Source organism: Streptomyces sp. NPDC049837 (assembly GCF_040674455.1).
In the GTDB taxonomy this organism is placed as follows: Bacteria; Actinomycetota; Actinomycetes; order Streptomycetales; family Streptomycetaceae; genus Streptomyces.
The window spans coordinates 1-57,369 of the sequence record NZ_JBFAMP010000005.1 but is presented as its reverse complement, the minus strand read 5'-3'; the positions used below and the strand labels follow the sequence as shown (position 1 = coordinate 57,369).

General features: G+C 71.7%; 50 protein-coding genes (1 of these 50 only partly in view). 31 read left to right on the top strand and 19 right to left on the bottom strand.

The window, feature by feature from the left end:
- A protein-coding gene (locus tag AB0J57_RS15150; protein WP_366129082.1) for a DegT/DnrJ/EryC1/StrS family aminotransferase crosses the window boundary here: on the bottom strand, positions 1–668 show its 5' portion. Its footprint begins 469 nt before the window's first position; only the first 668 of its 1,137 coding nucleotides appear in the window; the start codon lies at positions 666–668; the stop codon falls past the left edge of the window.
- A 190-nt stretch (positions 669–858) separates the two neighbouring features.
- A complete protein-coding gene (locus tag AB0J57_RS15145) occupies positions 859–1,767 on the bottom strand; it encodes an RNA polymerase sigma factor SigF (RefSeq protein WP_366128584.1) in 909 nt (302 codons plus the stop codon).
- A 240-nt stretch (positions 1,768–2,007) separates the two neighbouring features.
- Between AB0J57_RS15145 and AB0J57_RS15140 the strand changes: the two genes are divergently transcribed.
- From AB0J57_RS15140 to AB0J57_RS15115, 6 genes are all read left to right on the top strand, one after another.
- Entirely contained in the window at positions 2,008–2,376 is a 369-nt protein-coding gene (locus AB0J57_RS15140) for an STAS domain-containing protein (protein WP_366128583.1), read from the top strand.
- 152 nt (positions 2,377–2,528) lie between these two features.
- Positions 2,529–3,098, top strand: coding sequence for an ATP-binding protein (locus AB0J57_RS15135; protein ID WP_366128581.1), 570 nt, complete (start codon positions 2,529–2,531; stop codon positions 3,096–3,098).
- 141 nt (positions 3,099–3,239) lie between these two features.
- Positions 3,240–3,902, top strand: coding sequence for a peptidase (locus tag AB0J57_RS15130; protein ID WP_366128580.1), 663 nt, complete (start codon positions 3,240–3,242; stop codon positions 3,900–3,902).
- Positions 3,903–3,906: 4 nt separating this feature from the next.
- Positions 3,907–4,674: a hypothetical protein gene (locus tag AB0J57_RS15125; protein WP_366128579.1), complete on the top strand. Its 768-nt coding sequence runs from the start codon at positions 3,907–3,909 to the stop codon at positions 4,672–4,674.
- Between the two features lie 41 nt (positions 4,675–4,715).
- Positions 4,716–5,684 carry a neocarzinostatin apoprotein domain-containing protein gene (locus tag AB0J57_RS15120; RefSeq protein WP_366129081.1) on the top strand — a complete coding sequence of 323 codons (969 nt, stop codon included), beginning with the start codon at positions 4,716–4,718 and terminating at the stop codon, positions 5,682–5,684.
- A gap of 14 nt (positions 5,685–5,698) precedes the next feature.
- Positions 5,699–7,015, top strand: coding sequence for a hypothetical protein (locus AB0J57_RS15115; protein ID WP_366128577.1), 1,317 nt, complete (start codon positions 5,699–5,701; stop codon positions 7,013–7,015).
- 75 nt (positions 7,016–7,090) lie between these two features.
- Here AB0J57_RS15115 and AB0J57_RS15110 read toward each other — a convergent pair whose 3' ends face one another.
- Entirely contained in the window at positions 7,091–8,611 is a 1,521-nt protein-coding gene (locus AB0J57_RS15110; RefSeq protein ID WP_366128576.1) for an oligopeptide:H+ symporter, read from the bottom strand.
- Positions 8,612–9,099: 488 nt separating this feature from the next.
- Here AB0J57_RS15110 and AB0J57_RS15105 point away from each other — a divergent pair, with 488 nt between their 5' ends.
- Entirely contained in the window at positions 9,100–9,777 is a 678-nt protein-coding gene (locus tag AB0J57_RS15105) for a response regulator transcription factor (RefSeq protein WP_366128574.1), read from the top strand.
- A 38-nt stretch (positions 9,778–9,815) separates the two neighbouring features.
- Positions 9,816–11,087, top strand: coding sequence for an ATP-binding protein (locus AB0J57_RS15100; RefSeq protein WP_366128573.1), 1,272 nt, complete (start codon positions 9,816–9,818; stop codon positions 11,085–11,087).
- 18 nt (positions 11,088–11,105) lie between these two features.
- Here the strand turns inward: AB0J57_RS15100 and AB0J57_RS15095 are convergent, their stop codons facing one another.
- On the bottom strand, positions 11,106–11,630 hold the full coding sequence (locus tag AB0J57_RS15095) for a GtrA family protein (RefSeq protein WP_366128572.1): 525 nt from the start codon (positions 11,628–11,630) through the stop codon (positions 11,106–11,108).
- Positions 11,631–11,690: 60 nt separating this feature from the next.
- On the opposite strand from AB0J57_RS15095, the gene AB0J57_RS15090 reads away from it, so the two are divergent.
- The 4 genes from AB0J57_RS15090 to AB0J57_RS15075 all read left to right on the top strand — a co-directional run bounded on the left by AB0J57_RS15090 (position 11,691) and on the right by AB0J57_RS15075 (position 16,179).
- Positions 11,691–12,887, top strand: a complete 1,197-nt coding sequence (locus AB0J57_RS15090) for a 5-(carboxyamino)imidazole ribonucleotide synthase (protein WP_366129080.1) — start codon at positions 11,691–11,693, stop codon at positions 12,885–12,887.
- Positions 12,884–13,408 (top strand): 5-(carboxyamino)imidazole ribonucleotide mutase, encoded by a 525-nt coding sequence (purE, locus tag AB0J57_RS15085; RefSeq protein WP_366128571.1) that lies wholly within the window; start codon positions 12,884–12,886, stop codon positions 13,406–13,408. Before AB0J57_RS15090 ends, purE begins: the two co-directional genes overlap by 4 nt.
- The gene (locus AB0J57_RS15080) at positions 13,405–14,595 is read left to right on the top strand and encodes a dipeptidase (protein ID WP_366128569.1); all 1,191 of its coding nucleotides are present in this window, start codon (positions 13,405–13,407) and stop codon (positions 14,593–14,595) included. Before purE ends, AB0J57_RS15080 begins: the two co-directional genes overlap by 4 nt.
- Positions 14,596–15,117: 522 nt before the next feature.
- Positions 15,118–16,179, top strand: coding sequence for a dipeptidase (locus tag AB0J57_RS15075; RefSeq protein WP_366128568.1), 1,062 nt, complete (start codon positions 15,118–15,120; stop codon positions 16,177–16,179).
- A gap of 3 nt (positions 16,180–16,182) precedes the next feature.
- On the opposite strand, the gene AB0J57_RS15070 is transcribed toward AB0J57_RS15075, so the two are convergent.
- Positions 16,183–16,560 (bottom strand): VOC family protein, encoded by a 378-nt coding sequence (locus AB0J57_RS15070; RefSeq protein ID WP_366128567.1) that lies wholly within the window; start codon positions 16,558–16,560, stop codon positions 16,183–16,185.
- 37 nt (positions 16,561–16,597) lie between these two features.
- On the bottom strand, positions 16,598–17,941 hold the full coding sequence (locus AB0J57_RS15065) for a UDP-glucose/GDP-mannose dehydrogenase family protein (protein WP_366128566.1): 1,344 nt from the start codon (positions 17,939–17,941) through the stop codon (positions 16,598–16,600).
- A 180-nt stretch (positions 17,942–18,121) separates the two neighbouring features.
- On the opposite strand from AB0J57_RS15065, the gene AB0J57_RS15060 reads away from it, so the two are divergent.
- On the top strand, positions 18,122–19,279 hold the full coding sequence (locus tag AB0J57_RS15060; RefSeq protein WP_366128565.1) for an acyl-CoA dehydrogenase: 1,158 nt from the start codon (positions 18,122–18,124) through the stop codon (positions 19,277–19,279).
- A gap of 50 nt (positions 19,280–19,329) precedes the next feature.
- On the opposite strand, the gene AB0J57_RS15055 is transcribed toward AB0J57_RS15060, so the two are convergent.
- Positions 19,330–20,589: an LCP family protein gene (locus AB0J57_RS15055; RefSeq protein WP_366128564.1), complete on the bottom strand. Its 1,260-nt coding sequence runs from the start codon at positions 20,587–20,589 to the stop codon at positions 19,330–19,332.
- 119 nt (positions 20,590–20,708) lie between these two features.
- Between AB0J57_RS15055 and AB0J57_RS15050 the strand changes: the two genes are divergently transcribed.
- Positions 20,709–21,248, top strand: a complete 540-nt coding sequence (locus tag AB0J57_RS15050; RefSeq protein ID WP_366128563.1) for an acyl-CoA thioesterase — start codon at positions 20,709–20,711, stop codon at positions 21,246–21,248.
- A gap of 51 nt (positions 21,249–21,299) precedes the next feature.
- Here AB0J57_RS15050 and AB0J57_RS15045 read toward each other — a convergent pair whose 3' ends face one another.
- Positions 21,300–22,667, bottom strand: coding sequence for an LCP family protein (locus AB0J57_RS15045; protein WP_366128562.1), 1,368 nt, complete (start codon positions 22,665–22,667; stop codon positions 21,300–21,302).
- Between the two features lie 245 nt (positions 22,668–22,912).
- Between AB0J57_RS15045 and AB0J57_RS15040 the strand changes: the two genes are divergently transcribed.
- Positions 22,913–23,938, top strand: coding sequence for a glycosyltransferase family 2 protein (locus AB0J57_RS15040; protein ID WP_366128561.1), 1,026 nt, complete (start codon positions 22,913–22,915; stop codon positions 23,936–23,938).
- A 119-nt stretch (positions 23,939–24,057) separates the two neighbouring features.
- On the opposite strand, the gene AB0J57_RS15035 is transcribed toward AB0J57_RS15040, so the two are convergent.
- Together AB0J57_RS15035 and AB0J57_RS15030 are read right to left on the bottom strand one after the other, a co-directional pair.
- Positions 24,058–25,014 carry a hypothetical protein gene (locus AB0J57_RS15035; protein ID WP_366128560.1) on the bottom strand — a complete coding sequence of 319 codons (957 nt, stop codon included), beginning with the start codon at positions 25,012–25,014 and terminating at the stop codon, positions 24,058–24,060.
- A 15-nt stretch (positions 25,015–25,029) separates the two neighbouring features.
- Positions 25,030–25,431, bottom strand: a complete 402-nt coding sequence (locus AB0J57_RS15030; protein ID WP_366128559.1) for a hypothetical protein — start codon at positions 25,429–25,431, stop codon at positions 25,030–25,032.
- Positions 25,432–25,673: 242 nt separating this feature from the next.
- Between AB0J57_RS15030 and AB0J57_RS15025 the strand changes: the two genes are divergently transcribed.
- The 3 genes from AB0J57_RS15025 to AB0J57_RS15015 are packed head-to-tail and all read left to right on the top strand — an operon-like array spanning position 25,674 to position 28,986.
- Positions 25,674–27,038, top strand: coding sequence for a peptidoglycan-binding protein (locus tag AB0J57_RS15025; RefSeq protein WP_366128558.1), 1,365 nt, complete (start codon positions 25,674–25,676; stop codon positions 27,036–27,038).
- Positions 27,035–27,742: an ABC transporter ATP-binding protein gene (locus AB0J57_RS15020; protein WP_366128557.1), complete on the top strand. Its 708-nt coding sequence runs from the start codon at positions 27,035–27,037 to the stop codon at positions 27,740–27,742. Before AB0J57_RS15025 ends, AB0J57_RS15020 begins: the two co-directional genes overlap by 4 nt.
- On the top strand, positions 27,739–28,986 hold the full coding sequence (locus AB0J57_RS15015; RefSeq protein WP_366128556.1) for an ABC transporter permease: 1,248 nt from the start codon (positions 27,739–27,741) through the stop codon (positions 28,984–28,986). The genes AB0J57_RS15020 and AB0J57_RS15015 overlap by 4 nt, the downstream gene beginning before the upstream one ends.
- A gap of 84 nt (positions 28,987–29,070) precedes the next feature.
- On the opposite strand, the gene AB0J57_RS15010 is transcribed toward AB0J57_RS15015, so the two are convergent.
- From AB0J57_RS15010 to AB0J57_RS14995, 4 genes are all read right to left on the bottom strand, one after another.
- Positions 29,071–30,783 carry an LCP family protein gene (locus AB0J57_RS15010; RefSeq protein ID WP_366128555.1) on the bottom strand — a complete coding sequence of 571 codons (1,713 nt, stop codon included), beginning with the start codon at positions 30,781–30,783 and terminating at the stop codon, positions 29,071–29,073.
- A 50-nt stretch (positions 30,784–30,833) separates the two neighbouring features.
- Positions 30,834–32,528, bottom strand: coding sequence for an LCP family protein (locus tag AB0J57_RS15005; protein WP_366128554.1), 1,695 nt, complete (start codon positions 32,526–32,528; stop codon positions 30,834–30,836).
- Between the two features lie 239 nt (positions 32,529–32,767).
- Positions 32,768–34,216 carry an LCP family protein gene (locus tag AB0J57_RS15000; RefSeq protein WP_366128553.1) on the bottom strand — a complete coding sequence of 483 codons (1,449 nt, stop codon included), beginning with the start codon at positions 34,214–34,216 and terminating at the stop codon, positions 32,768–32,770.
- Between the two features lie 72 nt (positions 34,217–34,288).
- Complete coding sequence (locus AB0J57_RS14995; protein WP_366128552.1) at positions 34,289–35,041, bottom strand: TIGR03089 family protein; 753 nt, start codon at positions 35,039–35,041, stop codon at positions 34,289–34,291.
- A gap of 126 nt (positions 35,042–35,167) precedes the next feature.
- Between AB0J57_RS14995 and AB0J57_RS14990 the strand changes: the two genes are divergently transcribed.
- The 3 genes from AB0J57_RS14990 to AB0J57_RS14980 all read left to right on the top strand — a co-directional run bounded on the left by AB0J57_RS14990 (position 35,168) and on the right by AB0J57_RS14980 (position 38,848).
- Complete coding sequence (locus AB0J57_RS14990) at positions 35,168–36,586, top strand: N-acetylmuramoyl-L-alanine amidase (RefSeq protein WP_366128551.1); 1,419 nt, start codon at positions 35,168–35,170, stop codon at positions 36,584–36,586.
- Between the two features lie 109 nt (positions 36,587–36,695).
- Positions 36,696–37,778, top strand: coding sequence for an NDP-sugar synthase (locus AB0J57_RS14985; RefSeq protein WP_366128550.1), 1,083 nt, complete (start codon positions 36,696–36,698; stop codon positions 37,776–37,778).
- A gap of 71 nt (positions 37,779–37,849) precedes the next feature.
- Positions 37,850–38,848, top strand: coding sequence for a DNA-3-methyladenine glycosylase 2 family protein (locus AB0J57_RS14980; RefSeq protein ID WP_366128549.1), 999 nt, complete (start codon positions 37,850–37,852; stop codon positions 38,846–38,848).
- 16 nt (positions 38,849–38,864) lie between these two features.
- Here the strand turns inward: AB0J57_RS14980 and AB0J57_RS14975 are convergent, their stop codons facing one another.
- The 3 genes from AB0J57_RS14975 to AB0J57_RS14965 form a co-directional block, all read right to left on the bottom strand.
- Positions 38,865–40,163, bottom strand: coding sequence for a coenzyme F420-0:L-glutamate ligase (locus tag AB0J57_RS14975; RefSeq protein ID WP_366128548.1), 1,299 nt, complete (start codon positions 40,161–40,163; stop codon positions 38,865–38,867).
- Complete coding sequence (gene cofD, locus AB0J57_RS14970) at positions 40,160–41,116, bottom strand: 2-phospho-L-lactate transferase (protein ID WP_366128546.1); 957 nt, start codon at positions 41,114–41,116, stop codon at positions 40,160–40,162. Before cofD ends, AB0J57_RS14975 begins: the two co-directional genes overlap by 4 nt.
- A gap of 67 nt (positions 41,117–41,183) precedes the next feature.
- On the bottom strand, positions 41,184–41,687 hold the full coding sequence (locus AB0J57_RS14965) for a cupin domain-containing protein (protein WP_366128545.1): 504 nt from the start codon (positions 41,685–41,687) through the stop codon (positions 41,184–41,186).
- 661 nt (positions 41,688–42,348) lie between these two features.
- Here AB0J57_RS14965 and AB0J57_RS14960 point away from each other — a divergent pair.
- The 3 genes from AB0J57_RS14960 to AB0J57_RS14950 all read left to right on the top strand — a co-directional run bounded on the left by AB0J57_RS14960 (position 42,349) and on the right by AB0J57_RS14950 (position 48,432).
- The gene (locus AB0J57_RS14960) at positions 42,349–42,612 is read left to right on the top strand and encodes a WhiB family transcriptional regulator (protein WP_023588371.1); all 264 of its coding nucleotides are present in this window, start codon (positions 42,349–42,351) and stop codon (positions 42,610–42,612) included.
- Between the two features lie 586 nt (positions 42,613–43,198).
- Positions 43,199–46,909, top strand: coding sequence for a glycosyltransferase family 2 protein (locus AB0J57_RS14955; protein ID WP_366128544.1), 3,711 nt, complete (start codon positions 43,199–43,201; stop codon positions 46,907–46,909).
- Positions 46,906–48,432, top strand: coding sequence for a DUF5719 family protein (locus tag AB0J57_RS14950; RefSeq protein WP_366128543.1), 1,527 nt, complete (start codon positions 46,906–46,908; stop codon positions 48,430–48,432). Before AB0J57_RS14955 ends, AB0J57_RS14950 begins: the two co-directional genes overlap by 4 nt.
- A 151-nt stretch (positions 48,433–48,583) precedes the next feature.
- On the opposite strand, the gene AB0J57_RS14945 is transcribed toward AB0J57_RS14950, so the two are convergent.
- Positions 48,584–49,012 carry a metallopeptidase family protein gene (locus AB0J57_RS14945; protein ID WP_366128542.1) on the bottom strand — a complete coding sequence of 143 codons (429 nt, stop codon included), beginning with the start codon at positions 49,010–49,012 and terminating at the stop codon, positions 48,584–48,586.
- Between the two features lie 273 nt (positions 49,013–49,285).
- Here AB0J57_RS14945 and AB0J57_RS14940 point away from each other — a divergent pair, with 273 nt between their 5' ends.
- The 6 genes from AB0J57_RS14940 (at position 49,286) to AB0J57_RS14915 (ending at position 55,212) form a co-directional block, all read left to right on the top strand.
- Positions 49,286–49,714: a DUF3499 domain-containing protein gene (locus AB0J57_RS14940; protein WP_073757778.1), complete on the top strand. Its 429-nt coding sequence runs from the start codon at positions 49,286–49,288 to the stop codon at positions 49,712–49,714.
- Between the two features lie 99 nt (positions 49,715–49,813).
- Positions 49,814–51,196 (top strand): phosphomannomutase/phosphoglucomutase, encoded by a 1,383-nt coding sequence (locus tag AB0J57_RS14935; protein WP_366129079.1) that lies wholly within the window; start codon positions 49,814–49,816, stop codon positions 51,194–51,196.
- Between the two features lie 341 nt (positions 51,197–51,537).
- A complete protein-coding gene (locus AB0J57_RS14930) occupies positions 51,538–51,720 on the top strand; it encodes a Trm112 family protein (protein ID WP_366128541.1) in 183 nt (60 codons plus the stop codon).
- A gap of 83 nt (positions 51,721–51,803) precedes the next feature.
- On the top strand, positions 51,804–52,961 hold the full coding sequence (locus tag AB0J57_RS14925) for an SIS domain-containing protein (protein ID WP_366128540.1): 1,158 nt from the start codon (positions 51,804–51,806) through the stop codon (positions 52,959–52,961).
- A 52-nt stretch (positions 52,962–53,013) separates the two neighbouring features.
- Positions 53,014–54,180: a mannose-6-phosphate isomerase, class I gene (gene manA / locus AB0J57_RS14920; RefSeq protein ID WP_366128539.1), complete on the top strand. Its 1,167-nt coding sequence runs from the start codon at positions 53,014–53,016 to the stop codon at positions 54,178–54,180.
- 96 nt (positions 54,181–54,276) lie between these two features.
- On the top strand, positions 54,277–55,212 hold the full coding sequence (locus AB0J57_RS14915; RefSeq protein WP_366128538.1) for a cation transporter: 936 nt from the start codon (positions 54,277–54,279) through the stop codon (positions 55,210–55,212).
- 76 nt (positions 55,213–55,288) lie between these two features.
- Here AB0J57_RS14915 and lepB read toward each other — a convergent pair whose 3' ends face one another.
- Positions 55,289–55,879, bottom strand: coding sequence for a signal peptidase I (lepB, locus tag AB0J57_RS14910; RefSeq protein ID WP_366128537.1), 591 nt, complete (start codon positions 55,877–55,879; stop codon positions 55,289–55,291).
- 384 nt (positions 55,880–56,263) lie between these two features.
- Here lepB and AB0J57_RS14905 point away from each other — a divergent pair.
- Positions 56,264–57,369 (top strand): adenosylhomocysteinase (locus AB0J57_RS14905; protein WP_366128536.1); only part of this gene is annotated, 1,106 nt, incomplete at its 3' end.

Genomic DNA, 57,369 nt, shown 5'->3' with positions numbered 1-57,369 from the left:
GCCTTCAGCTCGCCGGGGCGCAGCGGCATCCGGATCTCCTCGCGCTCCGCCATGCCCAGCAGCCGCATCCCGGCACGCGCGGCCCGCACCAGGCGCAGCGCCCGCACGGCGGCCTCGGCGTACGGCCGTAGGGCGTAGGCGAGTTCGGCGCCCGCGCGGGGCGGGTGCAGCAACTCGTCGCGGGCCCGGACCAGTTCGGCACGGAGGGCCGGGTCCCGTAACGCGAGGAAGCCTCCGGTCTTGGCACCGGTGTGCTTGGAGAGGCTGAAGACGGACGCGTCGCCGTACGTGCCGACGGGCCGGCCGCCGATCTCGCCGCCGATCGCGTGGGCCGCGTCCTCCAGCAGCGGTATGCCGAACTCGGCGCACCTGGCGGCCAGTTGCGGAGCCGGGTCGGGGTTGCCGTACAGGTTGGTGGTCAGGACGGCCGACAGGCCGCGCCACACGTCCTCGGGGACACCGGCGGGGTCGAGGGTGGCGTCGCGCGGATTGAGCGGTGCCTGTACGGGGCGGAGCCCGGCGGCGAGGACGACGAAGAAGATGACGTCGTCGTTGACCGGCGACATGAGCACCCGGCCGCCGGGCGGGCACCAGTGGCGCAGCGCCAGGTACATGCCGAGCCGGCAGGACGGCACGTACAGGCACTCCCTGCCGAGGCGGGCGCGCATCGACTCCTCAAGAGCGGACTCTTCGGGAGCCTTGTCAAGACCGGCGTACACCATGTGATTCCCCCCTGAACCCCCCTGAACCCCGGGCCAATGTCGCCCAATCGGGACGACCCCGTCAAGAAGGCGGCAGGGCAGGCGGAAGGGCCCGTCCCTTGACGGAACGGGCCCTTCCTGCACGCGGTCCGCGGCGTCATTCGTCCAGGGTGAGACCCTTGCGAAGTTTGCCCAGCGTGCGGGAGAGCAGACGGGAGACATGCATCTGCGAGATGTTGAGCTCCTCGCCGATCTCCGACTGCGTGAGTCCGGCGACGAAGCGGAGGGACAGGATCTTCCGGTCGCGCGCCGGGAGGGAGGCGATCAGCGGCTTGAGGGACTCGATGTACTCGATGCCTTCGAGGCCGTGGTCCTCGTAGCCGATGCGGTCCGCCAGCGCGCCCTCGGTGTCGTCCTCCTCGGGCTGGGCGTCGAGCGAGCTGGCGGTGTAGGCGTTGCTCGCCGCCATGCCCTCGACGACTTCTTCCTTGGTGATCCCGAGCTTCTCGGCGAGCTCGCCCACGGTGGGCGAGCGGTCGAGCTGCTGGGCCAGTTCGTCCCCGGCCTTGGCCAGGTCGAGGCGGAGTTCCTGGAGCCGGCGCGGGACGCGCACGGACCAGGAGGTGTCGCGGAAGAACCGCTTGATCTCTCCCACGATGGTTGGCATCGCGAAAGTGGGGAACTCGACCCCGCGGCTGAGTTCGAAGCGGTCGATGGCCTTGATGAGACCGATGGTGCCGACCTGGATGATGTCCTCCATCGGCTCGCTGCGGGAGCGGAACCGGGAGGCGGCGAACTTGACGAGGGCGAGGTTCAGTTCGACCAGCGTGTTGCGGACGTACGCGTACTCGTGCGTCCCTTCCTCAAGAGTGTCGAGGCGCGCGAAGAGCGTCTTGGAGAGGGCCCTCGCGTCGAGTGGTTCGACCTCGTCGTACGGAGGGATGTCGGGCAGGCCGAGCTCTTCTGTCCCGAGCTGCTCGTAGGTGTCGATCTGGGGGTCGATCTGGTGGGGCGGAGTTGCCGACGGCGCGTGGGGGGTACGCGTTTCGTCGAGCCGGGGTGACATGGTCTCCTCCATCGTTCTCGGCATATGGCCGCCGATGCCCAAAGAATGTGGCTGCGGTGTGCGGCGCCTCCAAAGCCGGCCGTGTTGGTTGTGTCCCTACTAGCCCTACCCGCTTCCTACGGATCGTTGCAAGTGTCAATTGTCCCATATGTCTGGCTTGTGGTTAAGTCTCGACTACCGGCCGCCGGGCAGAAGGCGTAGGGTTCTACCGACTCAACGGCATCGGCGAAGAGGGACGGCATGGACCGCGGGACGGTCGGCAGCGCGAATCAGGGCCGACTCAAGGTCGGGGTCCGGACGGAAGGCCGCAGCGAGGTTCTCACGCCGGCGGGTGAGCTTGATCACCACACCGCCGAGCTGCTGCGCGAGCCGCTGGACGCCGCGCTGGATCAGGGCCGCACACGCCTGGTGATCGACTGCTCGCAGTTGGCATTCTGCGACTCCACCGGGCTGAATGTGCTGCTCGGGGCCCGCCTGAAGGCGGAGGCCGCGGGCGGCGGGGTGCATCTCGTCGGGATGCAGCCCGTGGTGGCCAGGGTGTTCGAGATCACTGGTGCCGAGGCGGTTTTCACCGTCCACGACTCGCTGGAAGCGGCGCTCGCCGACTGACGCGACAAAGCGGGGGGTGTCGTCCTGGGCGGGACGGGCAGAAGAACCCCGCGGCAACTGTACGGAGGGGCTCCACACTCTCTGTGACGGCCCCGTGGCTGCTCTGTGACGACGTAATGGCGACTTGGTGAATTCGGTGAGGTGAAGCGCTGATGGGTACCACCCAGCAGCAGCCGCCGAGCGATCTCGGCCCCCAGCCGGACGGCTCCGGCATCGGCGCCGGTGCCGCGCTCCCGGCTGCCTCCGCCGCGTCCGCCACGCCGGAGGTGAGGTCCGACATGTCAGGTGCGGCGTCCGGGGCCACTCCCGCGGGGCGCCGGACGCGGCGGCTCTCGCTGGGCAGCGCCAGCGGGATCGTTCCGCTCGCCCGGGACTTCACGAGGCAGGCTCTCTACGACTGGGGCTGGCTCCCGGCCGCCACCGCCGACCGGCGGGCCGCCGCCGAGGACGTCCTGCTCGTCGTCTCCGAACTCGTCACCAACGCGTGCCTGCACGCCGAGGGCCCCGAGGAGCTGCGCGTCTCGCTCGACGCGAAGGTGCTCCGGCTGGAGGTCGAGGACCGGGGCGCCGGCCAGCCCGCGCCGCGCCAGCCGCACCGGGCCGGACGGCCGGGCGGGCACGGCATGTTCATCGTCCAGCGCCTCTGCCTGGACTGGGGCGTCGTCCGGTCCACCGGCATGCCCGGCAAGACGGTCTGGGCGGAGCTGGCGGCCCCCGCTTAACCTCGCGGGCACCTTTCGGCGTACTTGTGGAGCGCGGCGATACGCCGTGCTCTTTGTCTTCCCTCCCCAACGTCACGGGCGTACCTTGAGCGCCGATCTGATGAGCCGTCAGACACCGTCAGACATTGGGGTGATCTTGAGGTGTCGTACCAGAAGCGGACAACTCCGGCGCTGGCGGCGGCGGTCACGGGTGCGATGGTGCTGCTGGCCACCCCCGCGGCCCACGCCACCGTCGTGGACGTCGACTACGCGTGCCGGACGCCGATCGGGCCCAAGGGTGCCGTATCGCCGATCGACATCACGAGCGTGAAGAGCGGCAGCGGCTACAAGCTCACCATGACGTTCCGGAAGGGTGTGTCCTCAAGCCCGGTGGAGCTCGGCAAGGGCGCCATGAACCCGAGCGCGGTCATCGAGGTCGGCGGCGCGGACAGCGGCACGCTCACCGTCTCCGGACCGCCCAACGACCGGGCCATCCCCGCCAACACCCCCATCAAGATAAGCGACTTGACGGGTACGTACACCCCGAGGAAGAGCGGCAAGGTCACCTTCACCGCCGGCGTGCTGACCATCAAGGCACTCGGTACGACCACGACGTGCACGCCCAAGAACAACCCGAAGCCGTCACTGGAACTGGACGTCACGGCGTCGGCGTCCGGGTCGGCGTCCGGGCCTTCCGGGGCCGGGGAACTGCCCAGGACCGGGCCGCTGGACTCGGCGGTCGCCCTGGGCACGCTCGGCGGCACGGTACTGCTCACGGGCGCGGCCGGGGTGCTGTGGCTGACCCGCCGGACCCGCCGGGCGTGATCCCGTGCGCGCCCTCGTCGTGGCCGCCGCCCTCGCCGCCGTACTGGTCCCCGCCACGCCCGCGACGGGTTACGCGGCCGAGGGCCGGCCGTACATCTACCTGGAGGGGCCGCCGGGCACCGTGCTCCAGGACACCCTGTCGTTGACCAACCCGGGCCGGCGGCCGCTCACGCTGCGGCTGCGCGCCACCGCCCCATGGGTCGCCTTCGCCGCGAACCCGGTGACCGTTCCGCCCCGCACCCGTGCCGAGGTGCCCTTCTCCGTCACCGTCCCGCCGGACGCCCCACCCGGCGACCACACGGGCGCGCTGCTCGCCGGGGACGACGTGACCGTGCCGGTAAGGCTGCGGGTCGGCGGGCCGCGCCTCGCCGCCCTCACGGTCGAGGATGTCCGGATCACGGGCGGGGCCATCCACTACACGCTGGTCAACCGCGGCAACACCGTCCTCGTACCCCGCCTCGCGGTACGCGCGGACGGCCTGTTCGGCGAGGTGCTGCGCCGCGCGGAGCGCCCGCTGCGGCTGGAGCTGCGGCCGGGCCGCCGGGTGGAGCTGACCGAACCGTGGGCGGACCGGGACCGCCCGGCCCTGGACCGGGTCACCGTCCGGCTGGACGCCACGGCCGCGGGCGGCGCGCGGGCGGCGGCGGAGGCGGCCAGGACCTTCGGCACGTGGTGGGCGGGCGGGGCGTCGGCGGCGGCGATGGCGGTGGCGGGTGCGGTGACGTGGCGGATACGGCGCCGGGGGCGCGGGGCGAGGGGAGCGGAAACGTGAGGGCGAGCCGGTGGGCGGCGGTGGCGGTGCTGGTGGCGTGCGTGCTCGTAGGGCTGCCCGGACTGCCCGCGCCGGGCGGCGCCGCCGCGGCGGACCGTGACCCCGCCGTCACGCTCTCCCGTCCCGAGGCGGCCAGGGGCACCGAGATCACGGTCAGCGGCACCGGCTGGCGGCCCGAGGCGCTGCTGATGCTGCTGGTCTGCGGCCAGAACATGCGCGGCGGCACCAACTCCTGCGCCAACGCCCACGGGCGCGCCGTCACCACCGACGTGAGCGGCGCGTTCACCAGGAAGGTCCCGGTCGCCGCACCCCCCAAGCCCTGCCCGTGCGTGGTCCACGTGGCGACCGTGACGGGCGACCCCGCCACCGTGGACGCCCCGCTGACGATCACCGGCCACCCGGTCGCCCCGCTGCCGGAACCGTCCGGTGACGGCCGGCTCGCCGTGCTGGCGGCGCCCCGGCTCGAGGGGTCCAGCGGCGTCCTCGTCCTCTTCGGCGCCCCGGCCCGGCGCCGGATCGTGCTCACCGTCGGCAACCTCGGCACCGCACCGGTCAAGGACCCCGTCTTCCAGGTCGGCACCGCGCACGGCGTGTACGCCCCGCAGTGGGAGGAGCGGCAGTGGCGCGGCACCGTCCAGCCGGGCCGTAAGGCACTGGTGGAGCTGCCGGTCCAGCTCGCGGCGGGCGCGCACGGCGACTACCAGGTGTCGGTGAAGTACGGCGGCAAGGTCCTGGCCGAGCAGCCGTGGCGGGTGGGGCGGCCCTGGGGCGTGACGTTCTTCTGGGTGCTGCTCGCCGTGGTCGTACCGGCGGGGCTGTACCGGGCGGGAATGGCGGTCGTCGACCGCGTACGCCCGCATGGCCTCACGGCCCCCGGGAGCCGTAGGAGCCCCAGGCGCCACCGCGCCGCCGTACCCGTGACAGAACCCACCCGCACGGCGGGCCTGCCCTGGTTCGCCCCGGACTCCGCACCGTCAGAGAACCGACCCACGACGAAGGGACATTCGTGAGCACGCAACGGAGGATGAGCGCGGCCGGAGTCGCGCTGATGCTCGGCGGCGCGGGGATCCTGCTGGCCGCGGGACCCGCGCAGGCGGCCGAGGTGTCGTACAGCACGGAGTGCGTTCCGCCGCCCATCTCCGGTCTGCCACCGGTGCAGGGCACGACCAAGGTGCAGATCACCGCGCCGGCGGAGGCGAAGGTCGGCGACGAGGTGGAGGTGGTGTGGAAGACGGTCGAGGCCGCGTCCAAGAATCCGGACATCCTGGACCTGGAGAAGGACACGGTCAAGCCGACCGGCGTGGTCAAGGTCGCGGGTGCGCAGACCGCCGACCTGGCGATGGAGGGCCCGCGGCAGAACCCGCCGATACCCAAGAACAGCCCGATGGTGCTGCCGGACATGAAGGGCAAGCTCAAGCTGACCGCGCCGGGTGAGATCACGCTGGCCCCGGGCGCCTACACGATCAACGTTTCCAAGCCGCTGTCCACGGACACCAAGTGCGCGCCGAAGGAGACGGTGCGGCCCGCCGCGACGATCAAGGTGACCGAGGCGGGCGGCGGCACGACGGGCGGTACGACGACGTCCGGCGGCAGCTCCGGCTCCGGCGGCACGGACTCGGGCGGCTCCACAGCCGGCGGCTCGACCTCCGGCGGTACGAGCAGCTCCGGTGGCGGCACCGGCGGTGGCGGCGGGCAGACCGACTTCGAGGGCAAGGAGGTCTCCGTCGCGTACGCCTGCAAGACGCCCATCGGCGACAAGAACGCCACCTCCCCGGTGAAGATCAACGCCAAGCGGAACGGCGGGAACTTCGACCTCACCGTGAAGTTCTCCAAGTCCGTGATGGACAGCCCCGCCGACATCCCCAAGGACTCGGTCAAGCCGTCCATGGAGGTCAAGCTCGGCGGCGCGGACAAGGGCTTCGTCCATGTCGAGGGCCCCACCAACAAGGAGCCGATCAAGGCGGGCGACCCGATCGAGATCCCCGACCTCACCGGCACCTACAAGCCCGGCGCCACCGGCAAGGCGACGCTCAGCCCGGGCGTCCTGACCGTCAAGGCGCTCGGTACGACGACGACGTGCACCCCGCCCGCGAACGTGCCGGTCTCCCTGGAGCTCGACACCTCCGCCCAGCCGGGCGGCGCCTCCGGCGGCACGTCCACGTCCGGCGGCACGGGCGCCGGTGGCTCGACCGGCGGCACGTCCACCTCCGGCGGCGGCCTCGCCGACACGGGCGCCGAGGACGCGGGTGCCCTGCGCGCCCTCGCGCTGGTCGCCGGCACGGTGATCCTGCTGGGCGGCGCGGTGTTCACGTTCACCCCGTGGCGGCTGCTCCGGCGGTGACACGGCGAAGGGCCGCCGCACCGGACGGATCCGGTGCGGCGGCCCTTGGCGGGGACGTCCTCGGGGACGAACGCGTCAGTGCACGTTGCCCATGAGCGTCTGGACCTTCTTGCGGTACATGTAGACCGCCAGACCGGCCGCGGCCGCCAGTGACGCCTCCATGGCGATGATCCCGGTGCCGTTGAGGTCGACACCCGCCAGGGACAGCAGGCCCGTCGTGCAGTCGCCCGCGGTGACCGCGAGGAACCAGACACCCATCATCTGCGAGGCGTACTTCTGCGGCGCCATCTTCGTGGTCACCGACAGGCCGACCGGGGAGAGGCACAGCTCACCGATGGTCTGGATCATGTAGATCGACACCAGCCACATGGGCGAGACCTTGGTGCCGTCACCCGCCATGCCCATCGGGACGATGAAGACGAAGAAGGAGGCGCCCACCAGGACCAGGCCCATCGCGAACTTCACGATGGTGTTGGGCTCCTGGTTCTTACGGGCCAGCCACAGCCACAGCCAGGCGAAGACCGGAGCCAGCGCCATGACGAACAGCGGGTTCAGCGACTGGTACCAGGTGGCCGAGAAGGCGAAGCCGAACACGGTGTCCGCGGTCTTGTCGTCCGCGAAGAGCGACAGGGTCGAACCACCCTGGTCGTAGATCATCCAGAAGATGGCGGCGGCCACGAAGAACCAGATGTAGCCGTTCATCTTCGACTGCTCGGTCGACGACAGCTCCTTGTCGCGCTTGATGCGGACGAGGACGGCGACCGGGATGACCAGACCGGCGAGGGTCAGCGGGACCAGCGCCCAGTTCAGGGTGAACGCGCCGATGGCGACGACCACGCCGTAGAAGACGGCGACGGCCAGCACCGCACCCGTGACCTTCAGGAGGATCGTGCGGCGCTCCTCCGGGCTCAGCGGGTTGGGGACGATGTTGCTCTTCGGGCTCAGGTGGCGCGTACCGAGCAGGAACTGGAGCAGACCCAGGCCCATGCCCAGCGCGGCGAGCGCGAAGCCCAAGTGCCAGTTGTGCTCCTTGCCCACCGTGCCGATGACGAACGGGGCGACGAAGGCACCGAGGTTGATGCCGATGTAGAAGAGCGTGAAGCCACCGTCACGGCGCGGGTCCTCGGGACCGTCGTAGAGGTGGCCGACCATCGTGGAGATGTTGGCCTTCAGCAGACCGGAACCGGCGGCGACCAGGATCAGGCCGACGAAGAACATCGCCTGCCCCGGCAGGGCCAGCGACAGGTGGCCGACCATGATCACGGCGCCGGCGATGGCGACGGTCTTGCGGGCGCCCCAGACGCGGTCGCCGAACCAGCCGCCCGGCATGGCCATCAGGTAGACCATCGACACGTAGACGGAGTAGATGGCCGTGGCCGTGGCCGCCGTCATCGCGAGTCCGCCGCCCTGGCTGCCCGTGGCGGCGTCGGCGCCGCCCGAGACCAGGTAGTACACGAGCAGGGCGCGCATGCCGTAGTAGCTGAAGCGCTCCCACATCTCGGTCAGGAAGAGAGTGGCCAGGCCGCGGGGGTGGCCGAAGAAGGTCTTCTCGCCGCCAGTGGTACTGGCCGAGTCCTTCGTCAGGCTGGACGCCATGGGTCGATCCTTGCTTGCTCGGGACGCGCTGCGCTTCGTGAGCGGTCACGCGCCCGGTGGGGGCGGCCGGCACCGGCACGTTCCCGATCCGCCCCTACGCCCGAACAGGGGTTCGCCCCCGTGCGGGGCACGGAGGCGAGGGGATCAGACGCACCGGGATCCACGCCCCGGACATGTCATCACGTCACGGGGCCCGGCCCACAGGTCATTCACTGTCTCAAGACTGGCGGAACCGGCCTTGCGCAGAAAGGGGCCTTTGGCGTGGTTAACGGCCCAAAGGTCCCGGAGTAGTGCATCAGGCGTCTCGCCACCATACGACACGACACTGCGGCATATGGAAGGACTTGAGAGATGGATCACAGGTGTCGGCGGAACCGGTGAAGCACTTTTGAAGGTGTTACCCAGGATGTCACCCCGAACACGCAGGTCCTGTTGATCATCGTGCGATCCCCCGGCGGCGCTCGTACGGCGCGGACTACCATCACCCCATGACCCGTGTACTGCTCGCCGAGGACGACGCATCCATCTCGGAACCGCTGGCCCGCGCCCTGCGGCGGGAGGGGTACGAGGTCGAGGTACGGGAGGACGGACCCGGCGCGCTCGACACCGGACTGCAAGGCCACGTCGACCTGGTCGTGCTCGACCTGGGCCTGCCCGGGATGGACGGCCTCGAAGTCGCCCGGCGGCTGCGGTCCGAGGGGCTCACGGTGCCGATCCTGGTGCTGACGGCCCGCGCCGACGAGGTCGACACCGTTGTCGGGCTGGACGCGGGCGCCGACGACTACGTCACCAAGCCGTTCCGGCTCGCCGAGCTGCTCGCCCGCGTACGGGCGCTGCTGCGGCGCGGCGCCAGCGAGCCCGCCCCGGCCCCGTCCACCCACGGCGTGCGCATCGACGTCGAGTCGCACCGCGCCTGGATGGGCGACGAGGAGCTCCAGCTCACCGCCAAGGAGTTCGACCTGCTGCGCGTCCTCGTCCGCGACGCCGGCCGGGTCGTCACCCGCGACCAGTTGATGCGCGAGGTGTGGGACACCACCTGGTGGTCGTCCACCAAGACCCTCGACATGCACATCTCCTGGCTGCGCAAGAAGCTCGGTGACGACGCCGCGAACCCCCGCTACATCGCCACCGTCCGCGGCGTGGGCTTCCGCTTCGAGAAGAGCTAGGCACTCCACAGCTAGGCACTCAACGTTAGGTACGGGCCGTGCGCCGCCGACTGATCAACTCCACGCTCGCCGTGGTCCTCGTCGTGATCGCGGTCTTCGGGGTCTCCCTGGTCATCGTCGAGACGCGCACCATCAGCAGCAGCGCCCAGGAGAGCGTGGACTCCGAGGCGGTCAGCCTGGTCAGCATCGTCGACAGCCGGCTCGTCGGCGGCGAGCCGGTCAACCCCGACATCCTCGCCGAGCAGAGCGGCGCCAAGCGGTACGCCCTGATCGACATCCCGGGCCGGGCCCCCATCGAGATCGGCGAGCGCCCCCGGGGCAGCGTCATCCGGGGCGTCGCCCAGGGGGACCGGGGCGTGACGGTCACCGTGGAGGAGTCCCGCTCCACCGTCACCCGTGAGGTCGGCCGCACCCTGCTGATCATCGGCGCCGTGGCGCTGCTCGCCGTGATCGCCGCCGTCCTCCTCGCCGTACGCCAGGCGAACCGCCTCGCCTCGCCGCTCACCGACCTCGCCGAGACGGCCGAACGGCTCGGCTCGGGTGACCCCAGGCCCCGCCACAAGCGGTACGGCGTGCCCGAGCTGGACCGGGTCGCCGACGTCCTCGACGCCTCCGCCGAGCGGATCGCCCGGATGCTCACCGCCGAGCGGCGGCTGGCCGCCGACGCCTCGCACCAGCTCCGTACGCCGCTGACCGCGCTGTCCATGCGGCTGGAGGAGATCTCCGAGACCGACGACCTGGCCACGGTCAAGGAGGAGGCGCACATCGCGCTCACCCAGGTGGAGCGGCTCACCGACGTCGTCCAGCGGCTGCTGACCAACTCGCGCGACCCGCGCACCGGCTCGGCCATCGCCTTCGACCTCGACGAGGTCGTCAAGCAGCAGATCGAGGAGTGGCGGCCGGCCTACCGCAGCGCGGGACGGGCGATCGTCCGGTCCGGCAAGGTCGGCATGCGGGCCGTCGGCACCCCGGGCGCGGTCGCCCAGGTGCTGGCCGCGCTGATCGAGAACTCCCTGATGCACGGTGGCGGCACGGTCGCCCTGCGTACCCGTGTCACCGGCAACCAGGCCGTCGTCGAGGTCACCGACGAGGGGCCGGGCGTACCGCCGGAACTGGGGGCGCGGATCTTCGAGCGGACCATCAGCGGCCGCAATTCCACCGGCATCGGCCTCGCCGTCGCCCGCGACCTGGCGGAGGCGGACGGCGGACGCCTGGAACTGCTCCAGCAGCAGCCGGCCGTCTTCGCGCTGTTCCTCAGCCGCGAGGTGCGCAGCCGCAAGGAGAAGAACGAGCCCCCGACGATCCGCTAGCCGGCGGCGCCGACGGGGCTAGCGGCGCGGGGCGACCGGCTCACCGGACCGTTCCGGCTCGGGCCGGCGCTGCTCCAGGAACGATTCGGCGGTCTGCACGGCCTCGCGGCCCGGCAGCGTACGGAAGACCCACGTGCGGTACGACCAGAAGCGGAACAGGGTCGCGACACCGATGCCGAAGAACTTGAAGAAGTTGTTCTGCAACGGGCTGTCCCACCCGAAGCCGTACGTCGCCGTGTACAGCACACCGTTCTCGATGACCAGCCCCACCAGGCTGAACAGCAGGAAGAGCGTCAGCTCCTTCGTCCGCCCGCTCTTGTCACGGTCCCGGTACGTGAAGTAGCGGAAGCCCACGTAGTTGAACGCGATAGCGACGACCGTGGCGATCAGGCTCGCCCGGACGACAGGGATCTCCGTGGTGTGCCGCACCAGGTTGAAGACCGCCATGTTGACCAGCAGGCCGAGGCCGCCGACGAGACCGAATTTGGCGATCTCGCGGACGAGCTGGTCCAGCCGCACCCGCAGTGCGCCTCGTTCACTCATGGTGATCTTTCAGCCCCGTCCGGTCGAGTGGTCCAACCAAGCCATGCTAACCACCGGCTCCTGAGCCCGCGCGGGGACGGAGAAAAGCCGGTCGCCGGGGCCGGATACCCTAAGAGGGTGACGTTCCCGGTAGTAGGCATGGTGGGCGGCGGTCAGCTCGCCCGAATGACCCACGAGGCGGGCATCCCCCTCGGCATCAAGTTCAAGCTCCTCAGCGAGACCCCGCAGGAGTCCGCGGCACAGGTCGTGAGCGACGTCGTCATCGGCGACTACCGCGACCTGGACACGCTGCGTGAGTTCGCACGCGGGTGCGACGTGATCACGTTCGATCACGAGCACGTACCGACCGAGCACCTGCGGGCCCTGGAGGCGGACGGCATTGCCGTCCGGCCGGGGCCCGACGCGTTGGTGCACGCCCAGGACAAGGGCGTGATGCGGGCCAGGCTCGACGAGATCGGCGCCCCGTCCCCGCGCCACCGCATCGTGACGGATCCCGCGGACGCGGCGGCCTTCGCCGCCGAGACCGGGGGCTTCCCGATCATCCTCAAGACGGTGCGCGGCGGCTACGACGGCAAGGGCGTGTGGTTCGTACGCTCCGAGGACGAGGCCCGCGACCCGTTCCTGGCGGGCGTGCCGGTCCTCGCGGAGGAGAAGGTCGACTTCGTCCGCGAGCTGGCGGCGAACATCGTCCGCTCGCCGCACGGCCAGGCCGTGGCGTACCCCGTCGTGGAGTCCCAGCAGGTGAACGGTGTCTGCGACACCGTGATCGCCCCCGCCCCCGGCCTGTCGCCCGAGCTGGCCGGCCAGGCCCAGGAGCTGGCGCTGCGCATCGCCCAGGAACTGGGCGTCGTCGGCCACCTCGCCGTCGAGCTGTTCGAGACGCGCGACGGCCGCATTCTGGTCAACGAGCTGGCCATGCGCCCCCACAACTCCGGCCACTGGACCCAGGACGGCGCGGTCACCTCCCAGTTCGCCAACCACGTCCGCGCGGTGCTCGACCTGCCGCTGGGCGACCCGCGCCCCCGCGCCAAGTGGACCGTCATGGCGAACGTCCTGGGCGGCGACTACCCCGACATGTACCAGGCCTACCTGCACTGCATGGCCCGTGACCCCCAGCTCAAGATCCACATGTACGGCAAGGACGTGAAGCCCGGCCGCAAGGTGGGACACGTCAACACCTACGGCGACGACCTCGACGACGTGCTGGACCGCGCGCGTCACGCCGCCGGCTACCTGCGAGGAACGATCACCGAATGAGCAGCCCCCTCATTGGCATCGTCATGGGATCCGACTCCGACTGGCCGGTCATGGAGGCCGCGGCCCAGGCCCTCGACGAGTTCGAGATCCCGTACGAGGTCGACGTCGTCTCCGCGCACCGCATGCCGCGCGAAATGGTCTCGTACGGCGAGCGGGCCGCCGAGCGGGGCCTGAAGGCGATCATCGCGGGCGCCGGCGGCGCCGCGCACCTGCCCGGCATGCTCGCCTCCGTCACGCCCCTCCCGGTCATCGGGGTGCCCGTCCCCCTGAAGTACCTGGACGGCATGGACTCCCTGCTCTCCATCGTCCAGATGCCGGCGGGCGTTCCCGTGGCCACCGTCTCGGTGGGCGGGGCGCGCAACGCGGGCCTGCTGGCCGCGCGCATCCTCGCCACCTCCGACCCGGACCTCCTCTCCCGCATGGTCGACTTCCAGCAGGAGCTCAACGACCAGGCGACGGAGAAGGGCAAGCGGCTGCGGGCGAAGGTCGAGGGCTCGGCGTCGTTCGGCTTCGCCAAGTGACGGGGCGCGGTCTCGTGGACGAGGCGCGCGAACTGCTCGCCTCGTACCCCGTGGTGGACGGCCACAACGACCTGCCGTGGGCGTTGCGCGAGAACGCCGGCTACGACCTGGACCGCCTCGACATCGCGGCCGACCAGACGGGCCGGCTCCACACCGACCTCCCCCGGCTGCGGGCGGGCGGGGTCGGGGCCCAGTTCTGGTCGGTGTACGTGCGCGGCGGCATGGCCGGTGACGACGCGGTCAGCGCCACGCTGGAGCAGATCGACTGCGTCGACCGGCTGCTGGCCCGGTACCCGGCCGACCTGGCGCCCGCGCTGACCGCCGACGACATGGAGGCCGCCCGTGCCTCCGGCCGCATCGCGTCGCTCAAGGGCGCCGAGGGTGGCCACTCCATCAACAACTCGATGGCCACGCTGCGGGCCTTCTACGCGCTGGGCGTCCGCTACATGACGCTCACCCACAACGACAACGTGGCGTGGGCCGACTCGGCGACGGACGCCCCGGGCGTCGGCGGCCTGTCGGCCTTCGGCCGTGAGGTCGTACGGGAGATGAACCGGCTCGGCATGCTGGTGGACCTCTCCCACGTGGCCGACACGACGATGCGCGACGCGCTCGACACGTCCGAGGCGCCGGTGATCTTCTCGCACTCCTCCTCCCGGTCGGTGTGCGACCACCCGCGCAACATCCCCGACGACGTCCTGGCTCTGCTGCCCTCCAACGGTGGCGTCGCCATGGCGACCTTCGTCCCCAAGTTCGTCCTCCCCGCCGCCGTCGACTGGACCCGGCGGGCCGACGAGAACATGCGGGCGCACGGCTTCGACCACCTGGACACCACTCCGGAGGCGATGCGCGTCCACGCGGCCTTCGAGGAAGCCAACCCCCGCCCGGTCGCCACCGCCGCCACGGTCGCGGACCACCTGGACCACATGCGGGAGGTCGCGGGCATCGAGCACGTCGGAATCGGCGGTGACTTCGACGGCACGGCGTTCACGCCGTCGGACCTCTCGGACGTCGCGGCGTACCCGAACCTGATCGCGGAGCTCCTCCGCCGGGGCTGGTCCCGCGCGGACCTCGCGAAGCTCACCTGGCAGAACGCGGTCCGCGTCCTCCGCGACGCGGAATCCGTGTCGCGGTCCCTGTCAGGCCGCGCGCCCTCGACGGCGACGCTCGCTTCCCTCGACGCCTGACCGCCCCCGTTGTGGGCGGTCGCGCCCACTCCCCCCGTCCACCCTCGCCCGTTGTGGGCAGTCGTCCCGCAGGGCGGGACGGGTGGGCACAACGGGACAGGGGCGGTGCATGTTCCCGGTGCCCCACCGGGGCGGTGCCGTGGCGGCCACTCCGGGTGGGTGGGGGGCGCGGCCCCTCCGGGCTCACCTCCTCGAGGCCGGCGGCCTTGGGTTTCCTGGTAGGGGAGCCCGAGCCTCGCCGCCAACCTCTGCGGGGGCGACCCTGCACGGCCACACCCCGGGCGGTACGCCGGGTGCGGGCGCGTTTCATCGACGACGGCGAGGAGGGGCCGTGCAGGGTCGCCCCCGCAGCCGATCGGCGGCGGGATACGGCGACGAGACCGGGTGGGCACCCCGCCGACGGCGAGGAGGTGAGCCCGGAGGGGCCCCGACCCTGGCCCACCGGCGCGCGCCACAGCACGTGGTCACCCGAACGCAGTACGTCGCCGCGACCCCCGCACGGCCCCGTGCCACCGTGGCCGTATGGCAGACCTACAGGACCACCCGTACGCGGCGCCCTCCGCGATCGGTGAGCTCGACGACACGCCCGACGGCGCCGCCGAGGCGCCCACCCCGGCGGAGGTCGACATCGAGCGGGCCCGGGTACTGCTCGCCGCGCAGCTCGTCGTGGACGGTCACAACACCCTCGCCCAGGAGCTCGACCGCACGCACTGGCACGACCTCCAGCACGGCTCGGCCCTCCTCGACACCGACATCCCCCGCATCCGCGCCGGCGGCGTCGGCGCGCAGTTCTGGTCGCTGCATGTGACGCCCGGCCCCGCCGCCGTCCAGGAGACGCTGGACCGAATAGACGCGGTACGGACCCTCATCGCGTCCTGCCCCGAGGCCCTCCGGCTCGCGCTCACGGCCGCCGACATGGTCGAGGCCCGCGACTGCGGACGGATCGCGTCGCTCCTCGGCCCCGTCTCCGGCGCAGCCCTCGGCGACTCGCTGGCCACCCTGCGCGCCTACCACGCGCTCGGCGTCCGCAGCGTGAGCGTGGCCGGTACGCGCTGGACCGCCGACCCCACCGGTCTGACGCCGTTCGGGGAGGAGGCGGTCCGCGAGATGAACCGCCTCGGGGTCCTCGTCGACCTCTCGGGCGCCTCCGAGGCCACCATGGACCGGGTCCTCGACGTGTCCAAGGCGCCGGTCATCCTCTCCCACTCGGCGGCCCAGGCCCTGACCCCGCACTCGGCCAACGTCCCCGACGACGTACTGCGCCGCCTGCACGCCAACGCGGGTGTCTGCATGGTGACGTTCGCCCCCGACCAGGTCACCCGCCACGGCGACCAGCCGGCCACCCTCTGGGACGTGGCCGACCACGTCGAGTACGTCCGCGAGGTCGCCGGGCCGGAATGCGTCGGGCTGTCGGGCTCGTACGGCATGGCCACCGACGCCCCGCACACCATCGGCCTGGAAGACGCGTCCTGTTACCCGAACCTGATCGCCGAGCTGCTGCACCGCGACTGGTCCGAGGCGGACATCGCGGCCCTGACGTGGGGCAACGCGGCCCGTGTCGTACGCGAGGCCGAACAGCCCTGACAGTCAGGCCCGGCACAGGCAGAACGGGTGTCCCGCCGGGTCCGCGTACACCCGGAAGTTCCGCTTCCCCCCGTCGTCGTCCACGTCCAGCGGCCGGGCGCCCAGCGCGAGGACCTGCTCGTGCGCGGACTCCATGTCCTCGACGTCGAGGTCGAGGTGGAGCTGCTGGGAGTTCCGGTCGGCCCGGGGCCACTCGGGCGGCCGCAGGTCCGGCGCGCGCTGGAAGGCGAGCCGCTGCCCGTCGGGGAGGTACAGGTCGATCCACTCCTCCTCGCCGGGGCCGCCCTTCACCTCACCACCGAGGATCGCGGCGTAGAACTCGGCGAGCCGGCGCGGCTCGGGACAGTCGATCGCGGTCAGAGTGAGCGTCGCAAAACCCATGGCGGCCGGGTGCCCCGCGACCGTGGGCGGCAATCCTTCAGGCCCGGGGCCGGCCCATCGCCCGGAACGTCCAGCCCGCCGCCCGCCACGCGGCGGCGTCCAGCGCGTTCCGCCCGTCCAGGATCACCCGCGACGCCACGACCTCGCCCAGCTCCGACGGGTCCAGCTCGCGGAACTCGCGCCACTCCGTCAGGTGAAGGACGACGTCCGCGCCCCGCACCGCGTCCAGCGCGCTGTCCGCGTACGCGAGCGTCGGGAACAGCCGCCGGGCGTTGTGCATGCCCTTCGGGTCGTACACGGTGACCTGGCCGCCCTGGAGGTGGATCTGGCCGGCGACGTTCAGCGCGGGCGAGTCCCGCACGTCGTCCGAGTCCGGCTTGAACGCCGCGCCCAGCACCGCCACCCGCTTGCCGAGGAACGTGCCGTCACCGAGGGCCTCGCGCGCCATGCCGACCATCTGGCCGCGGCGGCGCATGTTGATGGAGTCGATCTCGCGGAGGAACGTCAGCGCCTGGTCCGCGCCCAGCTCACCGGCGCGCGCCATGAACGCCCGGATGTCCTTGGGCAGGCAGCCGCCGCCGAAGCCGATCCCGGCCCGCAGGAACTTCGACCCGATGCGGTCGTCGTGGCCGATGGCCTCCGCGAGCTTGGCGACGTCGCCGCCGGCCGCTTCGCAGACCTCCGCCATCGCGTTGATGAAGGAGATCTTCGTCGCCAGGAAGGAGTTCGCGGCGGTCTTCACCAGCTCCGCCGTCGGGAAGTCGGTCACCACGAACGGCGACCCTTCCTCGACCGGAGTGGCGTACACCTCACGCAGCAGCTTCTCCGCCGCCGCGCTCTCCACGCCCACCACGATCCGGTCCGGGTGGAGCGTGTCCTGCACGGCGAAGCCCTCGCGGAGGAACTCCGGGTTCCACGCCAGCTCCGCGTCCGCGCCCACCGGCGCCCGGTCGGCGAGCAGCCGGGCCAGCCGCTCCGCGCTGCCGACCGGCACGGTCGACTTGCCGACGACCAGGGCGGGCCGCCGCAGGTGCGGGGCGAGCGAGCCGAAGGCGGCGTCGACGTAACTCATGTCGCACGCGTAGTCACCGTGCTTCTGCGGGGTGTTCACGCACACGAAGTGGACGTCGCCGAACTCGCCCACCTCCTCCCACGAGGTGGTGAAGCGCAGCCGCCCGGTGGAGCCCTCGATCCCGGCGACGTGCTTGCGCAGCAGCTCCTCGAGACCCGGCTCGTACATCGGGACGCGGCCCGCCGAGAGCATCTCGATCTTCTCGGGGACGACGTCCAGCCCGAGCACCTCGAAGCCCAGCTCCGCCATGGCCGCCGCATGCGTGGCGCCCAGGTATCCGGTGCCGATCACGGTGATCTTGAGGGCCATACGGTGCTCCATTGACGGACGGGAAGGAGTGCGGGCCCGAGCATAGTCGGGCCCCGGCCCGGGCACCGTTCTCCCGTGGTCGGCGCTGTCGTCAAACTCACGTATGCCTGGCTCGGCCCCTCCCACTAAAATTCGGGTTACTTAACGGTAGTTAGCAGCAGCTCAGGGGAGTGAGAGAAAGTGGCGGGAACGCCTGACTTCGATCTGTACCGCCCGTCCGAGGAGCACGACATGCTCCGCGACGCCGTCCGCTCGCTCGCCGAGGCGAAGATCGCGCCGTTCGCCGCCGCCGTGGACGAGGAGGCCCGCTTCCCGCAGGAGGCCCTCGACGCCCTGACCGCGAACGACCTGCACGCCGTGCACGTCCCCGAGACCTACGGTGGCGCGGGCGCCGACGCGCTCGCGACCGTGATCGTCATCGAGGAGGTCGCCCGTGTCTGCGCCAGCTCCTCCCTGATCCCGGCCGTGAACAAGCTCGGCTCGCTGCCCGTGATCCTCTCCGGCTCCGAGGACCTGAAGAAGAGGTACATGACCCCGCTCGCCAAGGGCGAGGGGATGTTCTCGTACTGCCTCTCCGAGCCCGACGCGGGCTCGGACGCCGCCGGAATGAAGACCAAGGCGGTCCGTGACGGCGACTTCTGGGTCCTCAACGGTGTGAAGCGCTGGATCACCAACGCGGGCGTCTCCGACTTCTACACGGTGATGGCCGTGACGGACCCGGAGAAGCGGTCGAAGGGCATCTCCGCCTTCGTCGTCGAGAAGGGCGACCCCGGCGTCTCCTTCGGCGCCCCGGAGAAGAAGCTCGGCATCAAGGGCTCCCCGACCCGCGAGGTCTACCTCGACAACGTCCGCATCCCCGCCGACCGCATGATCGGCGAGGAGGGCACCGGCTTCGCCACCGCGATGAAGACCCTGGACCACACCCGCATCACCATCGCGGCCCAGGCCCTCGGCATCGCCCAGGGCGCGCTGGACTACGCCAAGGGGTACGTCCAGGAGCGCAAGCAGTTCGGCAAGCCGATCGCCGACTTCCAGGGCGTGCAGTTCATGCTCGCCGACATGGCGATGAAGATCTCCGCCGCCCGCGCGCTGACCTACCAGGCCGCCGCCGCATCCGAGCGCGGCGACGCCGACCTCACCTACCTGGGCGCGGCGGCGAAGTGCTTCGCCTCCGACATCGCCATGGAGGTCACCACGGACGCCGTCCAGCTCCTCGGCGGCTACGGCTACACCCGTGACTACCCGGTCGAGCGCATGATGCGCGACGCCAAGATCACCCAGATCTACGAGGGCACCAACCAGGTCCAGCGGATCGTCATGGCCCGCAACCTGCCGTAACACCCGAACGGAAAGGGCCCGCACCACGTGGTGCGGGCCCTTCGTCGTACCTACTTCTCCGTGACGGTGACCTTCTCGTCGTTCTGGATCTGCTGGACCAACTGCTGCACCTTGGCCTTGTCCCACACCAGGTTGCCGCCGCGGGTGCCGTTGATCGGCATGTTCATCGACGTGCCGTCCCCGCCGCTGATGCCCTTCATGGCGAAGAACATCTCGCCGAGGTCGAACAGCGACATGTCCTTGTCGACGATCAGCGTGTCCAGCCCCGCACCCATCGTCGGGTACAGCTTGAACGGGTTCAGGATGGTCCCCGGCGTCGCCGCCTGGCTCGCCAGGGCGGAGAGGAACTTCTGCTGGTTCTTCGTCCGCGCGAGGTCCGACTCGGCGAAGGCGTACCGGGTGCGGACGAAGGCCAGGGCCTGCTCGCCGTTGAGGGTCTGCTTGCCGGCCTGGAAGTCGGCGCCGGACTTCTTGTCCTTGAAGCCCTTCTCGATGTTCATCTCGACACCGCCGAGGGCGTCGACGATGTTCGCGAAGCCGGCGAAGCCGATCTCGGCGTAGTGGTCGATGCGCAGCCCGGTGTTGTGCTCGACCGTGCGGACCAGCAGCTCGGGGCCGTCCTCCGCGTACGCGGCGTTCAGCTTCACGCGCCGGCCCTGGGCCGGGAACGTCTTGCCGGAATCAGAGCCCACGAACTTCGGAATCTCCACATCCGAGTCGCGGGGCAGCGAGATCATGGTGTTGCCGCTGCCGCAGGCCGCCAGGATCATCATCGAGTCGGTGCGCTTGCCCTCGGCGGAGCCGGTGTGCAGCTTCTTCTTCTCCTCGGCCGTCATGCCCTCACGGCTGTCGGAGCCGACGATCAGGTACGTCGTGCAGTCGCCCTCCTTGGGGCGGTCGATGACCTTGGCGAGGTCGACCTCGCGGCGCATCTTGCCGTCGGCCCAGAAATACGTGCCGATCGTCGTGCCGAGCACGGCCACCAGGACCACGATCGACCCGATCTTGATGCGGCGGCGCCAGTCGGGGGCGCTGACCGAACCACGGTCGTGGCCGCGGGGGCCGCCACCGCGACCGCCTCCCTGCGGGGTGCCGTAGACCTGCCCGGTGTTGTAGCCGCTGTCGTAGGCGTCGTCGTACCCCCGCGACTGCTGCTGCGGGACCGGCGGGGCGACCGGCGGGCGCTGCGGCGGTGCGGCGGGGCGCTGCACATGGCGCATCCGGCGGGCGCCCTCGGGCTGGGCGTCGGCGCTGCCACGGCCGTAACGCGCGTTGCGGTCGTCGGTCCATCCTTCGGGCCAGTCGTTCATGCGGACCAGTGTGCAGGCCGCTCCCCGGACCCCGACAGGGTGGGTGGGGAATCGGGCCGCGGCTGTAGCGAACCTGATGCAATGAGGGGCGGGACGGACTCGGGCATAGGGTGGAGGGCATGACAGATCAGGCCTCCGAGCTGCGGGGAAAGCCGACCTCGGCCTCCCGCACCACCCTCAGCCACATCATGACCGGCAATGACACCAACCTCCTCGGCACGGTGCACGGCGGTGTGATCATGAAGCTGGTGGACGACGCGGCGGGCGCCGTCGCGGGCCGCCACTCCGGCGGGCCCGCGGTGACGGCGTCGATGGACGAGATGGTGTTCCTGGAGCCGGTCCGCGTCGGCGACCTGGTCCATGTGAAGGCACAGGTCAACTGGACCGGCCGGTCCTCCATGGAGGTCGGCGTCCGGGTCCTGGCCGAGCGCTGGAACGAGTCCACGCCCGCGACCCAGGTCGGCTCTGCCTACCTGGTCTTCGCCGCCGTCGACGCGGACGGCAAGCCCCGCCCCGTCCCGCCGGTGATCCCGGAGACCGAACGCGACCAGCGCCGCTACCAGGAGGCCCAGATCCGCCGCACGCACCGCCTCGCCCGCCGCCGGGCGATCAAGGAACTCCGCGAGAAGCGCGCGGCGGAGGGCCTGGACGAGGCCTGACCCCGACGGCCCGCGGCCGGCCGGGGTGGGGCCGCGGGCACCGGGAACAGCTCAGGCGCAGATCACCTGGTCGCCAGTGACCACGCCGAACTCGCCCTGGAAGGCGTCCTCCGCCCGTACCGGGAGGACTCCCGCGAAGTTCCCGCCCGCCGTGACCTTGAAGGTCGCGCCCTGGCCTTCCACCGGGCGCAGCTCGCAGCCCGGGAGCGCCGTGGCGAGGGAGCGGGCCGAGCGGTCCCAGCGGGGGTCGAACCAGACGATCGTGCGGCGCACGTCACGCCGCGCCCAGTTCAGGGCCGTCGCGCTCGTCTTGAAGCCGGTCGCCCGCAGCGCCGCGTCGATCCGGGCGCCCAGGCCGTGCACCCGGGTGCCGTTGTAGACCTGCACCCGGATCTGCTGGGGCGAGACCTCCACGAGCTTCTTGCGGACCGTGCTGCGGGTGGCGTACGGGGCGAGCGGCTTGTCCGCGCGTACCGCGTCGAACAGCTTCTTGGCCTTCACCGGGTCCCACTTCACCGTCGAGCCGATGCCCTTCACCGGGAAGCTGGTGCTGGCGACGGGTACGGAGGTGAACTCGGACGACGCCGCCGTGAAGCCGCGCATCGCCTTCGCGAGGGCCAGCATCTCCTGCGCGCCGAAGCCCTCGTCGGCCCGCACGGAGCTCAGCATGGAGGTGACGACCTGCTGGAACCGCACCGGGTTCAGCATGGTGCCGTTGCTGGTCGCCTGGTCGATCAGCGCGGCGACGAACCGCTGCTGCCGCTGCATGCGGCCCAGGTCGGACGCCCCGTCGACATGGCGGGAGCGCACGTACTGGAGCGCGGCCCCGCCGTCCAGCTTGTGCGTGCCGGCCGGCAGGTCGAGCCCGGTGTACGCGTCCTTCATCGGCTTGGCGGTGCAGATCTCCACCCCGCCGATCGCGTCGACGGTCCGCATGAAGCTCGTGAAGTCCAGCTCCAGGTAGTGGTCGATCTTCACGCCGGTCATGTGCTCGACGGTCCGTACGGTGAGGTTGGGTCCGCCCTCGGCGTACGCGGCGTTCAGCTTCACCGGGTGCTGGTGGTGGTACTTCCCGGTGGTGGCGTCCGTGTGGGGCGGGATCTCGGCGTACGAGTCGCGGGGCAACGACACCATGCTGGCCCGCTTACGGTCGGCGGAGATGTGCACCAGCATGATCGTGTCGGTGCAGCGGCAGGGCGCGCCGCCGAGCCGGTACTTCTCCTTCTCCCGGGGCGTGATCTTGTCGCGGCCGTCGGTGCCGACGAGCAGGATGTTCGTGCCGTGGCCCGGCGCGGGGCGGTTCTTCATGTCCTTGAACGGGTCGACCCGGCTGATCTCCGTGTCCACGCTCGTGACGATCGCGTGCCCGATCCCGCCCGCCGCCAGGACCAGCACCGACAGGGTGGTCGCCAGCCGCATCCGCCACCGGGGCCGCCCACGGTCTCCTCGCCGCACGGCCGGTGCCGGCGCCGGGGCCCGTCTCGGCCGCCCGGGGGCGGGCGGCCGGGGCGCGGCGGGGCGGCGGGGCGGCGTGGGCACGAAGGACACCTCCGCGGGCAGTTTGGGGAATAGTCGGCACAGTAGGCCCATACGATCAGCGCCCGTCCGCGCCACCCGGGCGGCGCGCACCAGCGTCCCCCATTCGCGGTAACGTGTCGGGCGATATGAACGCCACGCCTCCGCCCCTGCCGCCCGTCTCCGTGATCATGCCGGTCCTCAATGAGGAGCGGCATCTGCGCGCCTCGGTCCGTCACATCCTCGAGCAGGAGTACGACGGCGAGATGGAGGTGGTGATCGCGCTGGGCCCGTCGACGGACCGTACCGACGAGATCGCCGCCGAGCTCGTGCGGGAGGACCCGCGCGTCCACACGGTGCCCAACCCCACCGGGCGCACCCCCGCCGCCCTCAACGCCGCGATCAAGGCGTCGCGTCACCCGATCGTGGTACGGGTCGACGGGCACGGCATGCTGTCACCGAACTACATCGCGACCGCCGTCCGCCTCCTGGAGGAGACCGGCGCGCAGAACGTCGGCGGCATCATGCACGCCGAGGGCGAGAACGACTGGGAGCACGCGGTCGCCGCCGCGATGACCTCGAAGATCGGTGTCGGCAACGCGGCCTTCCACACCGGCGGCGAGGCGGGCCCGGCCGAGACCGTGTACCTGGGTGTGTTCCGCCGCGAGGCGCTGGAGCAGCAGGGCGGGTACAACGAGGAGTTCATCCGTGCCCAGGACTGGGAGCTGAACTTCCGCATCCGTGAGGCGGGCGGCCTGATCTGGTTCTCGCCGGAGCTGAGGGTCCAGTACCGCCCCCGGCCGAGCGTGCGGGCGCTGGCGAAGCAGTACAAGGACTACGGCCGCTGGCGGCACGTCGTCGCCCGTTACCACCAGGGCTCGATCAACCTCCGCTACCTCGCCCCGCCGACCGCCGTCTGTGCCATCGCGGCGGGCCTCGTGGTGGGCGCGACGCTCACCCCGCTCGGTTTCGTGATCCCGGGCGGCTACCTGGCGGCGATCGTCGCCGGTTCCGTCCCGGCCGGAAAGGGCCTGCCGCTGAAGGCGCGCCTCCGGATCCCGGTGGCGCTGGCGACGATGCACATGTCGTGGGGGTACGGATTCCTCACGAGCCCCCGCTCCCTGGCCCGCAAGGTGATCGCCAGCCGCCGCCCGGCGGTGCTGACGAAGAGCTGACGGCACGGATACCCGCACCGCCGGGGCTGACCGGGGCCCCTTGCGGTGCGGGTTCCGTATCCGTACGTGGGCGGAGTGGTCCTCAGGTGGTGGAAGAGCGCTCGCTCATCGGCCCTTGCTCATCGGCCTGTTGAGGCCGACGCGGCCCTGAGGATCGCGTCCTTGCGCTGCTTGAGCGTGTCCAGCATCTGCTGATTGCTCTCGATCGCCCGCTTCTGGTAGGCGACTTCGACGGCGTACCACGTGCCGATGACGTTGTGCTTCTCCTTGCACTCCACGTCGGCCTCGGCAACGCGGATCTCCGCGGGCGTGGGCGTGGTGGACTTGGCGAAGCGTTCGTCCTCGACCGGCGCCATGGGGCCGTTGTAGTGGTAACCCTTCGCCTTCATGCAGGCCGACCAGTCCGCGAACGCCTTCTGCACCCGCTTGTCCTTCTGGGACTCCTGGTAGGCGAAGAGCGCGAGGTGGGAGGCGAACTCTTCCTTGTCCGGGTGGACCTTGGGGCCCTTCGAGGCGAGCTCGCGAAGAGCCTGACCCCAGCAGCCGCCCTCGGGGATGGCCTTGCCGTTGGCGGCCTTGGCCGTCTTCTGGCCCGTGTCGCCCTGTGGTCCGAACAGGGCCAGTGACTCGGCGGGGGTGTAGTGCTCCTCGGGCCGCTTGCCTCGCAGGTAGGGATCGGTGTTGTACCCGAAGCGGGACGCCGACGCCATGTCGGACACCCCGTAGCGGTTGGCGTCCCGCAGGGCCTTGTCGCCCCGGTAGAGGGGACGCGGTTCGAGGTCGAAGCCGAAACCTCGCATGCACTCGGCGGCGATGCGGTCCTCGCCCTGGCGGCGGACGCGCTCTTCCGCGTCCGTCCAGGTGTACGCCTCCAGAGGCAGCTCCAGGTTGCGGGAGCCGCGCATCTGCGGGACGGACTCGACCTCGGGTGGATTCTTGTAGTCCACGGGAGGTGCTTCGCTCGCCCGGGTTCCTTCTGTCCGGTCCTCCGTGCCGGAGGACGAGCAGCCGACCAGCCCGACGGTGGCGCTGATCAGCGCCACCGCGAGCAGTCGGCCAGTAGAGGTGCCTCGCACTGGCTGGTCCGCTGTTTAGTAGGGCTCGTAGGCGGAGGCGTTGTTGTTCTGCAGCCACCCCGGCGTGTTGCGGCGGACGCCGTCGCAGGTGTGGTTGTGGCGCTCGCCCTTGTAGTCCGAGTTGAAGAAGATGGCGAACGGGTAGCGCGTACCGAAGCACTTGGCCGACGAGGCGTTGTTGCCGGCGATCTGGCCCTGACCCGCACCGGAAGACATGAACCTGTCATCGTGGTGGGTGGGGTTCTCGTCGTAGTGGTCCATGAAGGACGAAGCGCCGTACTGCGTCGAGTGGTAGTACATGCACAGCTCGCCGCTCTCGCAGCTACCGTCCAGGCTCCAGGCCTGGGCGGGGGCGGCGGTGGCGGCAAGGGCGCCGGCGGTCAGGGCGGCAGCAACAAGCGCATTGCGTACGCGCATTGAGGATTCCTCCGTTGAGTGAAGATCGGGCTCATGCCCGGCGGTAGCGTGGCACAAGGGTTCGAGTAAGGGGCCAACGCTGCAGCGATCTTGGCTTAAAATAATCCTACTGGCCAGAACGTACAGTTCCGCAACAGGCTCTGCACACAATCTTCTTGACAGAGTGTGACCAATAGCGATCACCTGCGGGCGATTCGGGCATTGCTCCGCCAGGACGCACCGGAGGCGAGGGAGGGGACCACGTGTCCACAACAGGGGAGCACTCGGGGCTCTCCCGTAAGAAGCGCGCCTTGGCCGTTCTTGCGGCGAGCGCGTGCGTGGTGGCCGGAGCGGCTCTCTGGACGTCCACCATGGTGAAGTCGCCGGCCCAGGCAGCCGCGGAAGCGGGGCCGCCGCCTCCTGACGTGCTGACGGCTCCGGTGGAGCGCCGCGTGCTCTCCGACACCGTGGTGACGCGCGGCACCGTGTCCGCGTCCCAGACCCTCGACATAGCCCCGGCGGGGGCGGCCACGGAAGGCGCCGGCAATCCCGTCGTCACCAAGTTGATGGTCCGGTCGGGCGACACCTTCCCGGCCGGACGCACCCTGCTGGAGGTCTCCGGGCGGCCCGTCTTCGCCCTGCGCGGTTCCCTGCCCGTCTACCGGGACCTGAAGCCGGGTTCCCACGGCGACGACGTGCGTCAGTTGCAGAGCGCACTGCGCGACCTCGGTCACGACACCGGTGCGGACACGTCCGGACGCTACGGCCCCGGCACCAAGCGAGCGGTCGCGGCGCTGTACGAGTCCCTCGGCTACGAACCGGTGGAGGCGGGCGGCGACAGGGCCGAAGGGGACCCGGTCGACGCGGCGCGCGACCAAGTGAAGTCGGCGCAGAGGGCGTTGGAGTCCCTGGAGTCCAAGAAGGGCGCCACACCGGACGAACTGCGGTACGCCCGCGAGGACCTCGCCGAGGCCCAGGAGGCACTGACGAACGCCGAGGCGGTCGCGGGCCCCATGGTTCCGGCGAGTGAGGTGATCTTCCTGTCGGGCTTTCCCGCCCGAGTCGACTCCCTCACCGCCAAGGTCGGAGGCCCCGTCGGCGAGAAGCTGATGACGGTCTCGGCGGGCCGACTGGTCGTCAGGGGCTCCGTCGGCGCCCACGAGAAGGGCCTGCTCCGGGCGGGGCAGAAGGTCAAGGTGCTGTCGGAGGTGTCGGGCGACGAGGTGAGCGGGACCGTCGCCTCCGTGGCGGACAGCCTGACGGTCCCCTCCCAGGACGGGGAGGACGCGGCCGTCGCCGAGCAGGGTGGCTACGCCGTGGTGATCAACCCCGACAAGGCACTTCCGGCGCGGCTGGCCGGCCAGGACGTGCGCATCACCATCGAGGCCGCCACGTCCAAGGGCGAGGTGCTCGTCGTCCCGGTGTCGGCGGTGTCGGCCGGGGCCGATTCCCGTACGACCGTGACGGTGCTGACCTCCGGTGGGGACCGGCGCCGGGTGGAGGTGCGGCCGGGAACCTCAGGTGACGGTTACACGGAGGTGGCGCCCATCGGCGGCGGCCGGCTTGCCGAGGGCGAACTGGTCGTCGTGGGCGTCAACGCCGCCTCCGGCAGCGGGACCGCCCGGTGACCCGTCCCGTCATCGAGTTCCGTGGTGTGGGCCTGACGTATCCCGGCCCGCCACCGGTCACGGCGCTGCACCCCTGCGAGCTCTCCATCGCACAGGGCGAGTACGTGACCGTCGTGGGCCCCTCCGGGTCCGGCAAGTCGACCTTCCTCAACATCGCCGGACTTCTCGACGTGCCCACCGCCGGAACGTACCTGCTCGACGGCATCGACACGGGGGCCCTGTCGGACGCCGACCGGGCCGGCCTGCGCGGCAGGCGCATCGGCTTCGTCTTCCAGAGCTTCCACCTGCTGCCGCACCGTTCCGCAATGGAGAACGTCCTGCTGGCCATGGTCTACAACGGTGTGGCCCGCTCCGACCGCAGGCCGCGTGCCCGTGAGGCCCTGCTCCGGGTCGGCCTCGGGCACCGTCTCGACGCGCTGCCCACCCGGCTGTCGGGCGGTGAGCGCCAGCGGGTCGCCATCGCCAGAGCCCTGGTGTCCCGCCCGTCACTGCTGCTCTGCGACGAGCCGACCGGCAATCTGGACACCGCCACGGCCTCCTCCGTCCTGGAGCTGCTCGACCAGCTCCACCGGGACGGAATGACCATCCTCGTGATCACCCACGACCCCGAAGTGGCCGCGCGCGGTCAGCGCACCATCGCCATCAGGGACGGCGTCCTCACCGAACAAGGCGTCTTCACGGAAAGGGCGGACACACCCGCATGAGACTTCTGCGGCGACGCCGTCCGGACGGCGTCGAACGCGCGCGCCTCAGCACCCGCGACCTGCTGTCGGAGGCGGTGGCGGGCATGCTGCAACGTCCCGCCCGCTCCCTGCTCACCGCGCTCGGCACGGTACTCGGCGTCGGTGCCTTCGTGGCCGTCCTCGGGCTGACCGCCACCACGTCCTCCCAGATCGACTCGCGGTTCAACGAGCTCACGGCGACCGAGGTGACCGTCGAGGACACCGGTGGAGAGCAACCCGAGTTCGTCGCCAACGCCTTTCCGGCGGACGCCGACGCCCGCATCCGCAGGCTCAACGGTGCCAAGGAGGCGGGGGTCTACTGGCCCGTCCGGCTGGGCCGCGACGAACTCGTCAGCGCCGCCCCGGCCGGCGCCAACGGACAGGGCGAACGCGTACAGGTGATCGCCGCCTCGCCCGGCGTGCTCGCGGCGGCCGGCCCGCACCTCGAACAGGGGCGCACCTTCGACGCGTACCACGACAAGCGTGCCGAGAAGGTCGCGGTGATCGGCTCGGGCATGGCCTCCCAGCTCGGCATCACGACGCTCGACACCTTCCCCGCCGTCTTCGTGGGAGACCACGCCTTCACCGTCATCGGCATCGTGGGTGACGTCGACCGCAAGGCGGACCTGCTGATGTCGGTCGTGGTGCCGCGCACGACGGCCGAGCGCATCTGGGGTGGCCCGCAGAGCGGTGAGCGGGCGAAGATGCTCATCTCCACCGAACTCGGCGCGGCGCAGCAGATCGCGAGCGAGGCCGCTCTCGCCCTCGACCCGGCGCATCCGGACCGGTTCAAGGCGGTGCCGCCGCCCGACCCCAAGACGCTGCGTGGCAACGTGACGTCCGACCTCAACCAACTGTTCCTGCTGCTGGCCGGGATATGCCTGGTCATCGGCGCCGTCGGCATCGCGAACACCACTCTCGTCGCGGTCCTGGAAAGGACCGGCGAGATCGGGCTGCGGCGTGCGCTCGGCGCGCGCGGCCGCCACATCACCCTGCAGTTCCTCGGTGAGTCCGGAGCGCTCGGCACCCTCGGCGGCCTCGTCGGGACGAGCCTCGGCACGGTGACGGTGGTGGCGATGGCGGTCGCTCGCGACTGGACGCCCGTCATCCACCCGGCAACCGTCGTGGCGGCCCCGCTGATCGGCCTGGTCACGGGCGTATTGGCAGGGCTCTACCCGGCGTGGCGGGCCAGCCGCATCCAGCCCGCCGAGGCGCTCCGCCGCTGAGTGCGGCCCCCACCCGCGTACGAACGGAGCCCCGGCACACCGCCGGGGCTCCGTTCATGTCCACCACACCGGGCACGGGGCCCATCACCAGGTGAAGTTGGGGTCCACCGTCATACAGCCGGACTGGTCGGCCCTGCTGGTGTTGGACCCGGGGGCCTTCCCGGTGGCCTTGGGCTTCGGGAAGGTGTCGCCCTCGCGCCAGTCGGCCCCCACGACGAGCGTGATGCCCTGGACCTTGTCCGACTTCTGCACCGAACCGAGCGGGATGCCCAGCGACTTGGCGACCGCCTGGGCGTCCGCCTCCAGGTCCGCGCTCGGGAAGCGGACGACCGTCTTGGCCTGGCGCGGCGTGAGGGTGTCGGCCTTGGCCAGGGTGTACCCCTTCTCGACCAGCAGCCCGGCGACCGTGGTGGCCCGCCCCTGGGCCGAGCCCAACTGGTCGGTGTAGGTGCCGTTCTGCACGGTCACCCCGGTCTCGGCGGGCGGGGCCGCCTTGTCCTTCGTCGCGGTGGGAGTGGCGCGCTTGGACGGCTTGCCGTCGAGGGGGATGTCCTCGCGGATCATCCGGAACAGCTCCTCGGCCTCACCCGGCGTCGGCTCGACCTTGCCGGGCTTACGGGTCGAGTAGAAGTTGGGCATCGTCGTCATGGTGATGCGCCCGGTCGGGACGCTCTTGAGCTGCTCGCCCAGGTCGTAGAGCTTGCCGATGGTGTCGAGCCCGGTGTCCACGGTGAGCGCCTCGGTGGCCGCCTCGGCGAGCTTGCGGAGCTTGTTGGGGTCGGTGAGCTTGGCGTTCTTGCGCAGCTCGCGGACCATCGAGTTCATGTACATGTGCTGCGCCTTGGCACGTTCCAGGTCGGTGCCGTCCCCGAAGCCGTAACGCGTCCGCAGCCACTGCAGCGCCTGCTCGCCCTTGATGGGATGGGTGCCCTTGGCCAGCTTCAGGCCGGAGCCCTTGCCGTCCCTGGTGCGGGACTCGATGTTCTTGTCGACGCAGACGGGTACGCCGCCGATCGCGTCGGCCATGGACACCACACCCGCGAAGTCGATCATCATGAAGTGGTCGATGGGGATGCCGGTGAGCTCGACCCAGGTGGCCACCGTGCAGCCCGGACCGCCGCGGTTCAACGACTCGTTGGTCTGCGCGAACAGGCTCTCGCGGTAGACCTTCCCCGTCTCCTTGTCCTCGCACTCCGGGATCTTCAGCATGGTGTCGCGGGGCATGCTGACCACGGAGATGTTGCTGCGGTCGGCGGAGAGGTGCACCAGCATCTGTACGTCGGCGAGCGGGGGGCCGTCGAAGGTGTCCTTGGCGCCGCCGAGGTCCTGGTTCGCCTTGGAGTTCCGGGCGTCCGAGCCGATGAGGAGGATGTTCAGCGGCGTCTGCCCGGCGGCGTTCGCCCTGTGCTCGGGCATCTTGTTCTTGCCGAGCGTGAGGTCGTCTTTCTTGATCTTGTTGTTGAGGTGCTCGTAATAGAGGTATCCGGCGCCGGCCGTACCCAGTATCAGCAGCGACAACACCGAGGCGCTCCAGCGCAGTACGCGCCGCTTGCCCCTCTTGGTGCGACCGGCCCGGGTGCCCGCGCCGGCACGGTGCTCGCGGGCACGGCCGCGCCCGCGCGGCCGGGAGTGACGGCCCGGGGCCGTGTCCGACGCCGCCTCCTGGGCCGGTTCCCCCTCGGCCCGGCCCGGGCCCGCGTCCCCATGATCCTCGTACGGGGTTTCGTCCCAACCCCCGTCACGGGCGTGCGGAACGCGCTGCCGCGTTCCCTCCCCACGCACGCTTCCCTGTCCCACCCAGTTCCCCTCAATCAACTGTCGGTGATGCACCCCCCCATGAACTCAGGTCACTGGGCGCACACCTTCTTGTCGGCCTCGACCTTGTCCAGGTCCGCCGGTGGCTTCTTCGGCCCGGTGATGGGCACCCCGGCCCCCTTGAAGTCGGCCCCGAGCGTGAGCACCATCGGCACCTGCTCCCCGGCGTCCGCCGTTCCGGGCTTGAGGCCGGACGCGGGCAGCCCCAGCATGTCGGCGAGCGCACGGGCCTGGTCGGCCTGGTTCGGCGCGTATTCGAGGGTCGTCTTCGCGAGCTTCTTCGGGGCGTTGCTCTTGTTCGACGCCTTCAGCACGCCCTTGTCGTTCTGGAGCCAGTTGAGCGTCGCCTGCGCGGCACCGACGGTGTCGCTGCCGTTGTAGACGTCGACGCGCACGTCGGAGGGCTTGGCCCTGGTGCCCTTGAGCAGTGCGTCCTGCTTGCTCTTGGCGGCCTTCTCCTTCTGCTTCACCTCGGTGAAGGAGACGTCGTGCTGGAGCATGCTGAAGACCTGGGGGGCCTTGACGGGATCCAGGACGACGGTCGCCTTGATCTCCTCGTTCGGGTTGTCTATCACCGGGATCGTCGTAAAGGTGATGTTCTTGAGATTGATCCCGCCGATCTCCTCGGCGAGGGCGGTGAGTTTCGGGATGTCGCCTATTCCCTTGTCCACCGTGAGCGCCTTGGTCGCCGCGTCCGCGAGGTCGAGCATCCGCTTGGGATTGCCCAGGGTGTCGTCCTTCATCTTGCGGATCATCGAGGCGACGAACTGCTGCTGCATTTTGATGCGGTCCAGGTCGCTCTCGTTCCCGAGACCGTGCCGGTTCCTGAGGAAGGCGAGAGCCTGCTCGCCTTCGAGGACGTGCGTCCCCTCGGACAGGTCGAGTTGGGAGTAGCCCTTGTCCTTGATCGGCTTGGTGAGGCAGACCTCCACGCCGCCGATCGCGGTGGTCAGCGTCTTCACCGCGTTGAAGTCGGCCATCATGAAGTGGTCGATCGGGACGCCCGTGATCTGCTTGACCGTGCGCATGGTGCAGCCCGGGTCGCGGCCCTTCACACCGAAGCTTTCGTTGAACTTCGTGTACGGCGTGCCGGGAATGACCTTGGTCGAGCCGTCCGGCTGTTTCGTGGGGCAGTCCGGGATATCGGTCTTCAGATCTCGCGGGATGCTGATGGCCGTGGCGTTGGTGCGGTCCTCCGACACATGGAAGAGGAACGTCGTGTCGGCGTGACCGGTTGAGTTCTGCCGGTCCCCGTAGCCCTCGTTGCCCTTGCCCGTGCGTTTGTCGGAGCCGATGAGGAGGATGTTGATCGGGCCGTCCTTGAGAGCGCCGCCATTGGCCGCGTCACCCACGTCGACGGTGTTGATATTGCCGTTGAGGCGGTCATAGATCACATAGGCACTGATGGAGGCGCCCACGACGACGACACCCATGACGCCGGCGGTCCACAGGAGTGCCTTCTTCTTGCGCGACTTCTTCTGCTTGCGCTTGCGGCGGCCGGCGGCCGGGGCGCTGGTGCCGCGACGGCTGCGCTGCCCGGGGACGGAGCGGGGCGGAGTGGCTGTCGTACGCGATTCGGAGGCGGAGGCGCTGCGCGGCCGGCCGACCTTGGACTGCTGCTGTGTGGATTCCTGCAGTCGCAGTTCGTAGTTGCCTGTGTCCGGGTTGAGCACCCACTGGTCTGCGGGGTCGATGTTGTCCACCCGCCCACGGCCTTGCGCATCCACGGTTGTTTGAGTCCTCCGTCGGTGCCACTCGAGGCGTCTCCCTCCCCGGAGGGAGACGCTCGGTTCGGGGATCCGGTTGTGCGACCTCATGGCCGGGGACCACCGGATCGCGTCACACTATCCGCCCAGTTCAGCGTGGTGCGACGTCCGTGACAAATTCCACGAGCCTTACAAGGGGAAAATGGGTGCAATCCGCCTGGCCGGTCGCCCGTTCCTTGGGCAGGGCTTTACTCGCCGCGCTATCGGCAGGTGCGGACGGCGGCATTCGTGCCCGCGAAAGTCGGCGTCGAGGAAGGGCTCGTGCCCCTCTTGCGCCTGCTCGACTCCCCGCTGCCGGTCTCGTTCTGCCCGTCGCCGGGAACGACGACGACGGGTTCGTCGTCGCGCAGGCGCTTGAACAAGCTGTTCGCACGGGGCTGCACGAGTTCGTCCCGGTTCGGGTTGTCACGGTAGGGACGTCGGGGAATGGTCAGGAACTGCACCTTTTCGGTCGGTACGCTGCGCATCGCGCGCGACAAGTCGTACAAGTCCTTCAACGAGTCCAGGCCCGGGTCGGTCGTGACGGACTTGGTGGCCGCGTCGAGCACCGGATAGAGCCGCGTCGGGTTGAGCAGCACCCCATTGCTCTGCACCTTGTTGACCAGCGCGCCGAGGAACTGCTGCTGGCGGTCCATGCGTTCGGTGTCGCTGCCGTTGCCCAGCGACTTGCGGGCCCGTACGTAACCGAGGGCCTGGTCGCCGTTGAGCGTCCGGGCGCCGGCCTTCAGGTTCACCCGCGCGTCCGGGTCGTCGATGGGCTCCCGCACACACACGCGTACGCCGCCGACCGCGTCCACCATGTCCTTGAAGCCCCGGAAGTCGATCACCACGTGGTGGTCGACGCGGATGCCGGTCAGCTTCTCCAGCGTACGGACCGTGCAGGCCGTACCGCCGCGCTCGAACGCCCAGTTGAACTGGGCGAACTGCGGGCTGGTGCGGGAGCCGTCCCGCTTGCGGCAGCTCGGGATCCACACCATGAGGTCGCGCGGCACGGACACCGCCGTCGCGCTCCGCCCGTGGGCGGCCAGGTGCAGCAGGATCGTCGTGTCGGAGCGCTGGGTGCCCTTGTCCCGGCCGTACTGGGCGTTGCCGCTGCCGGCGCGGGTGTCCGAACCGATCAGCAGGATGTTCCGCGCGCCGCGCACCAGGGCGCTGGGGCGCTCCCTCTCGTACCGCTCCAGCTCTTCGGCGGCGGAGAGGTCGGTGGTGATGTTCTCGTCGAGCTTCTTGTACAGCCACCATCCGACTCCGGCCGCCGCGAGCACGACCACCGCGCCGACAAAGGCGATGGCCCGCAGGCCGCGCGGCCGGAACCGGGTGCGCCTGGGGGTGGCGGGCCCGGCCGGCACGGCCACCGGCCGGGGGGCCGGCTCCGCGGGGCGCGCCGTCCGCTGCCGGCGCTTCTTGCCGCCCTTGCCGCTGTTCCTGCCGGCGCCCTTGCCGGCGCTCTTGCCGCCCCCCGTGCCGCCGCCCGTGGGCGTGCGGCCCTTGCCGGCCGCCCCTTGGTCCGACGGGGCGTCACCGGCTGGGGTGCCCGGACCGGACGCCCCTGCTGGGCGGTCCGGCTCCGGGGGTGTACCAGCGCTGTCCGTCACGTCGTCCGTCCGTCCTTCACACGAGGGGCCTGCACACGGGTGTGTGCCGATCATCCATCGCGGACGGCCCCGAACCCCGGGGGACTCGGCACGCCGTGCGCCGGACGGGTGGACTTCCGTCGCCGGTCACACCAGCGTGCTGGTGATCCGCTCGCTCTCGACCCGCTTCGCGAGCCCCTCCGGCGACAGTTGGTCCAGGTTCCGGCACAGGACGACGGACGCCCCCGCAGCCAGCGGCGCGTACAGGCCCGCCGACAACCCCTCCCACGTGTCGTACGGCAGCGCCGACAGCAGCCGCGCCCCACCCGCGAGGCCCAGCCGCCGGGCGTCCGCGCGCGCCCGGTCCACGACCTCGGCGCCGCTCAGCTCCGTCCCGCCCACGGTCAGCGCCGGGGCGGCCGGGTCCACGGGGGCGTAGGGGACGAAGACGTCGGCCATCGACGGGACCTCCACGGCGTAGTCGTCGTACCCGGCCGGCGGCGTGGGGAAGCGGCGCCCCAGCGGTGCCAGGGACAGCGCGACGCGGCCGCCCGAGCAGGCGAGGCCGTCGTCGAGCCGGTCCGGCCCGGCGACCACGTGGTCCGCGTCGGCGGGGTCGCCGCCGAGGTCGGCGACGACGCCCACCGAGGAGCAGGCGACCAGCCACACGGCGGTCTGCCAGTGCGCCGGCAGCAGCAGCGCGAGTCGGTCGCCGGGCTCGGCGGACAGGGCGTCCTGGATGAGGTTGGCCGTCTTGGCCACCCAATTGGCGAAGGTGGCCACCGACAATTCGACGCGTTCACCGGTTGCGTCGTCGTAGTAGGTGATCAAGGGGCGTGCCTGGTCCGCCTTGAGCGCGGATACGAGCAGGTCGGCGGGGGTACGGTCGCTGGCATTCACGCGCGCCAGGGTACGCGCGCGGGTCGGGCGGGGTCCGCCGTACCGGTGACGGGGTCCACCGGTCGGACCGATGGACCGTCAGATTCCCGACGGGCGTACCGCGTCGGGCTTGTCCAGGATCGCCTCATGCGTGCCTACCTTGCATCCTCGATCGGCGTTGCGTGCGCCGCGGCCCTCGTGCTCCCGCTCGCGCTCCCCGCGAGCGCCGCCCCCGCTGCCCCTGCCCTGTCCGGTACCTCCGCCGGCCCCGCCGGTGAGGTGGCGGTCCCCGGCTCCACCCAGTCCCTGCCGCTCGTGGCCCTCCCCTCCGAGCGGGCGGCCGGTGCCGCGCAGCAGGGGCTGACCCGACGGGACGTCCGGCCGTTCTCGCTGGTCGGCGTCGTCTGGGACGACCCGGAGGACGAGCTCCACGGCTCGGTCCAGGTCCGTACCCGTGCCACCGGGACCAGCACGTGGTCCGGCTGGCAGTCCGTCGAGACCCACAACCACCACCACGCCGCCGACCCCGGCACGCCCGAACGCGACTCGGGCACCGTCCGCGGTTCCACCGCCCCGCTGTGGGTCGGAGCCTCCGACGGCGTCGAGGTGCGCGTACGGGCCGAGGCCCCGCGCTCGGGCGGCACCCCCGCGACGCTGCCGCGCGGTATGCGCATCGAACTCGTCGACCCCGGCGACGAGCCCAGCAGCGAGCCCGCCCGCGAGCCCGCCAGTGAGGACACCGCTCAGGGCCCCGAGATCCCCGAGGGCAACGACACCGGCACCACCACCGGCCAGGCCCCCGCCCCGGCACCGGTGCTGACCCCCGAGGAGTCGGCCGCCTCCGCCGTGAACGCCGAACTCGTGCCGCTCGGCGCGACCGAGATCCCCGAACTGTCCAAGGCCGAGACGGACGCGGCGTTCGCCGACCAGTTCGGCGACGAGGCCATGGCCTCGAAGCCGTACATCGGTCCCCGCCCGCGCATCATCACCCGCAAGGGATGGGGCGCCGACGAGCGGCTGCGCGAACGCAACTTCGTCTACACCAAGTCCGTCCAGGCGGCCTTCCTGCACCACAGCGCCACCGGCAACAACTACACCTGCAAGCAGGTCCCATCCGTTCTGCGCAGTATCTACCGCTACCACGTCAAGAGCAGCGGCTGGCGTGACTTCGGCTACAACTTCGCCGTCGACAAGTGCGGAAACATCTACGAAGGCCGTGCGGGAGGCGTGGCCAAGGCGGTGCTGGGCGCGCACACCCGCGGCTTCAACAGCAACAGCATGGGCATCGCGGTCCTCGGCACGTACAGTCAGTCCACCCCGCCCAAGGCGGCGGTGACCGCCGTCGCACGGCTGACGGCATGGAAGCTCGGCCTGTACGGAAAGGATCCCCGGGGGAAGACCACCCTGACCTCAGGTGGTGGAAACCGGTACAAGAAGGGCGCGAAGGTCAAACTGAACGTCATCTCCGGGCACCGGGACGGCTTCTTGACCGACTGCCCGGGCTCACGGCTCTACGGCAAGCTCGGCACGGCCCGGAAAGCGTCGGCCAAGTACCAGGGCCGGTGACGACGACCGGGGCGGCTGTACCGAACGGTCTGCATACACTGTCCGGTCGTATCGGTCATATGACCGATGTGGCCCATCGACCGGACCCAGCAGGAAGCAGAGACGACAGGTGACAGAAGCGATCCTCCTGGTCGGTGGCAAGGGCACCCGGCTGCGTCCGATGACGGTCAACACGCCCAAGCCCATGGTTCCGGCGGCGGGCGTCCCGTTCCTCACGCACCAACTGGCCCGCGCCCGGGCGGCGGGCGTCGAGCACATCGTGCTGGCGACCTCGTACCTCGCCGAGGTGTTCGAGCCGTACTTCGGCGACGGGTCGTCGCTCGGCCTGCACATCGAGTACGTCACCGAGAAGGAGCCCCTGGGCACGGGCGGCGCCATCCGCAACGTCGCCTCGCGCCTGCACTCGGGACCGGACGAGCCGGTCCTGATCTTCAACGGGGACATCCTGACCGGCCTGGACATCCGGGCCCTGGTGGACACCCACGAGACGTCCGGCGCGGACGTCTCGCTCCACCTCACCCGCGTCGAGGACCCGCGCGCGTTCGGCCTCGTCCCGACCGATGCCACCGGACGGGTCACGGCCTTCCTGGAGAAGCCGCAGACGCCCGAGGAGATCGTCACCGACCAGATCAACGCGGGCGCGTACGTCTTCCGCCGGTCCGTCATCGACACCATCCCGGCGGGCCGCCCCGTCTCGGTCGAACGCGAGACGTTCCCCGACCTGCTCGCGACCGGCGCCCACCTCCAGGGCATGGTCGACTCCACGTACTGGCTGGACCTGGGCACCCCGCAGGCGTTCGTGCGCGGCTCCGCCGACCTCGTGCTCGGCCGCGCCCCGTCCCCGGCGGTGCCCGGCCGGCGCGGCGACCGGCTCGTCCTCGACGGCGCCTCCGTCGCCCGGGACGCCAAGCTCACGGGCGGTACGGTCATCGGCGCCGGCGCGACGGTCGGCGAGGGCGCCCGGGTGGACGGCAGCACGGTCCTGGACGGCGCGGTCGTCGAGGCCGGCGCGGTGATCACCGACTCGCTGATCGGCGAGGGCGCCCGGGTGGGCGCGCGGACGATCCTGCACGGCGCGGTGATCGGCGACCGTGCGCAGGTCGGCGCGGACAACGAACTGCGCGACGGCGTACGCGTCTGGTGCGGGGCCCGGCTGCCGGACGGGGCCGTGCGCTTCTCGTCGGACCAGTGACCACGCCGGGTCTACCCTCATAGGGACCCCGGGACCCCACCGGGGACCCCGACCGTGAGGACCGTACCGACGTGGCAGGCCGTTACGCCCCGCGCCCGACCCGCACCACCGTGCGCGGCGGCCATGTCGCCCTGCCCGCCCAGGCTTCCGGCCCAGGGGCCGTAGCGCCACTCACGCGCACCTGGTCACCGCCGTACCCGCTGGACCTGGGGCTCGCCCTGGGCCCGCTGCGGCGCGGCCCGGGCGACCCCACGTTCCGGACGGCGCCCGACGGGTCGGTGTGGCGGGCCACCCGCACCCCGGCGGGCCCCGGCACGCTGAGGGTCGCGGGGCGCGGCGGCTCCGTCGAGGCGGAGGCGTGGGGCGAGGGCGCGGAGTGGCTCCTGGACCGGCTCCCGGCGCTGCTGGGCGCGGAGGACGACCCGTCGGCGTTCACCCCGCACCACCGGCTGCTGGCCGTGACCGAGCGGCGCCGCCCGGGGCTGCGGCTGACCAGGACCGGGCTCGTCATGGAGTCGCTGATCCCCTCGATCCTGGAGCAGAAGGTCACGACGGACGAGGCGTACCGGGCGTGGCGGCTGCTCGTCACCAGGTTCGGCGAGCCCGCGCCGGGCCCGCACGACCGCCTGTACGTCATGCCGGAGCCGCGTACGTGGGCGCTGATCCCGTCCTGGGAGTGGCACCGCGCGGGCGTCGACGACAAGCGCGCCGCCACGATCCTCCGCGCGGTCCGGGTGGCCCGCCGCCTGGAGGAGGCCGCGGCGATGGACCCGGTGGACGCCCGGCGGCGGCTGGAGCTCATCCCGGGCATCGGCCCCTGGACGTCCGCCGAAACGGTCCAGCGCAGCAACGGCGCCCCCGACGCGGTCACCACCGGCGACTACCACCTGCCGAGCATCGTCGGCTACGCCCTGGCCGGCCGCCGGGACGCCGACGACGAGGAGATGCTGGAGCTCCTCGCCCCCTACACGGGCCAGCGCCACCGCGCCGCCCGCCTCATCCTCCTCAGCGGCCACACCCCACCCCGCCGCGGCCCCCGCTTCACCCCGGGCAACATCGCGGCGCTCTAGGTCGTCTCCGGGGGCGTCACCGCACCTCGACGAACCCCTCCACGTCCCGCGCCGCCCGCGGCCCCGGTACCCGCGCCGGGCGGCCGACCGCCACCGCGCCCATCGGGTCCCAGTCGTCCGGCAGCCCCAGCACGTCCCGTACGACGTCCCGGCAGAACATCGTGGACGACACCCACGCCGACCCCAGCCGCTCACCGGCCAGCGCGACGAGGAAGTTCTGCACGCCCGCCCCGGCCGCGACGACGAACATCTCCCGCTCCGCCCCGTCCCGCCGCGCGTCCCCGTAGCGGTGCGAGCCGTCCATCACCAGGCACGGCACCACCAGGTACGGCGCGCGGCGCAGGACGTCGCCGCGGCGCACCCGGCGGGCGATGGCGTCCTCGCCCAGGCCGTCGGCCCGCAGGTCGGCGACCCACGCGTCCCGCATCGCGTCCAGCAGCCGCACCCGCGATTCCTCCGACTCCAGCAGCACGAACCGCCACGGCGTCGTGTGGTGCGGCGCGGGCGCCGTCAGGGCGGCGGCCACCGCCCGCCGCACCGCGCCCGGGTCCACGGGGTCGTCCGTGAACTCCCGCACCGTGCGCCGCAGCGTGACCGCCTCCCGCACGGCCTCGGACGTCCCGAGCCGGAACATGTCGTCCGCCGCGTCCCGCACCAGCGCCCGCGCGCCCTCCGACCCCTCTTCGACGAGGTGCGCGAGGCCCCGCACGACCGCGACCGGCAGCCCCGCCGCCTTGCCCTTCACCAGGTCACCGGCGGCGGCCAGCTCGTCCGCGCCGGCGACCACGGTGGCCACCAGCGGGTTGCCGTACGCGTCGGTGCCGCCGCGCAGGTCGTCCAGCACCCGGACCCCCGCCGCGCCGATCGCCACATCGGTGACCCCGCTGCGCCACGGCCGCCCGGAGGTGTCGGTGACGATGACGCCGACGTCCACACCGAGGGCGTCCCGCAGCCCCTCGCGGATGGCCCGCGCGGACGCGTCCGGGTCCTCCGGCAGCAGCAGCACCGTGCCCGCCGGGGTGTTCGACGCGTCGACCCCGGCCGCCGCCATGACCAGGCCCTGCCGGTTCTGGACGATGCGGAGGGTGCCGCGCCGGGCCACCACCCGTACCGTCTCGGCGTCGATGGCCGCCTCGCGGTCGTCCGCCGCGACGATCCGCCCCTCCGCCTTGCTGACGACCTTGGATGTGACGAGCAGCACGTCGCCGTCCACGAGCCCCGGTTCGGTGGCCGCGATCAGCTTGGCGAGGTCGTCGCCCGGCCGCACCTCGGGCAGCCCGGGCAGGGCCCACACCCGGTAGGAGGGGGCCGTCACGCGCGTACCTCCTCGGCGAGGGCGAGTGCCTCGCGCGCCATCGCCGCCGTGGCGTCCACGTCCGTCATCATCAGCGGCACTGCCCGGCACCGGATGCCGGCCGCCTCCACCTCGCCGACCGTGCCCGCGTCGGCGGTGTCGACCAGCCAGCCGTCGAGCAGCCCGGAGCCGTAGTGCTGGGCGACCGCCGCGGCCGTGGACTCGACGCCCACGGCCGCGAGCACCTTGTCGGCCATGCCCCGCACCGGCGCGTTCCCGACGATGGGGGAGAGGCCCACGACCGGCACGCCCGCGTCGGCGATCGCCTCGCGGATGCCGGGGACGGCGAGGATGGTGCCGATGGAGACCACCGGGTTGGACGGCGGGAAGAGCACCACATCGGCCTCGCCGATCGCCTCCAGCACGCCGGGCGCCGGCTTGGCCTGCTCGGCGCCGACCGGCACGACGGCCTGCGCGTCCACCGAGGCGCGCAGCTTCACCCAGTACTCCTGGAAGTGGACGGCCTTGCGCTCGCCCTCGACCTCGATGGCGACGTGCGTCTCGACGCGGTCGTCGGACATCGGCAGCAGCCGCACGCCCGGCTTCCACCGGGCGCACAGCGCCTCGGTGACGGCACTCAGCGGGTAGCCGGCGCCCATCATCTGCGTACGGACGATGTGGGTGGCGAAGTCGCGGTCGCCGAGCCCGAACCACTCGGGTCCCACTCCGTACGCGGCGAGTTCGCTCTTGACGGTGAAGGTCTCGTCCGCGCGCCCCCAGCCCTGCTCCTCGTTGATGCCACCGCCCAGGGTGTACATCACCGTGTCGAGGTCGGGGCAGACCTTCAGCCCGAACAGATGGATGTCATCACCGGTGTTGCCGATGACCGTGATGTCCGCGTCGGGCGCGGCCTGCTTGAGGCCGCGCAGAAAACGGGCACCGCCGATGCCGCCGGCCAGAACCACAATGCGCATGGGGCACAGTCTGTCAGCCGAAGGCTGATCGTTTGAGGGGTGGTGGGCGGGGCGACGGGCGGGCCTGTCAGGCGACTACGACATCCCGGGTCTCCGGGGCGGAGCAGGTGGTGCCGTGCATCGGCATGTCGGTCAGCCCCGGGTAGTAGACGTGCAGGCTGACGGCCGGTTCGAGCGAATCGTTGACCACATCGTGCGCGTACCCCGGCGCGAAGACGCGCTGCGCGCCGGCGGTGAGCGACCGCGCGCCCTTTTCCGTACGTTCCGTCAGTTCCCCCTCGAGAACGGTCAGTACGCCGGAGGAGCCGCCGTGATCATGCATACCCGTGCCCTGACCGGGCACCCAGGACAGCAGCCACACCTCGTACCCGGGCCCGGTGCGCAGCCGGTGGTACCAGCGGGTGGTGGCGTCGTACTCGACGAGGTGCGCCCACTGCGCCCGGTCGGCGGCGACGGACCGGGCGAGCCCGGCGAAGTCGGCCACGGTGGACGGGTGCTCCTTGGCGGGCTGGAGCAGGTGCTGTACGGCGAGGATGTCGCCGGCGATCTGGAGGTCGCTGTCGCTGTTCATGGAGTGCGGGGGTTCCTCGGGAGAAACGGATCCGGAACGTCCGGAAACCGGAGGCGGAAAACAGACGCTGGAGGAGGCTGGAGCGCTACGGCATCAACAGCAGGAACAGCGACAGCAACAGAGCGGCTGAAGAGCCGGGGCAGCGCTGCGGGACCCACGGGCGTGGGTCGCGAGGAGCGCTGTGGTTGCTGGCATGCCATCAAAGGTGACCGGCTGGATTACGTCTGTCAACCCAATGCCCGATTTGGCGGCAATGTTTCACCTCATCCGGTTACTCCGTCCGGAGAAAGGTTTGTGCTGGCGAGGGCCAGGACACATGGCGCAGCAACCGCCCGCGCAAACGTCGTCGCGCTCTCGTGACCTGACTGTGATCCGGGTCGCTTCACCGGCTCGACCGCAACAAGATCGAAGCGGCGAACGTCCTCCCTTGAAGAGGTGGTGAAAGGGAGGGTGCGGGCAGGGCGGCGGCATGTGTCTCATTTTTGCTGATTTGAACACTTTCCGCATAGCCTTGGTTCCGCAGAGTGAATACCAGGCCCAATAGCAGATCCCGGCTTGACTGGCCCGGAGCACCACACTTGTAATTTCACTCGTGTCGTTCGGCCGAAAAATTCGACAAACGGCCACATCACGGGGACGCAAAGACCGACGAGGGGCGCACATGACCGAGTTGTTCCAGGAACTGCTGGTCGAGGACGCGGATGAGGAACTCGGCTGGCAGGAGCGCGCGTTGTGCGCCCAGACGGATCCGGAGTCCTTCTTCCCCGAGAAGGGCGGATCCACTCGCGAGGCCAAGAAGGTCTGCCTCGCCTGCGAAGTCCGTTCGGAATGCCTCGAGTACGCGCTCGCCAATGACGAAAGATTCGGAATCTGGGGCGGCCTGTCGGAGCGCGAGCGCCGCCGCCTCAAGAAGGCCGCGGTCTGACCGACCACCGGGCGCGGCCCACCGATCGCGGGACCCCGGCACCACTGCCGGGTGCGCGGGCATCCACCTGCCGCAGCAGCCCTCTACACGCCACCCACATCCCGCACCCGCCGACGGCGCAGGCGGGGCCGTGCAGGGTCGTCCCCGCAGAGCTTGGGGGGAGGCAAGGGGCGGGCTCCCTTACGAGAGACCCAAGGCCGCCGGCCTTGAGGAGTCGAGCCCGGAGGGGCCACGCCCCCACCCGCCGCTCAGGCGCCGCCCCGGGCCGGCCGCGCGCACGCACCGCCTGGGCACCGAGCCCAGCCGACCCACCGGGCCGCACCGCACCGCACCCGCCGCCGCCCCGGCAGCCCGACGCGCAAGCGACCGCGCCCGTAAGTCGACCGCGTCCGTAAGTCGACCGCGCCGGTCATCCACGCACGCCGAGTGGCCAAAGCGTGCACACGTGTACGTAAAGAACGGTCCGCCGACCGTGCTCTGTCCACAGGCGGCGGACCCCTGTCCTGCCAGCCATTAGTGTGGGCCTCCGTCCGAGACGCTCCAACGCCCCCCGCGGGCGACCCCCGGCCGGAGGGCCCGTAACCCGATGTCCGCCACCACGCAGCAGCCCGAGTTCCCGCGGCACGTCGTCACCGCCGTGCTCGTCTCCCACGACGGCGCCCGGTGGCTGCCGGACGTCCTCGCCGGGCTGCTCGGTCAGGAACGCCCCGTACAGAACGTCATCGCCGCCGACACCGGCAGCGCCGACGACTCCGCGCGGCTGGTCGCCGAGGCCATCGGCGACGACCGGGTGCTGCACCTCGCACGCCGTACGGGCTTCGGCGCCGCCGTCGACGAGGCGGCCCGCACCGCGCCCGTCCTCGGCCCCGAGGAGTTGCCGTACCTGAAGCGGCCCAGCGGCTGGGACCCGGTCAGCCGGACGTGGAACGACGACGCCTACGACATGCCGGACCTGCCGCACGGCGAGCCCGTCCAGTGGCTCTGGCTGCTCCACGACGACGCCGCGCCCGAGCCCGGCGCCCTCGCCGAGCTGCTCCGGGTCGCGGACGGCGACGCGTACGCGGCGATCGTCGGACCCAAGCTGCGCGGCTGGTACGACCGCAAGCAGCTCCTCGAAGTGGGCGTGTCCATCGCCAACAGCGGCCGCCGCTGGACCGGCCTGGACCGGCGCGAGCAGGACCAGGGCCAGCACGACCAGGTCAGGCCGGTGCTGTCCGTCTCCAGCGCAGGCATGCTCATCCGCCGTGACGTCTTCGAGGAGCTGGGCGGCTTCGACCGGCGCCTGCCCCTGATGCGCGACGACGTCGACCTGTGCTGGCGTGCCCACTCCGCCGGCCACCGGGTCCTCGTCGCGCCCGACGCCGTCCTCCGCCACGCCGAGGCCTCCGCACGCGAGCGGCGCACCGTCGACTGCGCGGGCCGCTCCGTCGCCAGCCCCCACCGCGTCGACAAGGCGGGTGCCGTCTACACGCTGCTCGCCAACGCGCGCGGCATCGCCTTCCCGTGGGTCCTGCTCCGTCTCGTCGTCGGCACCCTCCTCCGTACGCTCGCCTATCTCGTCGGCAAGGTGCCCGGCCAGGCCGTGGACGAAGTCATGGGCCTGTTCGGCACGTTGCTGCGGCCGGAGCGGATCATCGCGGCCCGCCGCAGAAGAAGCCGAAGGGCCGTCGAAGCGTCCGAACTGCGGCCGCTGTTCCCGCCGCCCGGCGCGACCGTGCGCGCCACGGTCGAGCAGGTCATGTCCAACTTCGGCGGCACGGACGCCGATTCGGGCGGCTCGCGCCACGGCGCGGTCGAGTCGGGCCCCGGCGGGGACGACGCCGACTTCCTGGAGATCGAGCAGTTCGCCCGGCTCAAGAAGATCGCCCGCAAGCCGGGCCCGGTCCTCTTCGTCCTGCTGCTGGTCGCCTCCGTGGTGGCCTGCCGCGGCCTGTTCGGCGGCGGCTCCCTCGCGGGCGGCGCGCTGCTGCCCGTCCCCGACGGAGTCGGGGAGCTGTGGGGGCGGTACGCGGACGCCTGGCATCCCCTCGGCACCGGCGGGACGCAGACCGCCCCGCCGTACCTGGCGGTCCTCGCCGCCCTCTCCGCCGTGTTCCTCGGCTCCACCGGCCTCGCGCTCACCGTGCTGCTGGTCTGCTCGGTGCCGCTGGCCGGTTTCACCGCGTACTTCGCCTCCCGCCCCCTGGTCCAGTCGCGGCTGCTGCGCGCCTGGGGAGCCGTCGCGTACGCCTTCCTGCCCGCCGTGACCGGGGCGCTGGCGACCGGGCGGCTCGGCACGGCCGTCCTGGCCGTCCTGCTGCCGCTGATCGCCCGGGCCGCCGTCGCGGCGCACGGACTGCGCCTGCGCGGGGAGGCACGCGGTAGCTGGCGTGCCACCTGGGCGTACGCCTTCCTGCTCACCTTCACGATGGCGTTCACGCCCGTCGTCTGGCCGCTCGCGGTCGCGCTCGGGCTGGCGGTGCTGGTGCTGCGGCGCGGCGACATCGTCGCGTACGGGCTGCGCTTCCTGGCCGCCGTGGGCACACCGCTGCTGCTGCTCGCGCCCTGGTCGCTGACGCTGCTGTCCGACCCGTCCGCCTTCTTCAGGGAGGCCGGGACGGAGTTCGGTACGGGCGCGGCGTCCCCGCTCGACCTGCTCGGCGTCTCGCCGGGCGGCCCCAGGACCGTCGGCGGGCTCGTCCTGATCGGCCTGGTCCTGGCGGCGCTCGCGGCCCTGCTGCGCGCCGAGCGGCAGTTCGCGATCCGCGCGGCGTGGGTGGTGGCCGTCGTCGCGCTCGTCTTCGCGGTGCTCCTCAACGGCGCGGGCAGCGGCCCGGGCGATGGCTCCGGCTGGGCCGGGCCCGCCACCCTCGTGTACGGCATCGCGCTGCTGGCCGCCGGCATGCTCGGCGCGGAGGGCGGCCGTACCCGCGTCGCCTCCCAGAGCTTCGGCTGGCGCCAGCCCGTCGCCGTGCTGATCGCGCTCGCCGCCGCCGCCGGGCCGGTCGTCTCCGCGGCCAACTGGACGATCGGCGGCGCGGCCGGCCCCCTGGAGCGGCGCGACCCGGTCCAGGTGCCCGCGTTCGTCGCCGAGGAGAGCGACACCCGGGACCAGCCGCGCACCCTGGTGCTGGGCGGCACCTCCACCGCCGAGGTGCCGTACACCCTGGTCCGTGGCTCGGGCGCCCGCCTCGGGGACGCCGAACTGACCGCGGCGGGCGGCGGCGACCCGCGCCTCGACAAGGTCGTGGCCAACCTGGTCGCCGGCTCCGGCGCGGACCAGACGGACCAGCTCAGCGGCTTCGCCATCCGGTACGTCCTCGTACGGGACGGCGCGCCGCGCCAGATGAGCCGCGTCCTGGACGCCACGCCGGGGCTCACCCGGCTCAGCCAGTTGGACGGCAGCGCCCTGTGGCGGGTGGACCGGCAGGTCGCGCGGGCCACCATCGTCCCGGGCGGCGACGGCAAGGGCGAACGGCTGCCGGTGGCCGCCGGTCCCGTCGAGGCGCACACCGAGATCCCGGCGGGCGGCCCCGGCCGCGTGCTGCGCATCGCGGACCGCGCGGACGACGGCTGGCTGGCCACGATCGACGGACGGCCGCTGAAGAAGACGGTCGTCGACGGCTGGGCGCAGGGCTTCGAGCTGCCCGCCGAAGGCGGGCGCCTGGACCTGACGTACGAGGACTCCTTCGGCCACACCGCCTGGCTCTGGACGCAGTCCTTCCTGGCCGTCGTCCTCCTCGTGCTGGCCCTGCCCGGGCGGCGCCGGGACGTGGACGACGACCTGCCGGACGACGAGCCCGTCGTGACCCCCGAGGACCTGGCGGGCGACGGCCGCCGGGCGCGCCGGCTCCGGGCGGCGGCCGCCGCCGAAGCGTCGGAGGCGGGGGACACGGAGACGGCTTCCGACACCGGGCCGAACCCCGCCGCCGGACCCGTACCGGACACCGACCCGTACGCGCACCCGGACGTGCCGCGGCAGCCCGCCTACGGCGAGTGGGACGGCGGCCATACGTACGCCGCCCACCCGGCCGCCCAGCAGCAGTACCAGGCCGACCCGTACGAGCAGTACCCGCAGTCCTACGAGCAGTACCAGCAGCCGCAGCCCTACGAGCAGGGCGGATACGAGCAGGGCGCTCAGCCGCAGGGTGCTCACGAGCAGGGCGGATACGAGCAGGGCCAGTACGACCCGCAGTACCAGCAGCAGTACCAGCAGTACCCGCCGGGGCAGTACGAGCCGCAGCACTACGGCTACGAGGGCTACGAGGGCTACGAGTACGACAACGAGCAGCGTCCCGACGGGAGCAGCAACCAGTGAACCGGACCACCCTCTCCCTCGCCGCCGCCGTCACCGCCCTCGCCGCGGTCACCGGTTTCGCCGCCCTGACCACCCCCGACGGCGACGCCGGTACGCCGACGGCCCTCCCGGCCTCTGTCCGGCTCCCCGTCGAGCGCTCCAGCCTGCTGTGCCCCGCCCCGAGCAACTCCGAGGTCGCCGAGACGGTGTACACGTCGTTCACCCCGGCCGGAGAGGGAAAGGGCAGCGGGCAAGCCGAGCTGAAGCCGTCCGCCGCCACGGCGGACGAGACGACGGCGGACCCCAAGAAGACGAACACCCCGAAGAAGGCACCGGCCGCCGACAAGCCCGTCCTCACCCTGACCCAGCCCGGCAAGCCGGTCTCCGCCGAGGCGGACGGCGGCGACGCGCCCGCCCTGGTCGGTTCGGCCTCCGGACCGCTCGCCCCCGGCTGGACCACCCAGCAGACCACCAAGGTCCCGGCGGGCGGAGGGCGCGGCCTGCTCGGCGTGAGCTGCACCGCGCCCGACACCGACTTCTGGTTCCCCGGCGCCTCGACCGCCAAGCAGCGCGCGGACTACGTGCATCTGACCAACCCCGACGACACGGCCACCGTCGTCGACATCGAGCTGCACGGTCCGCAAGGCCCCCTGAAGTCGCAGCTCACCGAGGGCATCACGGTCCCGGCGCGGTCCAGCGTGCCGGTGCTGCTGTCCACCCTGACGACCGACCCGGCCGCCGAGGACGTCACGGTCCACGTCACCACCCGCAGCGGGCGGGTCGGCGCGGTGGTGCGCTCCGCCGACGAGAAGCTCGGCAGCGACTGGCTGCCCGCGTCCGTCGACCCGGTCGGCACGCTGGTCCTGCCCGGCATCCCGGCCGACGCCACGTCCGTACGGCTGGTGGCGTACGCGCCGGGCGAGGACGACGCCGACCTGAAGATCCAGCTCGCGAGCCCGACCGGCACGATCACCCCGGCCGCGGCCGAGAGCCTGCACGTCAAGTCGGGGATGACCGCGGCCGTCGACCTCAAGGACGTCACGCGCGGCGAGGCCGGGTCGCTGCTGTTGTCCCCGGCGCAGAAGGGCAGGGCCACGCCGGTGGTCGCGGCGCTGCGGGTGGTACGCGGCAAGGGCGACGACCAGGAGGCGGCGTTCATCCCGGCGACCGGTCCGGTGGGGGAGCGGGCGACCGCCGCCGACAACCGGGCCAAGGGCACCACCCTGTCGCTGACCGCACCCGGCGAGACCGCGGAGGTCCGGGTCACCGCGTCGGCGGGCACCGAGGGCGGGACGCCGGCGACGAAGACGTACACGGTCAAGGGCGGTACGACACTGGCGGTCACACCGCCGGTCCCGGCCGGGCTGAAGGGCTCGTACGCGCTGACCGTCGAGACGCTCTCGGGCGGCCCGGTCCACGCGGCCCGCACGCTGGCCGAGCCGGACGACGGCATCCCGATGTTCACGGTGCAGACGCTCGCCGACGACCGGGGCACGGTGGAGGTCCCGGAGGCGCGACAGGACCTGTCGGTGCTCGTCGACTAGCGACTAGCGGCGACCAGCGGCGACCAGCGGTTCCCCGGGAACCGGCTGGGAGCCCGTGGCTCTCGGCCCCCAGCCGGGGGCCGACCAGCGGCGACCAGCGGTTCCCCGGGAACCGGCTGGGCGCCCGCGGCTCTCGGCCCCCAGCCGGGGGTCAGTCCTGTCCGTACCGGGGGTCGACCGACTCGGGGGACAGCCCGAGCAGCTCGGCGACCTGCTCGACCACGACCTCGTGGACGAGCAGGGCACGCTCGTCGCGGTTCTTGGCCCGCAGCTCGACCGGCCGCCGGTAGACGATGACCCGCGCGGGCCGGTCGCGGCCGGCCGGGACCGAGACGCCGAGCGGCACGGACTCGTCGGAGGCCACGGGAACCTCCAGGACGAGGAAGTCGACGTCGGCGAGCTGCGGCCAGCGCCGCTCCAGCCGCTCCACCGAGTCCTGCACCAGATCGCGGAAGGTGTCCGCGCGGGTGGCGGAGAGCGGTACCTGGGGCGGGGCGACGGGCCCGCGCATGCCGCGGCCGTGGCGGTCTCGGCGGCGCGGCCGGGGCTCGGCCGGGCGGGGCGGTACGGGACTGTCCATCACTGAGGCAGGGTAGCTCTCCCCGGCGTATGACGATCGTGCCGCGCGCCACGCCGAGGGCATGTCGTTAATTGAGCATTCCGGCCATGCTTCGGCTCGATTCGGTGCCGGGAGTGGACCGGTCGGCTCGCCAGGATTGACCGGATTCGTTCGGGGTGGTGTTCGGCGCCTCGACCGCCGGCGCCCCCGCCCCACACCTTCCGCGCAGGTCAGTCGAGGCGTTCCCGGGGGCCCTGTGCGGGACGTCACACCGCGACACGGGCGAGTGACCTGGTGGAGAGTCGTCGCGGCCCGCTCAAGAGTGCGGTACCGTCCAACGTCGTGAGCCCTGTACGTCGCTGTTCGCGCACCGCGTGCGGCCGCCCTGCCGTCGCGACACTGACGTACGTCTATGCCGACTCGACTGCGGTCCTCGGCCCGCTCGCCACCTACGCCGAGCCCCACTGCTACGACCTGTGCGCCGAGCACAGCGAGCGCCTGACCGCGCCGCGCGGCTGGGAGGTCGTCCGGCTCTCCGACGGCTCCGCGCCGGCCCGCCCCAGCGGTGACGATCTCGAAGCGCTCGCCAACGCCGTACGGGAAGCGGCCCGCCCCCAGGAGCGCGCCGCGCAGGCCGGCGGCAAGCCCGGCGGCCGTGCCGGGGACCCGGTGGAGGTCGGTCGCCGCGGGCACCTGCGGGTGCTGCGCTCTCCCGACTCCTGACCTCACGCCCCCTACGGGTAGTTTGTGTGCTCCACCGCGGGTGGACACACAGGGCGTGCAGGAGGGTGCGGGGAAGTGGAAGCTGACCAGTCTCGTGATCTGGCTCGGGATCAGTCCCATGATCTGTCGGGGATCGTGAAGGCGTACGACGTCCGCGGAGTGGTGCCGGACCAGTGGGACGAGCCGCTGGCGGAGCTCTTCGGCGCGGCGTTCGTCGAGGTGACCGGCGCCGAGGCCATCGTGGTGGGCCACGACATGCGCCCCTCGTCGCCCGGCCTGTCCGGCGCGTTCGCCCGGGGCGCGGCGCGGCGCGGCGCGGACGTCACGCTGATCGGCCTGTGCTCCACGGACCAGCTCTACTTCGCGTCGGGGCGCCTGGGGCTGCCGGGCGCGATGTTCACGGCGTCGCACAACCCGGCCCAGTACAACGGCATCAAGATGTGCCGCGCGGGCGCGGCGCCCGTCGGCCAGGACACGGGCCTCGCGGACATCCGGGCGCTCGTGGAGAAGTGGCTGGAGACCGGCGCCCCCGAGGCGGCGGCCACCCCCGGCGAGCTGACCGAGCGGGACACGCTCACCGACTACGCCGCCCACCTGAAGACCCTCGTGGACCTCACCTCCATCCGGCCGCTCAAGGTCGTGGTCGACGCGGGCAACGGCATGGGCGGCCACACGGTCCCCACCGTGTTCGACGGCCTGCCGCTGGACCTGGTCCCGATGTACTTCGAGCTGGACGGCACGTTCCCCAACCACGAGGCCAACCCGCTCGACCCGGCCAACCTCGTGGACCTCCAGCAGCGGGTGCGGGCCGAGGGCGCGGACCTGGGCCTGGCGTTCGACGGCGACGCCGACCGGTGCTTCGTGGTGGACGAGAAGGGCGACCCGGTGTCCCCGTCCGCGGTCACGGCGCTCGTGGCGGCGCGCGAGCTGGCCAGGAACGGCGGTACGGGGACGATCATCCACAACCTGATCACGTCGTGGTCCGTCCCCGAGGTCGTCCGCGAGAACGGCGGGACACCGGTGCGCACGCGGGTCGGCCACTCCTTCATCAAGGAGGAGATGGCCCGTACCGGCGCGATCTTCGGCGGCGAGCACTCCGCGCACTACTACTTCCGCGACTTCTGGAACGCCGACACCGGCATGCTGGCCGCCCTCCACGTCCTCGCGGCCCTGGGCGGCCAGACCGGGCCCCTGTCCCGGCTGGTCTCCTCGTACGACCGCTACTCCGGCTCGGGAGAGATCAACTCCACGGTCGCCGACCAGCCCGGCCGCACGGCGGCGGTCCGCGAGGCGTTCGCCTCCCGCGACGGGGTCACGACCGACGACCTCGACGGCCTCACGGTCACGGGCCCCGACTGGTGGTTCAACCTCCGCCCGTCCAACACGGAACCGCTGCTGCGCCTGAACGTCGAGGCCCGCGACGAACCGACGATGACCGCCCTCCGCGACGAGGTCCTCGCCCTCGTCCGCACCACCGCCTGACCCGCCCCGCCGCCGGCCGGGCCCGACACCGACGGGCCCGGCCGGCGTTCCGGTGCCTGGCCGGCCGCCATCCCACCCGCCCCCGCAACATTGCGTGGCGGAAGCCCCCCACCCCGGCGCCCCCGTCCCGCCGCCCTCCACGCCCAACCGCCCCCCCACCCCACCCCGGCAGGCTCGCCCGGGACCGGCTCCCCGGGGACAAGACCCCGCCCCCGCCAAAGCCACATCCCCGGCCCCCCGGCGGTAGGCTGACGTGGCCCGATGCGCACACACCAGCACACCGAGCAGTGCGCCCACAGCCCACCAGACCCGAGACCCGCACCCCCGAAGGGACCGCCCCCATGCCGCTCGAAGCCGGCCTTCTGGAGATCCTCGCCTGCCCGGCCTGCCACGCCCCGCTCAGCGACCGCACGGCAGCCGAGAACCCGGAGCTGATCTGCACCGGCAAGGACTGCGGCCTGGCGTACCCCGTACGGGACGGCATCCCGGTCCTCCTCGTGGACGAGGCCCGCCGCCCCGCCTGACGGCGCACCCGCGAAGGGCGCCGCACACCCCGGCGCCGCGCCGAACCGCACCCACCCAGCACGGCGATCGGAGGCCCCACCTCATGCTCGACGAGACGCTGCTCGACGACCCGGACGCCCTGGCCCGAGTCGACCGCCGCGGTCTCCTCCGCGGGGCCGCCGAAGCCGGCGCGCGCGTACGCACGGCCGCCCGCCACGCCGCCGAAGCCGGCGTCACCGAGCTGAACCCCGAAGGCCGCCCCCGCGCCATCCTCATCGCCGGCCCCGGCACCGCCGCCGCCTGCGTCGCCGACCTGGTGGCCACGCTGGCCGGCGCGTCCGCGCCCGTCGCCCGCCTGCACTCCACCGGCGTGGCAGCCGCCGCGGGCGCCCTCCGCTGGACGCTCCCGGGCTGGGCCGGCTCCGTGGACCTGCTCCTGATCACCACCGCCGACGGCAGCGAACCCGGCCTCGCCCTCCTCGCCGAACAGGCCTACCGCCGTGGCATCACCGTCGTCGCCGTCGCACCCCAGCGCTCCCCGCTCGCCGAGGCCGTCGGGGATACGCACGGCCTCGTCGTCCCGATGGCCACCGCTCCCCACGAGCTGACCGACGAGGAGTCACAGTCGGCGAGCCCTGCCGCCCTGTGGGCCCTGTTCACCCCGCTCCTCGCGCTGCTCGACCGCGTCGGCCTCGTCACCGCGCCGGCCGACGCCCTCCAGAAGGTCGCCGACCGCCTCGACCGCACGGCCGAACGCTGCGGCCCGGCCGTCGCCACGTACAGCAACCCCGCCAAGACCCTCGCCGCCGAACTCGCCGACACGCTCCCGCTGATCTGGACCGAGGGGCTCGCCGCCGCCCCGATCGGCCGCCGGTTCGCCACCGTGCTGGCCGAGCTGGCCGGCCGTCCGGCCTTCGCGGCGGAGCTCCCGGAGGCGCTCGCGGCCCACGGAACCCTCCTGGCGGGCGACTTCGCGGCCGGCGCGGACCCCGAGGACTTCTTCCGCGACCGCGTCGAGGAGGCGCAAGCCCTGCACGCCCGCGTCGTACTGCTCCGCGACCGCCCGGTCGGCGGCCTCACCGCCGCGCCCGCCGCCCGCGAGCTCGCGCTCAGCCACGACACCACCATCAGCGAACTCGAACCCGAGAACGGTACGGCCGACGACGGCACGGCCGACCTCGCGGCGTTCGCGGAGCTCCTCGCGGTGACCGACTTCGCGGCCGTCTACCTGGCGCTGGCGTCCCGCCGCACCCCCACCTGACCCGCCCGCCCTCCCCCCACCGCAAGGCCCAAGACGCAAGGAAAGACGACGCATGGACCGCCTCTCCAACACCGTCCGCCCGTACGCCTGGGGCTCCACGACGGCCATCCCGGAACTGCTCGGCGCCGTCCCCACCGGCGAGCCGCAGGCCGAGATGTGGATGGGCGCCCACCCTGGCGCCCCCTCCCGCGTCACCCGCGCCGGACAGCCGGAGCAACCGCTCTCCGCCCTGATCGAGGCCGACCCGGAACGCGAACTCGGCCCCGCCACCGTCGCGAAGTTCGGCCCACGCCTGCCGTTCCTCCTCAAGATCCTCGCGGCCGCCGCCCCCCTCTCCCTCCAGGTCCACCCGAACCTCACCCAGGCCCAGGAAGGACACGCCGCCGAGGAACGCGCCGGCATCCCCATCGACGCTCCCCACCGCAACTACAAGGACGCCAACCACAAGCCCGAACTGATCTGCGCCCTCACCCCCTTCGAGGGCTTCTGCGGGTTCCGCGCCCCCGACCGGACCGCCGACCTCCTCGCCGCGCTGGACGTCGACTCCCTCAAGCCGTACGTCGACCTCCTCCACGCCCACCCCGAGGACGCCGCCCTCCGCGAGGTCCTCACCGCAGTCCTGTCCGCGGACCCCACCGAGATGGCGGCCACCGTCACCGAGACCGCCGCCGCCTGCGACCGTCTCGGCGGCGCCCACGCCCCGTACGCCGTCCTCGCGCACCACTTCCCCGGCGACCCCGGAGTCCTCGCCGCCATGCTGCTCAACCACGTCCGGCTCCAGCCCGGCGAGGCGCTCTACCTCGGCGCCGGCGTCCCGCACGCGTACCTCGGCGGCCTCGGCGTGGAGATCATGGCGAACTCCGACAACGTCCTGCGCTGCGGACTGACCCCCAAGCACGTCGACGTCCCCGAACTCCTCCGGGTGGTCCGCTTCGAGGCGAACGACCCGGGCATCCTCCGCCCCGAAGCCTCACCCTCCGGCGAAGAGGTGTATGAAACCCCCGTCGACGAGTTCCGCCTCTCCCGTTACGTACGGCCCGAAGGCACCGGCCCCGTCGACATCACCGCCGCCACTCCCCAGATCGTCCTCGCCACCTCCGGCACGCCCCGGGCGAACGACCTGTCCCTCACGCCCGGTCAGTCCGTCTTCATCCCCGCGGGCGAAAAGGCCGAACTGTCCGGTACCGGCACGGTCTTCCGCGCCACAGTGGTGGCCTGACGCACCGCCCGCCTCCGCTGCTGCAACAATGTGCCGCCGTACGAACCACCCCCCACACCCCAGCAGCCGGCAGCATCAGGAAGGACACCCGCACGCATGAGCGCGTCAGGCGGAACCAAGGCGATCGTGGCGGCGCTCGCCGCGAACCTCGCTATCGCGGTGGCCAAATTCGTGGCGTTCCTCTTCAGTGGTTCGTCCTCGATGCTCGCCGAGAGCGTGCACTCGCTCGCCGACTCCGGCAACCAGGGCCTGCTGCTCGTCGGCGGCAAGAAGGCCAAGCGCGAGGCCACGCCCCAGCACCCCTTCGGCTACGGCCGTGAGCGTTACATCTACGCCTTCCTCGTCTCGATCGTCCTCTTCTCCGTCGGTGGCATGTTCGCCATCTACGAGGGCTACGAGAAGATCAAGCACCCGCACGAGATCGAGGCCTGGTACTGGCCGGTCGGCGTGCTCGTCTTCGCGATCATCGCCGAGACCTTCTCCTTCCGTACGGCCATCAAGGAATCCAACGAGGTCCGCGGCAGCCTCTCCTGGAAGGAGTTCGTACGCCGCGCCAAGGCGCCCGAGCTCCCGGTCGTCCTCCTGGAGGACCTCGGCGCGCTGGTCGGTCTGATCCTGGCGCTCGTCGGCGTCAGCCTGGCCATCGCCACCGGCAACGGCGTCTGGGACGGCATCGGCACCCTCTGCATCGGTGTCCTGCTCATCCTCATCGCGATCGTCCTGGCCGCCGAGACCAAGTCCCTGCTGCTCGGCGAGGCCGCCGGCATCGACGAGGTCAAGAAGATCGAAGAGGCGCTCGTCGACAACGAGACCGTCACCGGCATCATCCACATGCGTACGCTGCACCTCGGCCCCGAGGAGCTGCTGGTCGCCGCGAAGATCGCCGTCCGGCACGAGGACACGGCCACCGAGATCGCCGCGGCCATCGACGCCGCCGAGGAGCGCATCCGTACCGCCGTACCGATCGCCCGGGTGATCTACCTGGAGCCCGACATCCACCGGGACACCAAGCCCGCCGCCCCCGCCCAGTGACGGGGCAGAGGTGACAAGGCCCCCGCCCGCGCGCAGCGGACGGGGGCCTTCCTCATGCCTGGGCTCACACCTGGGCTCACACCCGGCCGTGCGGCGCGGGCCGGCGCCCGGTCAGCCACCCCGCGAGCCCCAGCCCGCCGCCGACCAGCAGGGCGATGCCACCGGCGACCGCCCCCACGCCCAGCAGCACCGGAACCGTGCCGCTGTCCAGCACCCGCTCGCTCACCGCCGCCACCGGCACCGTCCCGCCGGGACTGTCGTCCGCGAAGTAGCGCGAGTCCCGGGAGTTCCCCCGGTCGTCCCCGAGCGTGAACAGCCGCCCCTCCGGCACCGTCACGTCGTACCGCATCCCGTCCCCGACCGGATCACCGCCCCGCACGTACGGCTCGGACAGCGGCTCCCCGTTCAGCGTCACCGTCTCGCCGTCACAGACCACCCGGTCGCCGCCGACCCCGATGACGCGCTGCATTACCGGCAGGTCCCCGTACCGCTCCGGCATGCGGTAGAGGACCACATCCCCCCGCCGCACCTCCGAGGGCCCGACCTTCTCGGCAAAGAGCCGACTGCCCCGGCCGTACGTCGGTTCCATCGACGTCGAGGCGACCGTGTGCCCCGCGTACCCGCCCACGAAGCCCACCCCGCACCCCACGAGCAACAACACCCCCACCGGAACCAGCATCCAACCGGCGATCCGCAACCCACGCCCCGGTCTCATCCCCACCTCGCCCCACCCCTTCGTCCGACGGGCTGCCCGTACGCGCCCGAGGGACCCATGATCGGCCCCGCCCCCTCCCGCCCCGCGCGGCCCCCCGCTGCCGGGATACGGCCGGATCCCGGCCCCGGGCGGACTGTGGGTCGCCGAAGCGATCGGTGTAGATTCGTGACCAGAGTCAGACGTCGCTGCTGATGGCGGTCGGGCGGTCCGCGACGGACCGGCCGAGGGAGAGAGGGCCTCCGACGACTGCACTGCGGGTACCGGGCATCCTTGTGTCCAGTTGCCTCGCAGAGCCAGCCGTACCCACCCTCGACCCAACACGAGGAGCAGCTCGAAATGACGACTGTCGACAACCGACAGGACTTCAAGGTCGCCGATCTCTCCCTGGCCGAGTTCGGCCGCAAGGAGATCACCCTCGCCGAGCACGAGATGCCCGGCCTGATGGCGATCCGCAAGGAGTACGCCGAGGCCCAGCCGCTCGCCGGCGCCCGCATCACCGGCTCGCTGCACATGACGGTGCAGACCGCCGTCCTGATCGAGACCCTGGTCGCCCTCGGCGCCGAGGTCCGCTGGGCGTCCTGCAACATCTTCTCCACCCAGGACCACGCCGCCGCCGCCATCGCGGTCGGCCCGAACGGCACCCCGGACAACCCTCAGGGCGTCCCGGTCTTCGCCTGGAAGGGCGAAACCCTGGAGGAGTACTGGTGGTGCACCGAGCAGGCCCTGACCTGGCCGAACACGCCCACCGGCGGCCCGAACATGATCCTGGACGACGGTGGTGACGCCACCCTCCTCGTCCACAAGGGCGTCGAGTTCGAGAAGGCCGGCGAGGCCCCGGACCCCTCCACCGCGGACAGCGAGGAGTACGGCCACATCCTCCGTCTCCTCAACCGCACCCTGACCGAGAACCCCCAGAAGTGGACCCTCCTCGCCTCCGAGATCCGTGGCGTCACGGAGGAGACCACGACGGGCGTCCACCGTCTGTACGAGATGCACCGTGACGGCACGCTGCTGTTCCCGGCGATCAACGTGAACGACGCCGTGACCAAGTCGAAGTTCGACAACAAGTACGGCTGCCGCCACTCGCTGGTCGACGGCATCAACCGCGCCACCGACGTCCTCATCGGCGGCAAGGTCGCCGTGGTCTGCGGCTACGGCGATGTCGGCAAGGGCTGCGCCGAGTCGCTGCGCGGCCAGGGCGCCCGCGTGATCATCACCGAGATCGACCCGATCTGCGCGCTCCAGGCGGCGATGGACGGCTACCAGGTCACCACCCTCGACGACGTCGTCGAGACCGCCGACATCTTCATCACCACGACCGGCAACAAGGACATCATCATGGCCTCGGACATGGCCAGGATGAAGCACCAGGCGATCGTGGGGAACATCGGCCACTTCGACAACGAGATCGACATGGCCGGCCTGGCCAAGATCCCGGGCAT

What these genes read in the sequence shown, in the direction of transcription:
- AB0J57_RS15145 (WP_366128584.1), bottom strand. Translation starts at nt 1,767, where the DNA reads ATGTCACCCCGGCTCGACGAAACGCGTACCCCCCACGCGCCGTCGGCA.
- AB0J57_RS15140 (WP_366128583.1), top strand. Translation starts at nt 2,008, where the DNA reads ATGGACCGCGGGACGGTCGGCAGCGCGAATCAGGGCCGACTCAAGGTC.
- AB0J57_RS15135 (WP_366128581.1), top strand. Translation starts at nt 2,529, where the DNA reads ATGGGTACCACCCAGCAGCAGCCGCCGAGCGATCTCGGCCCCCAGCCG.
- AB0J57_RS15115 (WP_366128577.1), top strand. Translation starts at nt 5,699, where the DNA reads ATGAGCGCGGCCGGAGTCGCGCTGATGCTCGGCGGCGCGGGGATCCTG.
- AB0J57_RS15110 (WP_366128576.1), bottom strand. Translation starts at nt 8,611, where the DNA reads ATGGCGTCCAGCCTGACGAAGGACTCGGCCAGTACCACTGGCGGCGAG.
- AB0J57_RS15105 (WP_366128574.1), top strand. Translation starts at nt 9,100, where the DNA reads ATGACCCGTGTACTGCTCGCCGAGGACGACGCATCCATCTCGGAACCG.
- AB0J57_RS15095 (WP_366128572.1), bottom strand. Translation starts at nt 11,630, where the DNA reads ATGAGTGAACGAGGCGCACTGCGGGTGCGGCTGGACCAGCTCGTCCGC.
- purE (WP_366128571.1), top strand. Translation starts at nt 12,884, where the DNA reads ATGAGCAGCCCCCTCATTGGCATCGTCATGGGATCCGACTCCGACTGG.
- AB0J57_RS15075 (WP_366128568.1), top strand. Translation starts at nt 15,118, where the DNA reads ATGGCAGACCTACAGGACCACCCGTACGCGGCGCCCTCCGCGATCGGT.
- AB0J57_RS15070 (WP_366128567.1), bottom strand. Translation starts at nt 16,560, where the DNA reads ATGGGTTTTGCGACGCTCACTCTGACCGCGATCGACTGTCCCGAGCCG.
- AB0J57_RS15065 (WP_366128566.1), bottom strand. Translation starts at nt 17,941, where the DNA reads ATGGCCCTCAAGATCACCGTGATCGGCACCGGATACCTGGGCGCCACG.
- AB0J57_RS15055 (WP_366128564.1), bottom strand. Translation starts at nt 20,589, where the DNA reads ATGAACGACTGGCCCGAAGGATGGACCGACGACCGCAACGCGCGTTAC.
- AB0J57_RS15050 (WP_366128563.1), top strand. Translation starts at nt 20,709, where the DNA reads ATGACAGATCAGGCCTCCGAGCTGCGGGGAAAGCCGACCTCGGCCTCC.
- AB0J57_RS15045 (WP_366128562.1), bottom strand. Translation starts at nt 22,667, where the DNA reads ATGCGGCTGGCGACCACCCTGTCGGTGCTGGTCCTGGCGGCGGGCGGG.
- AB0J57_RS15040 (WP_366128561.1), top strand. Translation starts at nt 22,913, where the DNA reads ATGAACGCCACGCCTCCGCCCCTGCCGCCCGTCTCCGTGATCATGCCG.
- AB0J57_RS15030 (WP_366128559.1), bottom strand. Translation starts at nt 25,431, where the DNA reads ATGCGCGTACGCAATGCGCTTGTTGCTGCCGCCCTGACCGCCGGCGCC.
- AB0J57_RS15015 (WP_366128556.1), top strand. Translation starts at nt 27,739, where the DNA reads ATGAGACTTCTGCGGCGACGCCGTCCGGACGGCGTCGAACGCGCGCGC.
- AB0J57_RS15000 (WP_366128553.1), bottom strand. Translation starts at nt 34,216, where the DNA reads ATGATCGGCACACACCCGTGTGCAGGCCCCTCGTGTGAAGGACGGACG.
- AB0J57_RS14990 (WP_366128551.1), top strand. Translation starts at nt 35,168, where the DNA reads ATGCGTGCCTACCTTGCATCCTCGATCGGCGTTGCGTGCGCCGCGGCC.
- cofD (WP_366128546.1), bottom strand. Translation starts at nt 41,116, where the DNA reads ATGCGCATTGTGGTTCTGGCCGGCGGCATCGGCGGTGCCCGTTTTCTG.
- AB0J57_RS14965 (WP_366128545.1), bottom strand. Translation starts at nt 41,687, where the DNA reads ATGAACAGCGACAGCGACCTCCAGATCGCCGGCGACATCCTCGCCGTA.
- AB0J57_RS14960 (WP_023588371.1), top strand. Translation starts at nt 42,349, where the DNA reads ATGACCGAGTTGTTCCAGGAACTGCTGGTCGAGGACGCGGATGAGGAA.
- AB0J57_RS14955 (WP_366128544.1), top strand. Translation starts at nt 43,199, where the DNA reads ATGTCCGCCACCACGCAGCAGCCCGAGTTCCCGCGGCACGTCGTCACC.
- AB0J57_RS14945 (WP_366128542.1), bottom strand. Translation starts at nt 49,012, where the DNA reads ATGGACAGTCCCGTACCGCCCCGCCCGGCCGAGCCCCGGCCGCGCCGC.
- AB0J57_RS14930 (WP_366128541.1), top strand. Translation starts at nt 51,538, where the DNA reads ATGCCGCTCGAAGCCGGCCTTCTGGAGATCCTCGCCTGCCCGGCCTGC.
- AB0J57_RS14925 (WP_366128540.1), top strand. Translation starts at nt 51,804, where the DNA reads ATGCTCGACGAGACGCTGCTCGACGACCCGGACGCCCTGGCCCGAGTC.
- manA (WP_366128539.1), top strand. Translation starts at nt 53,014, where the DNA reads ATGGACCGCCTCTCCAACACCGTCCGCCCGTACGCCTGGGGCTCCACG.
- AB0J57_RS14915 (WP_366128538.1), top strand. Translation starts at nt 54,277, where the DNA reads ATGAGCGCGTCAGGCGGAACCAAGGCGATCGTGGCGGCGCTCGCCGCG.